46 protein-coding genes and 1 tRNA gene (1 of these 47 running past the window's edge) are annotated in these 57,671 nt (G+C 50.7%); 16 read left to right on the forward strand and 31 right to left on the reverse strand.

Translation table 11 applies throughout. The features are described from left to right. Positions 1-44 precede the first annotated feature (44 nt). Positions 45-443, reverse strand: coding sequence for a metallophosphoesterase (locus tag AC5E51_RS04930; protein ID WP_491778208.1), 399 nt, complete (start codon positions 441-443; stop codon positions 45-47). A gap of 464 nt (positions 444-907) precedes the next feature. Here AC5E51_RS04930 and AC5E51_RS04935 point away from each other — a divergent pair, with 464 nt between their 5' ends. Together AC5E51_RS04935 and AC5E51_RS04940 are read left to right on the forward strand one after the other, a co-directional pair. Beyond that, positions 908-1,333: an Hsp20/alpha crystallin family protein gene (locus AC5E51_RS04935; protein WP_068437744.1), complete on the forward strand. Its 426-nt coding sequence runs from the start codon at positions 908-910 to the stop codon at positions 1,331-1,333. Positions 1,334-1,467: 134 nt separating this feature from the next. Beyond that, positions 1,468-2,052: a hypothetical protein gene (locus AC5E51_RS04940; RefSeq protein WP_301387339.1), complete on the forward strand. Its 585-nt coding sequence runs from the start codon at positions 1,468-1,470 to the stop codon at positions 2,050-2,052. Between the two features lie 103 nt (positions 2,053-2,155). Here AC5E51_RS04940 and AC5E51_RS04945 read toward each other — a convergent pair. The 8 genes from AC5E51_RS04945 to ald form a co-directional block, all read right to left on the reverse strand. After that, positions 2,156-2,232 (reverse strand) — tRNA-Val (locus AC5E51_RS04945). 104 nt (positions 2,233-2,336) lie between these two features. After that, on the reverse strand, positions 2,337-4,997 hold the full coding sequence (locus tag AC5E51_RS04950) for a DUF748 domain-containing protein (RefSeq protein WP_491778209.1): 2,661 nt from the start codon (positions 4,995-4,997) through the stop codon (positions 2,337-2,339). Then, positions 4,994-6,817: an exodeoxyribonuclease V subunit alpha gene (gene recD / locus AC5E51_RS04955; RefSeq protein ID WP_491778210.1), complete on the reverse strand. Its 1,824-nt coding sequence runs from the start codon at positions 6,815-6,817 to the stop codon at positions 4,994-4,996. The genes AC5E51_RS04950 and recD overlap by 4 nt, the downstream gene beginning before the upstream one ends. After that, positions 6,814-10,434 carry an exodeoxyribonuclease V subunit beta gene (recB, locus tag AC5E51_RS04960; RefSeq protein WP_491778211.1) on the reverse strand — a complete coding sequence of 1,207 codons (3,621 nt, stop codon included), beginning with the start codon at positions 10,432-10,434 and terminating at the stop codon, positions 6,814-6,816. The genes recD and recB overlap by 4 nt, the downstream gene beginning before the upstream one ends. Continuing rightward, entirely contained in the window at positions 10,431-13,805 is a 3,375-nt protein-coding gene (gene recC / locus AC5E51_RS04965) for an exodeoxyribonuclease V subunit gamma (RefSeq protein ID WP_301378518.1), read from the reverse strand. Before recC ends, recB begins: the two co-directional genes overlap by 4 nt. A 115-nt stretch (positions 13,806-13,920) precedes the next feature. Continuing rightward, positions 13,921-15,807: a hypothetical protein gene (locus AC5E51_RS04970; protein WP_076514694.1), complete on the reverse strand. Its 1,887-nt coding sequence runs from the start codon at positions 15,805-15,807 to the stop codon at positions 13,921-13,923. 206 nt (positions 15,808-16,013) lie between these two features. After that, positions 16,014-16,349 carry a hypothetical protein gene (locus tag AC5E51_RS04975; protein ID WP_084188678.1) on the reverse strand — a complete coding sequence of 112 codons (336 nt, stop codon included), beginning with the start codon at positions 16,347-16,349 and terminating at the stop codon, positions 16,014-16,016. Positions 16,350-16,456: 107 nt separating this feature from the next. After that, the gene (gene ald, locus AC5E51_RS04980) at positions 16,457-17,578 is read right to left on the reverse strand and encodes an alanine dehydrogenase (RefSeq protein WP_301378515.1); all 1,122 of its coding nucleotides are present in this window, start codon (positions 17,576-17,578) and stop codon (positions 16,457-16,459) included. Between the two features lie 215 nt (positions 17,579-17,793). Here ald and AC5E51_RS04985 point away from each other — a divergent pair, with 215 nt between their 5' ends. Genes AC5E51_RS04985 through AC5E51_RS04995 form a run of 3 tightly spaced genes read left to right on the forward strand, consistent with a single transcriptional unit; the run spans position 17,794 to position 20,112 of the window. Then, positions 17,794-18,102, forward strand: a complete 309-nt coding sequence (locus tag AC5E51_RS04985) for an iron uptake protein (RefSeq protein ID WP_297532994.1) — start codon at positions 17,794-17,796, stop codon at positions 18,100-18,102. A 2-nt stretch (positions 18,103-18,104) separates the two neighbouring features. After that, positions 18,105-19,817 (forward strand): PepSY-associated TM helix domain-containing protein, encoded by a 1,713-nt coding sequence (locus AC5E51_RS04990; RefSeq protein ID WP_297532993.1) that lies wholly within the window; start codon positions 18,105-18,107, stop codon positions 19,815-19,817. Beyond that, on the forward strand, positions 19,810-20,112 hold the full coding sequence (locus tag AC5E51_RS04995) for a DUF3325 family protein (protein ID WP_068437715.1): 303 nt from the start codon (positions 19,810-19,812) through the stop codon (positions 20,110-20,112). Before AC5E51_RS04990 ends, AC5E51_RS04995 begins: the two co-directional genes overlap by 8 nt. 8 nt (positions 20,113-20,120) lie before the next feature. Here the strand turns inward: AC5E51_RS04995 and AC5E51_RS05000 are convergent, their stop codons facing one another. The 4 genes from AC5E51_RS05000 to AC5E51_RS05015 form a co-directional block, all read right to left on the reverse strand. After that, the gene (locus tag AC5E51_RS05000) at positions 20,121-20,705 is read right to left on the reverse strand and encodes an exopolysaccharide biosynthesis protein (protein ID WP_068437712.1); all 585 of its coding nucleotides are present in this window, start codon (positions 20,703-20,705) and stop codon (positions 20,121-20,123) included. A 68-nt stretch (positions 20,706-20,773) separates the two neighbouring features. Next, positions 20,774-22,705 (reverse strand): acetyl-CoA hydrolase/transferase C-terminal domain-containing protein, encoded by a 1,932-nt coding sequence (locus AC5E51_RS05005; RefSeq protein ID WP_068437789.1) that lies wholly within the window; start codon positions 22,703-22,705, stop codon positions 20,774-20,776. A gap of 41 nt (positions 22,706-22,746) precedes the next feature. Then, the gene (locus AC5E51_RS05010; protein WP_068437709.1) at positions 22,747-24,960 is read right to left on the reverse strand and encodes a YgiQ family radical SAM protein; all 2,214 of its coding nucleotides are present in this window, start codon (positions 24,958-24,960) and stop codon (positions 22,747-22,749) included. Between the two features lie 178 nt (positions 24,961-25,138). Beyond that, positions 25,139-25,675: a hydrolase gene (locus tag AC5E51_RS05015; protein ID WP_068436317.1), complete on the reverse strand. Its 537-nt coding sequence runs from the start codon at positions 25,673-25,675 to the stop codon at positions 25,139-25,141. 438 nt (positions 25,676-26,113) lie between these two features. On the opposite strand from AC5E51_RS05015, the gene AC5E51_RS05020 reads away from it, so the two are divergent. The 5 genes from AC5E51_RS05020 to AC5E51_RS05040 all read left to right on the forward strand — a co-directional run bounded on the left by AC5E51_RS05020 (position 26,114) and on the right by AC5E51_RS05040 (position 31,950). Beyond that, on the forward strand, positions 26,114-27,433 hold the full coding sequence (locus AC5E51_RS05020; protein ID WP_297533090.1) for a CmpA/NrtA family ABC transporter substrate-binding protein: 1,320 nt from the start codon (positions 26,114-26,116) through the stop codon (positions 27,431-27,433). A 100-nt stretch (positions 27,434-27,533) separates the two neighbouring features. After that, positions 27,534-28,538, forward strand: a complete 1,005-nt coding sequence (locus tag AC5E51_RS05025) for an ABC transporter permease (protein ID WP_301378508.1) — start codon at positions 27,534-27,536, stop codon at positions 28,536-28,538. Positions 28,539-28,565: 27 nt separating this feature from the next. Further along, the gene (locus AC5E51_RS05030) at positions 28,566-29,435 is read left to right on the forward strand and encodes an ABC transporter ATP-binding protein (protein WP_301378506.1); all 870 of its coding nucleotides are present in this window, start codon (positions 28,566-28,568) and stop codon (positions 29,433-29,435) included. A gap of 41 nt (positions 29,436-29,476) precedes the next feature. Continuing rightward, on the forward strand, positions 29,477-30,628 hold the full coding sequence (locus AC5E51_RS05035) for an alginate export family protein (RefSeq protein ID WP_301378504.1): 1,152 nt from the start codon (positions 29,477-29,479) through the stop codon (positions 30,626-30,628). Positions 30,629-30,702: 74 nt separating this feature from the next. Further along, the gene (locus tag AC5E51_RS05040) at positions 30,703-31,950 is read left to right on the forward strand and encodes an NAD(P)/FAD-dependent oxidoreductase (protein ID WP_301180993.1); all 1,248 of its coding nucleotides are present in this window, start codon (positions 30,703-30,705) and stop codon (positions 31,948-31,950) included. Here the strand turns inward: AC5E51_RS05040 and AC5E51_RS05045 are convergent, their stop codons facing one another. The 5 genes from AC5E51_RS05045 to nirB form a co-directional block, all read right to left on the reverse strand. Continuing rightward, entirely contained in the window at positions 31,951-32,301 is a 351-nt protein-coding gene (locus AC5E51_RS05045) for a VOC family protein (RefSeq protein ID WP_301180994.1), read from the reverse strand. Between the two features lie 41 nt (positions 32,302-32,342). Beyond that, on the reverse strand, positions 32,343-34,103 hold the full coding sequence (locus AC5E51_RS05050; protein WP_301378502.1) for a bifunctional protein-serine/threonine kinase/phosphatase: 1,761 nt from the start codon (positions 34,101-34,103) through the stop codon (positions 32,343-32,345). A 57-nt stretch (positions 34,104-34,160) separates the two neighbouring features. Next, positions 34,161-35,627, reverse strand: coding sequence for a NarK family nitrate/nitrite MFS transporter (locus AC5E51_RS05055; protein WP_301378500.1), 1,467 nt, complete (start codon positions 35,625-35,627; stop codon positions 34,161-34,163). A 49-nt stretch (positions 35,628-35,676) separates the two neighbouring features. Continuing rightward, positions 35,677-36,009, reverse strand: a complete 333-nt coding sequence (gene nirD, locus AC5E51_RS05060) for a nitrite reductase small subunit NirD (protein WP_301378498.1) — start codon at positions 36,007-36,009, stop codon at positions 35,677-35,679. 61 nt (positions 36,010-36,070) lie between these two features. Further along, on the reverse strand, positions 36,071-38,635 hold the full coding sequence (gene nirB, locus AC5E51_RS05065) for a nitrite reductase large subunit NirB (RefSeq protein WP_301378496.1): 2,565 nt from the start codon (positions 38,633-38,635) through the stop codon (positions 36,071-36,073). Between the two features lie 628 nt (positions 38,636-39,263). Here nirB and AC5E51_RS05070 point away from each other — a divergent pair. After that, complete coding sequence (locus tag AC5E51_RS05070; RefSeq protein WP_301378494.1) at positions 39,264-41,927, forward strand: nitrate reductase; 2,664 nt, start codon at positions 39,264-39,266, stop codon at positions 41,925-41,927. Between the two features lie 4 nt (positions 41,928-41,931). After that, complete coding sequence (gene cobA / locus AC5E51_RS05075) at positions 41,932-42,687, forward strand: uroporphyrinogen-III C-methyltransferase (RefSeq protein ID WP_068437682.1); 756 nt, start codon at positions 41,932-41,934, stop codon at positions 42,685-42,687. A gap of 126 nt (positions 42,688-42,813) precedes the next feature. Here the strand turns inward: cobA and AC5E51_RS05080 are convergent, their stop codons facing one another. The 6 genes from AC5E51_RS05080 to AC5E51_RS05105 form a co-directional block, all read right to left on the reverse strand. After that, positions 42,814-43,164 carry an MAPEG family protein gene (locus tag AC5E51_RS05080; protein WP_414716213.1) on the reverse strand — a complete coding sequence of 117 codons (351 nt, stop codon included), beginning with the start codon at positions 43,162-43,164 and terminating at the stop codon, positions 42,814-42,816. Positions 43,165-43,208: 44 nt separating this feature from the next. After that, positions 43,209-43,574, reverse strand: a complete 366-nt coding sequence (locus AC5E51_RS05085) for a DUF4870 domain-containing protein (RefSeq protein WP_301378490.1) — start codon at positions 43,572-43,574, stop codon at positions 43,209-43,211. A 117-nt stretch (positions 43,575-43,691) separates the two neighbouring features. Beyond that, positions 43,692-44,744 (reverse strand): NAD(P)-dependent alcohol dehydrogenase, encoded by a 1,053-nt coding sequence (locus tag AC5E51_RS05090; RefSeq protein ID WP_068437679.1) that lies wholly within the window; start codon positions 44,742-44,744, stop codon positions 43,692-43,694. A gap of 137 nt (positions 44,745-44,881) precedes the next feature. Further along, the gene (locus tag AC5E51_RS05095) at positions 44,882-45,580 is read right to left on the reverse strand and encodes a MipA/OmpV family protein (RefSeq protein WP_301378487.1); all 699 of its coding nucleotides are present in this window, start codon (positions 45,578-45,580) and stop codon (positions 44,882-44,884) included. Positions 45,581-45,937: 357 nt separating this feature from the next. Continuing rightward, positions 45,938-46,507 carry a DNA-3-methyladenine glycosylase I gene (locus AC5E51_RS05100; protein ID WP_491221842.1) on the reverse strand — a complete coding sequence of 190 codons (570 nt, stop codon included), beginning with the start codon at positions 46,505-46,507 and terminating at the stop codon, positions 45,938-45,940. Positions 46,508-46,517: 10 nt separating this feature from the next. Beyond that, on the reverse strand, positions 46,518-47,147 hold the full coding sequence (locus AC5E51_RS05105) for a DUF938 domain-containing protein (protein ID WP_491221843.1): 630 nt from the start codon (positions 47,145-47,147) through the stop codon (positions 46,518-46,520). 297 nt (positions 47,148-47,444) lie between these two features. Between AC5E51_RS05105 and AC5E51_RS05110 the strand changes: the two genes are divergently transcribed. Beyond that, a complete protein-coding gene (locus AC5E51_RS05110; protein WP_068437771.1) occupies positions 47,445-49,190 on the forward strand; it encodes a proline--tRNA ligase in 1,746 nt (581 codons plus the stop codon). After that, positions 49,187-49,801, forward strand: coding sequence for a lytic transglycosylase domain-containing protein (locus AC5E51_RS05115; protein WP_301388181.1), 615 nt, complete (start codon positions 49,187-49,189; stop codon positions 49,799-49,801). The genes AC5E51_RS05110 and AC5E51_RS05115 overlap by 4 nt, the downstream gene beginning before the upstream one ends. Positions 49,802-49,812: 11 nt before the next feature. Here the strand turns inward: AC5E51_RS05115 and AC5E51_RS05120 are convergent, their stop codons facing one another. Beyond that, positions 49,813-50,058, reverse strand: coding sequence for a DUF2164 domain-containing protein (locus AC5E51_RS05120; RefSeq protein WP_068437672.1), 246 nt, complete (start codon positions 50,056-50,058; stop codon positions 49,813-49,815). Positions 50,059-50,212: 154 nt separating this feature from the next. On the opposite strand from AC5E51_RS05120, the gene AC5E51_RS05125 reads away from it, so the two are divergent. Then, positions 50,213-52,684 carry an acyl-CoA dehydrogenase gene (locus AC5E51_RS05125; protein WP_491778212.1) on the forward strand — a complete coding sequence of 824 codons (2,472 nt, stop codon included), beginning with the start codon at positions 50,213-50,215 and terminating at the stop codon, positions 52,682-52,684. Between the two features lie 49 nt (positions 52,685-52,733). On the opposite strand, the gene AC5E51_RS05130 is transcribed toward AC5E51_RS05125, so the two are convergent. The 3 genes from AC5E51_RS05130 to AC5E51_RS05140 are packed head-to-tail and all read right to left on the reverse strand — an operon-like array spanning position 52,734 to position 54,313. Beyond that, positions 52,734-53,051, reverse strand: coding sequence for a carboxypeptidase-like regulatory domain-containing protein (locus AC5E51_RS05130; RefSeq protein WP_068437667.1), 318 nt, complete (start codon positions 53,049-53,051; stop codon positions 52,734-52,736). Then, positions 53,048-53,683: a hypothetical protein gene (locus AC5E51_RS05135; protein ID WP_068437664.1), complete on the reverse strand. Its 636-nt coding sequence runs from the start codon at positions 53,681-53,683 to the stop codon at positions 53,048-53,050. Before AC5E51_RS05135 ends, AC5E51_RS05130 begins: the two co-directional genes overlap by 4 nt. Positions 53,684-53,731: 48 nt before the next feature. Further along, a complete protein-coding gene (locus tag AC5E51_RS05140; protein WP_301388950.1) occupies positions 53,732-54,313 on the reverse strand; it encodes a hypothetical protein in 582 nt (193 codons plus the stop codon). 390 nt (positions 54,314-54,703) lie between these two features. Between AC5E51_RS05140 and AC5E51_RS05145 the strand changes: the two genes are divergently transcribed. Then, a complete protein-coding gene (locus AC5E51_RS05145; RefSeq protein ID WP_491778213.1) occupies positions 54,704-55,942 on the forward strand; it encodes an esterase/lipase family protein in 1,239 nt (412 codons plus the stop codon). Between the two features lie 20 nt (positions 55,943-55,962). On the opposite strand, the gene AC5E51_RS05150 is transcribed toward AC5E51_RS05145, so the two are convergent. From AC5E51_RS05150 to AC5E51_RS05160, 3 genes are all read right to left on the reverse strand, one after another. Further along, positions 55,963-56,376: a DUF5086 family protein gene (locus AC5E51_RS05150; RefSeq protein WP_068437656.1), complete on the reverse strand. Its 414-nt coding sequence runs from the start codon at positions 56,374-56,376 to the stop codon at positions 55,963-55,965. Between the two features lie 90 nt (positions 56,377-56,466). Next, positions 56,467-56,886 (reverse strand): group II truncated hemoglobin, encoded by a 420-nt coding sequence (locus AC5E51_RS05155; protein WP_491778214.1) that lies wholly within the window; start codon positions 56,884-56,886, stop codon positions 56,467-56,469. Next, a protein-coding gene (locus tag AC5E51_RS05160) for an ATP-binding protein (protein WP_068437650.1) crosses the window boundary here: on the reverse strand, positions 56,886-57,671 show its final stretch. 2,856 nt of this gene lie beyond the right edge of the window; 786 of the gene's 3,642 nt are visible here — the last part of the coding sequence; its start codon lies off the right edge, out of view — the gene reads right to left on this strand; it ends in the stop codon at positions 56,886-56,888. The genes AC5E51_RS05155 and AC5E51_RS05160 overlap by 1 nt, the downstream gene beginning before the upstream one ends.

The following is a 57,671-nucleotide window of genomic DNA, read 5'->3' on the forward strand; positions in this document are numbered from 1 at the left end:
ACTGCACCTCTTTAATGAACAGAAAAAACTGTCCATGAAAGTGGTTACAGATCAGTTGGCGTCACACACGCAGACGAGTTCAGTGAATCAAGGAAGTTCGCCAGACCCGTATCGCCATCATCAAATTCGTGATTACCGAGAGCAAAAGCATCAAAACAGATCTGGTTCATCATGTCGGCGTCAGCACGACCTTTGAACAACGAGTAATACAGCGTACCGGTAATGGCATCGCCTGAATGCAGCTTCAGAACATTATCTGACTGCATGTCCAAGCTGTTGAACAGGCTAACCATCATAGGAAAGCCGCCGTACGTGACATCCACTTCTGCAATGGCTCCACCTTCGGCACCTGTTTCAAGCCCCTGCTCGGACACATCAAACCCAAATGACTCAGCTTCAAGGTGTGAGTGATGATCATTCATGTGCAGAATGCTGATCGACATGGAGTTATCTTCGTTCGGTGGTGCTTGCTCGCCCTGCTCGCCTTGCTCACCTTGGGGGCCCTAAGGGCCTGCTGGACCTTGAGCGCCATCTTTTCCGTCTTCACCGCCACATGCAGAGAGACCTGCGACCATGGCTGCCAGTGCTGTAAGTTTCCACACTTTCATGATTAAACCTTTAATGCGTTTAGTTGATAAAATTCACCAACACATTAAGAACGAACGCTTACCATCCGGTGACAGTCATCTGGCAAATCCGTGACAGAAGGATTTCAGATTAGTGACAAGCAGTGCACCACTGATCTGTATCAACTTTTTTGCATTGCCCCTCTTGGAACTTAAAAATCCTGCCTTATATAGAAAGTAACCGAACGGAAAAGCACGATCCCGGGAGTGCTTCATCCGCCAGGCGAAACCTTTAAATGCGCAATGCGCACGAGTGTTTTATTTGGTGTGGAGAAACTTCTATGACTCATTTAATTAATCGTTCAACTCTGTTTGATGATCTGTTCCGCGATGTTGCATCTGGCTTTTACGTAAAACCGCTTCATGGTGATGCGTTACCTAAGAGCGTGAAGGTTGATGTCACTGATGCTGGTGAAAATTACCTGATACATGCCGATATTCCCGGCGTATCAAAAGAGGATATTCATGTTGATATCGATGGCGCACAGGTATCAATTAAGGCAGAAATAAAACAGAAAGACAGTACGTCCGATGATCAGCGCGTGCTGCACAGCGAACGCTATTACGGTTCGGTATCCCGTAGCTTTGAGCTGCCACAGGACGTCGATATTGAAAGGTCCGCAGCGGAGTATAAAGATGGCGTCCTGCAACTGACTTTACCGAAAAAAGTGCAGCAGGAATCTCAGCGTCGCCTGACCATTAACTGACCCGAAATATTGGCCATTCAGGCCGCTATAGAAAGTAGTGGCCTGGTACTTTTCTACAACCTGGACCAAGTATCTTCTATCAGGACAAAGCCTCTTCCAATTGACTGAGTAATGGGTAAGAATGAGCCATTATTTTGACACAAGGTCTCCCGGTGGCAGGGTTACGAGAAAGGAAACTGGCGATTACAGCAGACCTTCATTGGTCGCTGGAAGAAATGAGGGCGAAGGAACTCGGCAAGCAGTTTCTTCTGAACCTCAGTGAGTTTCTTCCCGTATACAGCCCAGCCCTTCGTCAGGTGTACTCTGACTACGATACTTACTTCACAAAAACCTCAGTGGTCATTCTTCCTGACCCTGCCGACTTTACGGCCACCTACTCTCACATCCCAGAAAAATCGGTAAAAGCGACGGGCCTGTTACTGCATCCGACGCCTGATGGTGTTGGTGTTAATCTCAGATTGAAAAATCAGAAATCCAGAACACTGCCCTTAGAAACTGCCTTTCAGCTCGTTCGCAAACAACTCCGCGGCCCGTTTCTTCCCGTGGTAAAACGTGGCGACCTCAGAGACTTTGATCAACTCACGCCTTGTCTGCATCTCAATGCGTTAGCTTTGGGTAATGCAGACACTCTTTCGCGGTTCGAGCGTATTGATATCGCCAACGCGCTGGAGGAACGGGTCGAGGAGCTGGTATTAGCCGCTCATTTGCTCGGAGTGTAGAGGCCCTCTTGGTTTTGCTGGCGAGGCCTGTATCGCGGATAGCAAAGTAGTTAGGAAGAGAAACAAAAAAGCCGCTGCATTGCTGCAGCGGCTTTTTAAATTCTGGTAGGACTACCCAGATTCGAACTGGGGACCTCTACCATGTCAAGGTAGCGCTCTAACCAACTGAGCTATAGTCCTGAAGTGGTGCGTATATTACTCAGGCGCTTCACATTACGCAACCCTTTCTGAAGAAATTGCATACGAATCAGCAAGATAGCGCCATAAGCATTCTGCAACCCGCACTAGACGCCGAGAATAACCTCTGGCTTGTCTCCTTTCTGAGGCGCACAGACCGTGACCCGGCCCGATAACGACTTATCGTTTTTGTCCTGCTTCTCTGCCAGATACGCCTTCACGGCCGCACCGCGCTTAACGGCCTCGCTGTACCAGGCGTCACCCCATGCCGCAACTTCCTGCTCGCTTGCAACCGGGCAAGCCTGTAATTCCAGCTCTGGCTTGTTCGACATCATCTCAGCCACGGTATCCAGATACGCAATATGCTCTTCATTCAACTCCAGTTGCTGCGGCTCATAGTTGAGGTCATTGAGACGAATCGCAAACAGTTGATCACCGGCGAACGATGCCAGGCTGATGAGCTGACCGTATGGCACGAGAGACTGCTTCAGATAGTAGAGAGTCGCCGTGCGCAGCGCTTTGCGACTGACCTGACTGATAACGTCATTGATGCCCACGTCTGGCTGACTGATATCGCCCGACAATGGAACGTCGATGCGGATATTGTTGTTATCGTCTTTCAGCACTGACAATGCCGTTTCAACCGGCATGGATATCTGTTTGCTCAGGCGGTCGATAGTTTCTTCATCTGCGGGCTCAAACTTGCTGTTCTGCAGCTTAATCAGCACATTCCCACCGAGCTGTCCGTCGGTAATACTGATGGTTGAATCAACGCCTAACATGCCTTTTTTAAGTCGATAGCCCATGGCGTCGACAAGATAAGGGTTAAAATCAACCAGATTAAGCTGCTCGACATCCACCTCCAACGTGCCCTCGGGATAGTCCCCTTTCACGCCCATTTTTCCGCTGGCGCGGATGCGGTTGTAGGTATCCAGAGCGAGAAGTAATGTCAGGTCAATTCCGCTTTCGAGCTGCTCGGTATCGATTTCTCCTGTCGAAAGCTCCAGCACTTTACCGCTGGTATTAACCGTCGGTGTTACCGCTTCATCGGTCCAGTTGAAGGTCGTTGCTGGAATATCATCGCCCTCCGTCAGTAACTGAATGCCGGCAATCTGAACTCTGAAAGGCACCGCTTCGGCAGCTGTCTCGTCCGACGTATCTTCAGTGGCAGACGAATCAGTGGCAGAGTCAGGCTCAGGCGTTGTCTCCGTCTCAGTTTGAGGAACACCTTTAATGCTGCCGTCTGCAAGGCGGGTTACGTTAGAAACCAGCCCATAAAACTGATGTACGCCTGATGCAAAACCCGACGGGGTCGCCTTAATATCGGTGATCTGATAATGCGCCAATGACGCCAGCGGCACTTCTTCACCCGGCGGTGTCACGCTCAGTGCATTCAGTTCCAGAGAGGATACTTTCTGCTCATCTGCATTTGCCTGAACGCCGATAACCGTCAGGTCACCCAGTTGCAGAACACCAGCTTCAGGGTGACGTGCCCTTAAGGTTTCGAGTGCGGCACGGCCAATGTCAGCAACAGGCTGAGTAGAGAGTCCTTCGACTCTAACCTCTGAAGTAGTAAAGGCCGCAAGCGATAACTCAGGGAACCCGGCCAGGTTGCCACTGAAGCCTTCGAGTGAAAGTTCTTTAATCAAGACGTCATCTTCACTGGCGCGCCAGCTCACCTGGCTCAGCATTAACTGGTCCAGTTGCGCTTTCTCATCATCCGGTAACTGAGCCTGCACATTTTTCAGTAGTAAAGATCTGAGACCTGCGGTCATACCACTTTCGCCCAGATTGAAAGATGCACCTTTGATATCCAGCGCATTGAATTCCACGCCTTCAATACCCGGTGCATCGAGTGCCAGTGCAGTCAGCGATATATCACCCGAAATATTTGGTTGGGTTAACACCTTCTGAGCCTCTGCCTGAAGACGGAGCGTGACTGGGGAGCGCAACACCAGAGATTCCTCGCCGATGGCAACACTCAGCTCGCGCAGAGTGACATCTAAAGTGAGAGGCGTTGCATCGTCGGTTGCCGAATTGAACAAGCCCGTCGATAACTCACTTAATTCAACGGTGACTGCCAGCCCGGCTTGCTGCCACTGAATCAAGTCATCTGTGAGCGATATATCGTCGACCCGGAGTGACCAGCCTTCAGGAAGAGGCCCGGAGCTGCCTGTCTGATCGCTCTCCTGCTCACTCTCCTGCTCACTCTCCTGATCGCCCGACTCATTGGCTACTTCACCGTTGTCAGGCGTTGCTTCTTCAGCCTGGTCAGAGCCCGGCAGAGTGATACCCGCCAGGGAGAGCCCTTCCTCGGATTGCTTTCCGCGAAACTTTAATCCGGTTACACCCACGGATTGAATATGGATTGTCTGATCGAGCAACGCAGAGAGATTGACGTTAATACCGATAAAATCAGCGCCGACCTCTGCCTCTGAATCCTTAGCGGGATAGACCGCACTGACGTCTCGCAGCTCGACTTCACCAGTAAAGGGTGACAACGTCCAACCACCTATGAGAAGCGACTGTCCTTCTCCCTGCTCGGCATACCATTGCTCGACGTAGCGCAGCGCGAAAAATGGTGCAGCAACAAACACCAGCAGGTAAATACTGACCAGAACCGCAACGAGTATCAGCGGCAGCTTCAGCCACAAGGGAGTTTTAGCCCGATGACGAACATGCTTGGGATACTTTTTCTGCGCTTTTTTCTGCGATTTTGTTAATACGTTCTGTTGCGCATTATCTTCTGTTTTTCGACTGTCATTCATAGTGCGTCGTTATTGCTCCAGAGCGCGTCTCTAAGGCCGCTTGCTCTTTCTGTTCTGGAATTCAAAGCCTGTTGCCAGCAGGCGTTCCCTACCTGACACCAGAATTGTTTTCTCGCTCGGGTAATGGCCGTATAGACCAACTCCCGCGTAATTACCTGCTGCCATTTTTCGGGTAAGAGAAGCATCACAGCAGAAAACTCAGACCCCTGGCTTTTGTGTACCGTCATGGCGAATGCCGTCTCGTGATTAGGCAGACGACCCGGCGAGAGGAAACGTAAGCCGCCCTCCGCATCGCGGAATACAACACGCTCCTGCCCTTCATGCCTGAGCATAATGCCGATATCCCCATTGTACAGGCCGACATCATAATCGTTGCGGGTAATCATGATTGCGCGCCCCGGATACCAAAGCTGGCTGGTGTCTGACAATAAACCAGCTCTGTTAAGCAGACGTTCAATTCGTCGATTAGTTTCTTCAACCCCGACTGGTCCACTGCGCAATGCCACCAATACCTGAAACTGGTCGAACGCATCTAGAATCCACTCTGGCGAGGCGCCGTCTTCTATCAGGCGACAATACTGACGATAACCCTCAACGACGTGCGACTGCCACTCTTCGGAATCTACCGCTAAGCGCACCGCATCAGTAAAAGCCGGGTCCTCTAACACCTGATCAGCCTGTTGAACGGCCCCCTGATTCACCGCACGCGCCAGAGCGCCAATACCGCTGTGTTCACCAAATCGATGGGATTTACGCAACTGGACCATCGCATTCTGCATAATTGAACATTCTGCTTCGATAACGGCGCTCATGTCGTACCCCGTTAACGCCCCCAGTCGCGCGGCAAAAGCGCCGGTAATACCGTGTTCTGTACCGGCGTCGCACAAATCGGCAAGCACACTCCCAGCCTCAACCGATGCGAGCTGGTCACGGTCCCCCAGAAGAATAAGACGTGTCTTTGGAGCCAGTGCACTCAGCAGATGAGCCATCATTGGCAAATCAATCATGGACGCTTCATCGACCACGATGCAGTCATACGGAAGGTAACGTTCATGGTGGTAGCGAAAGCCTCTAGGGCTCCAGCCAAGCAGACGATGCAGAGTAAAGCTAACCGAGGGAATACCATCGGCGTGCGGCAGTCCACCGCGCTCACGGGCCTGGCGGATGGATTCTGTCATGCGTGCCGCAGCTTTACCGGTCGGCGCGGCCAGGGCAACCCGTAGATCCGGGTTTTCACTCAACAAGGCACTCAGCAAACGAGTCACCGTGGTCGTTTTTCCTGTGCCGGGGCCTCCAGTAATCACACACAGCGGCTGAACACAGGCCGTTGCGGCTGCAATAGCCTGCCAGTCGATATCCGCTTCCGGGGCTGGAAACAGTTTTCGCAACGTCGTCGCCAGCGCCTTACTGGCCGGCATGCCTTCCGGGCTGACGCGCTGACGTATCTGCTCCAGCACCGACTGCTCATATCGGAAATACCGGTTCAGGTAGACCCGCTCACCCTGAACGACAAACAGTGCTGATGTATCTGCTTCTGACGTTGCGATAGAAACAGTCTGACAGCGCGTCAGTTGGTCAGTCGTCGGTAGATGCTCAGGCGATACAGCCAATGCTTTTGGCCAGGCTGATAATTCGAGGCAGACCTGTCCGCGGCCGAGGACATAACTTACGGCACAGGCCGTCAATATTAAGGCCTGCTGGTCTTGTGGAGAGGTTGTACCGTATCTGGACTCCCACTCCACTGCCTGACGAGCCAGCTGATAATCAATCGCACGGATAAGATCGCTTTCTGACCAGAGCTTTAAGTAATCGGTGCTCATGGGGCAACCTCCTGCGCTTGCTCTGGCAATATCGCTTTTCGCCACTGGCGCAGAGATTCAACACTCACGGGCGTGAAGCAGACGCCGGCATCAGGGTCTGTATTGTGATCGCTTTTACAGAAATGACTTCCCATACCACGGAGGTAGAAATACACACTGCCACCTAAGTGCTTTTGCGGCTGATAATCAGGCAATCGACGGCTAAGCAATTGATCAAGTGCCAGCATATAAATCCAGGACTGCAGATCGTATCTGTGGTCACGCATCGAATCGCGCAATGCCGAGGGCACATAATTACGCCAATGATCACCCAGATGGTTCGATTTATAGTCGGCGACGTAATAACGGCCCTGCCACTCAAAAATAAGATCGATAAAACCTTTCAGATAGCCGGTTAAAGGTTCAAAGCTAAAGCGTTGATCACCTCCTAACAAAGCATCAATATCCGACGCCGATAGCTGGCCCACGGGTAGATAAAATTCCATTTCATCCAACCGTGACGATGGCTCAATGTCTTTCAGTGTGAGAGTCGTATCGTAAAGTGCCAATGGTTGACTCACGATACTTTCAATCCAGTCTGACACCTCGTCGACGGGCTGCTCCTGCAGGCCATAGAGATTCAGCTGCTCTTTGCACACATCAAGCAGAGCCTCTTTATCGTGGAAATCCCAGTGTTCAAAAATTGCGTGCAAACAGGTCCCCGGATTGGCACCTTTCGGGAAACGCAAAGCCAGCGGCAATTCGCCATCGGATACTGAAGAGACATCTGTGACACCTGCCTCCCAGTCAAAGTAATGCCCTAAATCTGCCGCTGCCGCTTCAACACTGTGGGCGGCAGAATTTGCAGAGTGGGCAGCCAGCTGGCTGTAACTTCCCACCCGCCAGTGGTCGCGCCAACGCGCTTTATTGATTGCCGGAACAACCGGCGGAGGTGGGACATTAAGTTCGGCCTGACCGGCTACCCGCCACTCTGGTAGCTCACCGATAAACATACCGTCAATATCTACGTCAGCGATATCGGCAATACGTCCACCATTGCTTAATAACTCACCCAATGCAGAATCAAGCCAGATCGGCGCACGTTTATTTTTGGCGCCTGTCTGCACATTCGCCAGCCACATATAACAGCCGAATTTCGCCCGTGTTAAAGCAACGTATAAGAGCCGCATCTGCTCGGCTAATGTATCGCGAGCCTGCAATTCTTTTGCTTTATCATCCGGTGCAAGATCGCGTACCAGCTCACGACCATTAAAGTAAATCGTTTCTGTATTCTGGCGTCTGGGCCTGGCACTGTCGGCCCAGAGGTACGGAAGAAATACAAAAGGATATTCAAGCCCCTTCGATTTATGAATGGTGACAATATTGACCAGGCGTGAGTCGGTTTCAAGGCGTAGCTGAGCTTCTTCACCACGATCAGAATCCGGGTCTATACGCTCACTGAACCAGCGAATCAAAGCCTGATGGCCACGAAGTTTACGACTTTGTGCCTGGAGCATTTCTCCGAGGTGGAGAATATTGGTGAGAGCACGCTCACCGTTTTCTATTTTCCGCAGACGCACGGCACGCTCATCATCTTCGAGCCATTGCATCAGCATGGCCATGACACCCCGGCGTTGCCATATCTGGTGATACTCGTGCATGCTGGCAAGCTGAGATTCCCAGATGTTTTCATCATCCTGCATCTGAACGAGATCGTCTGCTGTTGCTCCCCAGATTGAGGTAGCTATTGCCCGGCGCACACTGGTTTCACTACCGGGATGAGCAATGGCTTCAAGCATAGCTAACAGGTCCCAGGCTTCTACAGAATCAAGTACGCTGTCGCGCGTCAGATAAACACTGCCAATACCTTCTCGGGTCAACGCATCCCGAATAATCTTTGCCTGTGACCGGGAGAAAACCAATACGGCAATATCGCCGGCCTCAACCGGCTTTCCTTTCGCATTCTTTTTACCATTAACCGGGAAACTGGCGGCACCCGACATTAGAGCGCCAATCTGAGAAGCACACTCAGTGGCTATTCGTTGCTGAGCTTCTGGTTTCGATTCTTCCAGATCGTCACCGACCCAAAGTTGTAACGCTTCTGTCGGGATATTCTGCTGCCAATGGGGAGCCTTTTTATCGTGATGGCCGCCGGCCTGTACCGGGTAAAACTGAATTGCGTCATCAAAGACGAAAGGCTTGTCGTGATTCTGCCAGAGTGCATTCACCGCATGAATCAGGTGACTATCACTGCGATAGTTAGTATCCAGTGTAAAGCGCCGACTCTCATCAACTCGTTTACTCGCGGCCATATAGGTAAAGATGTCACCACCACGAAACCCATAAATCGCCTGCTTAGGATCACCGATCATAATCAGGCCATGCTGATCATCCGTGTTATTTACGGCAGCCGACTCATTGACCTCAGAAGACTGATATATACGACTGAAGATTCGATACTGAACCGGATCGGTGTCCTGAAATTCATCGATCATTGCAATCGGGTGCAATCTTCGGATCTGCGCTGCCAGCTCTTCGCCCTGTTCAGACTGCAGAGCACTATCAAGAAGGCGCTGAAGATCATTACTGGTGACAACCGCCGCTTGCTCAAGAAGGTCGATGTAACGGTCGTAAATAGAACGAAACCAGGTCAGCTCCTGAGATTGCCTGAGTGTTCTTTCAAGTTCGATCAGCTCATCAATTTTCTCAAATAGCTTATGACGTGGCGGCTCACCCGTTTTCGTTTTTTCACTGAGCATGACTGAACCGAAACGGTTCAGATTGGCCGGAATAGGCAAAGCCTGCCCTGCTGCGAAGTAGTCTCCGGCCTGCTGCAACCAATTAGGAAAATTCTTACTGCTGTAACTGCGCTTATCGATATCAGCCGACATGATCTCTTTAACGATGTTGTCATGCCCAAGGAAAAACCAAAGGTTTTTAGCATCTTCGAACGTTTGCTTTAAACGCCCCCAGAGCACGTCAAAGTCCTCTTTGATATCCGGCTTAGTGCGCACGCCAGGTTTATTCATCCAGCTGCGGAAATACCTGAACAGGGAATCAGGATCAGAGAAACCTGATGTCAGAAACTCGAGCACGTCCCGATTCTGTGGATAGCACAGCTGGCGCCATATATCTTCACAGGCGCGGCGAAGATATTCTTCACCTTCTACTTCTAACGCCTGGTTAAACGCTACACCACTGTCGAATGCGTAGCGTTTCAACATCTTTGCGCAGAATTTATGGATGGTACAGATAGAGGACTCGTCCATCTGGGCGAGGTTTAGCTGCAACCAGGTCTGAAGCTCTTTTATAAGTGCTTCAGAAGAGACCTTATCGGTTTGTAGTTCGTTAACCCAACGCTGAATGTCAGGGTCAGGCATTACCCCCTGCTCTGCAGCCAATAAATTCTCAAAGGCATCACGTAAGCCAGCACGAATCCGGCCGCGTAATTCTTCCGCAGCGGCATTAGTAAAGGTCACCACCAGAATCTGAGTGCAATCAAGCTTCTGGTTAATTCCATGCCCCAGTACGGCACGACGATATAACTGATTAATCGTGTAGGTTTTCCCTGTGCCTGCACTGGCTTCAATCAGCGACTGCCCATAAAGTGGAAATGTATGAAGGTCGAGTTTATTCACGCTTCGGCCTCCTGCTGCAAACATTGTTCGGGAAGCGCCCAGATCCAACGGTGTGTTTCCAGCCAGTCTTCCAGGCCACCAGATAGGAGAGTCTCTGCCAGGTTTGGATAACAGCGCTGCATTGCTGTTCGGTTAAATGCCGAAAATTCGTTATCCGCCTGTTTTTTCAGCGTATCCATTTTCTTTGCATCATCGGTGTGTAATAGCGTCCACTGTACCCCGGGGACAGCGTCCTGCGGCGCAGTCCAGCTGGCAAAGTAGTGATCGAGGCAGTGACGTACGTACTGAATGGCTTCATCCTGTGAGGGTGCGTCAAATATAAATTCTTCAGTTTTCTTTTTACCGCCGACAATCACCGCCATATCCACCAGCCCCGGCTGTGCGGCCGCCGCGAACACCAGGTCGAGCCATAAGTTCAGCAAATGCTCACCACGTAAATCTCCGGCTCTCCAGTACACCAGCTGGCGATTCCAGCACTGGCCGTATTCACCGCTGATATCAATGGCCTCATTTTCGCCGCCTGAGAGTTTCGGATCATCAATCGTTAATGTCAGAGCACCACTCTCTGCAGGCCCTGATGCAAAACGCTTAACCCCTTCCAGTAAGGGCGCCAATTCATTTTCAACCCGACTGACGTATATATCGCCCAACGCATTGACTGGGAGACTGCCCAATGCCTGCTCACGAAAAGCAAAGTCAGGTGTGTCCGACTCGCCGCTAGCCGTTAATTTATCCTGCATCCAACGGTGCTTTAACACACTATTTTCGAGCGCGTCAGGATGAAAAGTTTCTTCGTTACGGGACTGTGTCATGTACAGATCAGGCTGCAACTTTAACCGGCGTTTCAGAAAGAAATCGGCCGGTTTCAACAAGGACTCTTTCACATCACTCCAGAGTACCTGGCGACGATTAAAGCCTTCCGGTATGGAAACAGGTTGACGATAAAATGGCCGATTCTCCGCCTGACTGTGATCAGCGTTTGCAACATCAGCCCACAGTTTATGGTAACCGGCTACAGCATTGGCTTGCTCTGGCTCATAGGTATGGCGATTAAACGGCTGCAATGGGAGTTCTTCGGTTAACCAGTTGCGCAGCCGCTCCCGGCTCTCTCGTGCAGGTAGTTTTTCATCACCTTCAAGGCAATATGCATCACAGATGTAATCAAGAAGTTCGCTGATCAGAACCGAAGGTTGCAACTCGTGATTTTCCCGGGCATCGCGTCCGCGGTAACTGATGTAGAAATTCTCCTGCGCAGAACACAGTGCCTCAAGAACGAGGTAACGGTCGTCTTCACGTCGGGAACGATCTCCCCGACGCGCTCGCCCCTGCACCATTAAATCAAAACCGACCGGAGTCACCTGACGCGGATAATCCTGATCGTTCATTCCCAATAAGCACACAGCTTTAAATGGGATTGATCGCATCGGCATTAAAGTACAGAAGTTCACCGGACCAGCCAGAAAACGCTGCCAGCCACCTTGTTGACCGAGATGTTCCTGAAACCAGCTGCGCACTACCTGAGGTGATAAGGCTTCGTCGTACGCTGCATCACTGAGTTCTTCTGCCCAACGCTGAATAGCATCGCGGACCCGCTGAAGCTGAACACCTTCATCAAGGTCGGGTTCATAAAAATCATCCAGTAATTCAGGAATGGCGGTCATCCATTCTTCTACCGTATGCGTTTCAGACTGATAGCCGCGCCAATGATCAAGAGTTTCGATTAACTGGATCAGCTGGCCAAGAAGCTCAGCTGCTCCACCTTCTACGCCAAACACTGGCCAATCTTCGCCCTGATGCGCTGTAGCATCGGTGGGCAGCATTAACCCTAACAATAACTGACGCAAACCTTTGCGCCAGCTGTTCTGACCAAAGGCAGGAAAACCAAGGTCACTGCGGTGATCACTGTCTAACCCCCAGCGAACACCTGCGTTATCAAGCCATTCACGCACGCCCTCGAGATCGCCCTCTTCAATGCTGAACCGACGACGTATGGCGGGCACGTCCAACCAATCAAGCACATCGGTCAGTTGCAACCGGCTATCAAATAAACTCATCAGAGACACGACGCTATCGAGTAGCGGGTTCTCCTGAACCTGCGACTGATCTGCAATCGCCCACGGAACACGATGACCTTCGGGCGCGCTGGCGAATACAGCATCGATATAGGGGGCGTACTGGTCGATATCGGGCACCATCACCACAACGTCGCGAGGTTTAAGCGATGGGTTGTCGTTGAACCAGAACAGGAGCTGGTCATGCAGGCGTTGAACTTCCCGCAACGGGCTGTGCCCCGAGACTACCCTCAGACTCTCATCGTTCTTAGATATTGATGATTTGAAGCGGCTACTTTTTAAAGCTGCTGGTTGATAGGCCGCTGATTGACCATCCCGGAGGTCTAACAGATCTGCCTGAATATGCTTCAGTAGGCTTGTTCGCTCAATCTCTGTAAACGCTTCAACGTCCTGTAACTGACCTTCATCTGAGGTTTCGTGCACAAGCGTCAGAAAATCTTTACCAAGACGCCCCCAGCTGGCCAGTAACGGGTTACCACGCTCTAGGTAATTCTCCGCATCTGGGTTGGTCTTCAGAATCCAGGCTTTCTGTCGGTCACTGACAATATCTCCCCAGAAATTACGACAAGGATTCAACAGGAAGAAATGCACATCGATATGACCAGAAATCGCATTAAGAACATCCCAGTAACCACCGGGTAAAGCTGCGATACCAAATACAAATAAGCGTTGTGGCATAGCGTTTAAGCGATGCCCATTTTCAGCAACGATGGACGCTAATGAGGTCGTCAGCCGGGCGCGGTGCTCGAGGCTATTCCCCAACGCCCGACTGTCAGCCACCAGCGCTCGCCAGACCCGCGGCTGCCAGGGATGAACCGATACATCACTGTCATCGATCCCGTCTATGCCCTTTTCCCAGTTAAGCAGCCAGTCGGGGCGATACACCAGATACTGGTCAAAAACGTCGGCTATTTTATGAGCAAGTTCATAGCAGCGCAGGCCATCAGGGTCGTTCTTGAGGTAACGGGCAATACCTTCACACTCAGGTTCATCTTTCAGCCCCGGTAGAAGGCGCATTAACTTCCATGCCATGGCCTGTTTCTCAAAGTGCGAACGCTCGGGCAGCTCAGGTTTGAGCGTATTGAATACCTTCCAGACGTAGGCCGATGGCAGAGGAAAATCGACCTGAGCCGCTACTCCGAGGCCGTCGGCCAATTGAAGCTTGAGCCAGTGTGCCATGCCCTGTGACTGAACGAGTATCTGCTCTGAATCAAAAACACCGGGTGGGTTTTGACGGATCTCGTTGAGCAGGAGCTCTTTCAGGACTTCAAGATCGTTGGAATGGTATAAGCGAAACATGGCGTCCTTGTCTGTCTGGTCGTTGGGCGTGACTGAACTGAGGACGTTCATTGTAACAGGGTTTTGTGTGGCGACACGCCCCGTTTTCACCTACGGGACGTGTCGCTTTGGTCGATTATCGACGAGATGAGTTCAGGTTGCTTTCGACAAAATCCAGCAGGCTGTCGATGACCGGATTGGGGTGCGTCGCGCTCGCATTTGCCACTGCGAACATCGGGTCCAGATGGTTCATTCCCTCAAGAACGATCGGGTCGTCCGTACCTTGACCACCAACTGGGTCGGCACCGATGCCCTCTTCAGCGATAAACTCAATTTTTGGAACGTTAGCTGCCCCATCACGGTGATAGAGATACATGCCATAATTCTCGGCAAAGTCATAAGGTGCCGCCATAGTCAGGTCCAGCAACAAACGCGTCGGGAAATACCATTCAGTCAGGTTGGTTTCACCGGCGTAGAGCGCCTCTACGAAGTCATCCATATCTGAGGTTTCTGAACGACGGCTCGTGAAGGTAATCTCGCCGTTCTCGTCCTGATGTTCGGTGTCTGAATTACTCGCGACCTCATCGAAGTCGGCCCAGCCGTACAGCGGCCCTTCCCCCGTACGCCAGCGATAAGGTCCAGCATCTGTCGCGATATAAGGCGTTGGAATAACGTCACCGCCGCCGGTACCCAGAATTGGTACGATCGACCCCACCAGATCAGCAATGCCCTTGCGCTCTTCCATACCACCGCCTTCGAAGAACCCAAGGGAGGTGCTGATAAATGGCAGAACGGTTGAGTTATCATCAAAGATCAGACCGACCAGGGCCTCGTTGGTGTAGCGAAAGTCATCAATGCTTGGCTTATAAAAGAAATCGTTGATATCCCGACTGTGTACCAGAGCCAAAAGTGTTCTCAACGTCAGCGAACGTGGCAACCGCTGAAGAGCCATGCTCTCTTCTTCTGGGGCTATACCAGCAAGTAGGGCCATGGCTTCTGGCAGGGCAAGAATCTCTGCGTTAAAGGCACCCTCGACAGCTAATGTACGTGGCAGATAGTTGTCACGCAGAAGGTTGACCGTGTTTGCGTAACTCTCAGCCTGATCCGCTTCGTCGTCCTCCTGCTGAATTCCCAGCCAGTCCGACAAACTGATCATGGTGGTTGATTCGACCATATCCTCTTCAGTGCTGGCATACACTGGACGCAACGAGGTATCGAAACCAAATGCCCCTGCCGTATTCATATAACCTGCATCATCGAGAGTGCTTCTGTCGCCGTCCCGATCCCAGGCAAGGAAGGTCGAGGTGTGCAGGCCACCCAATGAGTGACCACCGACAAAGACTTTTTCTTTACGCGTAGCCTGATCCGGAATCATATATTCCATCACAGCGAACATATCGTCAGTGGCCATGGCGAGGCCGTAATCGACGACTTCCTCAAGATCGCGGGACGTCTTGAATCCTTCAAATATCTTGCCGTCGACTTCTTTGCCCTCGTAGTAATAACCAATCATGACGTCTTCCGCTTCACTGACGTCAGTCAGACCTTCAGCCGCATTAACGCCCGTCAGGTCTTCCAGACAATTTGAGCGACGATCGACTGCCCACACCTCAAGGCTAATGCCATGTTGCATAGCCGCCTTATAAATCATATTGCGCGCAATGTAGTGGAATCCGTTTGCACCTTCGATTACACCGGGCATCATCAATAAGGCTGCATCCGCCTCAGCAGCGTTGTCAGGGCCACTGCGTAATTTATGACGCACGAACTGTATAGACGCACACCCTTCACTAACGGTCGCATTCACAGCTGGATTTGTTGATGGAATTTTCATAAAACTCGATACAACCGCAGTATCAACCTGCTCTCGAGTCCAGTCGCGAGCCACTCGCTCGAGTTTTTCTTCGGGCACGGCTCCTTTGGGGGAATACCAGGCATAAGTATTCGCACTGAGTGCCGCAGATACGATTGCTGTGGCAAGTGTGAGGTAGCGTGGCCGGTATGATCGAAGTCCTGTTGTCATGTTTTTATCCTGGGCTGAAAATGGTCAGTCAGGTATAGGAGATCAGATCTGAAAGGGCTGGTTAAATATGGCCAAAAAGAAGGAAACAAAAGAAAAGGTATAAAACGTCCTAGCCGAAAAAAGCCACTCCGAAGAGTGGCCTTTTCTGTGAAGCAAAACTAACTGCTATTTTATCGTAATCGCTTCACTTCACCGCATCGAAACTGTTACTCAGCAGCTGCGGTCGCAGCATCGTCAATCTCATCTGCTACATCTTCAGCAGCATCTTCCGTTGCTTCACCAGCATCCTCTGCGGCAGAAGAGACTTTATCCGCTGCTTTTTCGGCAGCTGATTTATCGGTAAAGGTATTTTCGACTGCAGCAGCGGCTTCTTCTGCAGCATCCTCCGCCGCGCGCATCGCGTCTTCCGCTTTGTCACCTGCCGCTTCGGCCATTTCTTCGGCTTCGGCTTTGGCTGTATCCGCCGTTTCTTTGGCCTGTTCACACCCTGCCAGTACCAGACCAAACATCAGAGTGAGCATTGCGAATGTAATACGTTTCATAATCATCTCCATAAGCTTTTATTTATTGAGCTTACATTAAATGACCAAGGCGAGGCTGCAAAGTTCCGACATCTGTAATTTTTCAAAAATCATTAGATCAATTACTCTCAACTTCTCGACAGTAGTCTCAGGCGATCTGTGAAAGATCGATTCTGACTCGCCGCAACCTCAGGGCTGACAAGCTCTCCTCGATAAACATTCAAGCCATTTAAAAGGTTAGTATCTGCAACCAGCGCCTCTTTCACACCATGATTGGCCAACGCAAAAATAAACGGCAGCGTTGCGTTATTCAGCGCAAGGGTGGACGTGCGGGCAACGGCGCCGGGCATATTGGCTACACAGTAGTGAACAACGCTCTCTTCAATGAATACAGGTGATTCGTGAGTTGTAGGACGCGAGGTTTCAGCACATCCACCCTGATCGATAGCCACATCCACAATAACAGAGCCAAGCTTCATGGAATGCAGGTGGCTATGCTTAATCAGCTTGGGCGCTGAAGCCCCGGGAAGAAGAACCGCACCGACGACCAGATCAGCACGAGCCAGGTGTTCGTCCAGCGCTGTTCTCGTTGAGTACACGGTATTTATTCTGTTGCCATAGTGAGAGTCGAGTTCACGCAACCGATTCATCGATGTATCCAGCACTGTGACACGAGCCCCCATACCCACAGCGACGGCAAGCGCATTGCTCCCGACCACGCCGCCGCCCAGAATAATCACTTCAGCCGCTGGCACCCCAGCAGCACCTGACAGCAGCACTCCCCGCCCACCAGCGGCCATCTCAAGGCTATGAGCCCCTGCCTGAACAGCCATACGCCCGGCTATCTCGGACATAGGTGCTAACAGAGGTAATCGCCCTTGCTCGTCTGTGACTGTCTCGTATGCGATACAGGTAGCGCCAGACGCAATAAGCGAGTCAGTTAAGTCATGGTCAGGTGCCAGATGGAGATATGTGAATAAAGTGTGCTTGGACGTAAGTAATTCTACTTCAGACGCCTGCGGCTCTTTCACCTTAATGATGAGTTCAGCAACATCGAATAATTCGGCAGCACTGCTGACTACTTCAGCGCCACTGTTCAGGTAGAGATCGTCGGTGAAACCTATCGCCTCTCCGGTGCCCGTTTCAACAAAGACATCATGTCCCCGATGTACCAGCTCTCTGACGCTGTCGGGCGTCAACCCTGCCCGATACTCGTGATTCTTTATTTCTTTTGGTACGCCAACTCGCATAAATACGTCTCCTGTCGACTTACTCCTCAGAATAGCAGCACCCCGGCCCGATATGTTCTTTCAGGCCACAAATACCACACTCCCCGTTGCCAAAACACAACACCTGACAATGACCTTACTACTGGCCGATGAGTTTCACGATAACAATTGAATGCGAACCATTATCTCTTGTACTATCACAAGCGAAATGCCATACCCACAATCGTGTAGGATTTATGTCGACTCTTTTAAGTTTCACCCGCAGGTCGCTTGGCCCGGTTCTTACTGCCTTCATTGGTGGCTACCTGTTCACCTGGGGCTTCGTTGCCCTGACGGTCACCGCAACGGTCGCCCTTGGCTGGGGCTTTCATACCGCAGAGCACACTGCATTTCTTCTGGCCTTCCCTGTCTTCCTGCTCGTGTTCTTCTGGCTGTTTCTGAACCGGAAAACCTTGCTGACGCATGCCATTGCCTACGGCGGAGGCGTTGCTATGACAGGCATATCAATCTGGTTGCAATCCGTTCTACTGACTCAGGGAGGTTGACCATGCAATTCAATAGCACTCGCCAGGGTATGGCCTGGTTGCATACCTGGCTTGGCCTGATTCTTGGTTTCGTCCTGATGGTCTGTTTTTTCTTTGGTGCCCTGTCTGTATTCGACCGGGAGATTGATCGTTGGGCCATCCCTGAGACCCGCTTTGATCCGCAACCTATGCCGTCTTTCGACAACCTGCTGATGGGTGTGTTCGAGCGCATCGAACCGGATGAAGCAGAATACAATCGCATGATGCCGAAATACCATGATGCCAGCGCTGGCGAGATGACGCCGCGACTGGAACTACCGGCGGATGAGTATTGGGCGTATACCACCCATCGCGACCCTGTCTTACGTATGGGTGCGGGTTTCCGGGTTCCCTTTCCTGCCGACACTGAAGGTCACAACCATATCCATGGCAATACCACGATCGATCCTCGTACTGGCGCCAGTGTCCCGGATCATCACCTTAAAATCGGGAGTGAATGGTTCTATCCACTGCACTATAGCCTGAATATTAACTGGAACTTCCTCGGCTTTTTTATTGTGGGCATTGCCGGTTTCTTTATGCTGGTTGCGCTTATTTCTGGTGTATGGATACACCGTAAGATTTTCCGCGAATTGTTTACCTTCCGCCGCCATAAAAGTAAGCAGCGCAGTATTCTCGACATGCACAATATGACCGGCGTGGTGGCGCTGCCATTTCACTTCTTTTTTGCGTTTACTGGCCTGATTATCTTCGTCGCCTTTTACTATATGCCCGTCACTAACACCATGCTGGAACCCTTGCACAGCGCCCAGCAGGAAATCGAAGCACAGGAAATGGGGTTACCTCATAAACGCGCCGGCGTTACTGCACCCATGGCCTCTGTCGATGCGATGGTCGCAGAAGCGAAACGTCGCTGGGCAGCAAGGGACATGGCTGGCGAAGTCGGCTTCCTGCAGATGCACCATGTCGGTGACCAGAATGCTTATGTCAGCATTTATCGTGCGGGTAGCGATCGCGTTGCTCTCGTGGGTGAAGGTATCCACTTTAATGGCGTCACGGGGGAAGTGCTCCGCGAAGATCCCCCTCACAGTCTTGCCGAAGCCATTGGCGATTTTCTCGCCGGCCTGCACCTCCAGCATTTTGAGCACTGGTTCCTACGCTGGCTCTACGTTATTGGAGGCCTGCTCGGCTGTGCATGTATTGCTACTGGGTTTATGTTCTTTGTCGAAAAGCGCAAGCAGCAGCATGCCAAAGCAGGTTCTCAGGGAAGCAGAGTTGTCGACGCATTTGCAGTGACCACAGTGACCGGCATGGTCATCGCTGCAATCGCAATGCTGACCGCCAACCGCTTTATTCCTGCCGCAACGGAAGGCAAAGGTGAGATAGAGAAAATTGTCTTCTGGTCTGTGTGGGCTCTGTCGTTCCTGCACGCAGCATGGCGTAGTGCTCCTGTTGCTCTGGCGAAAAGTAATCCCGCCTGGAAAGAGCAGACGATGCTAATTGCCCTCCTGGGGGTTGTCGCGGTCATCGCGAACTGGATCAGTACCGGAGACCATTTAATTAAAACAATCTTTACAGATCCCTACTGGGCAGTCGCGGGTGTCGACCTCAGCCTGCTAGCGGGAAGCCTCATCGCTCTACTGACAGTAAAAAAGATGTCCGCAATGAATGAAACACAAAGCAAACAGGAAGCCGGACAAGAAGAGATAGCTACAGGAGAAACCGCTTATGAATGAGGCAGCATGGTTAACAATCGCCTTTGTACTGATGCTGCTGGCAATGAGCTGGTTCGCGCTGTCTCTCAAGTCACACTGGAAGCAGGTGACGGACGGAAAGCCCGCCTCGCGTATTCTCAGAAGCCTGGGCTGGTTTTGCGTCATGCTGTCTGGTCTGGCGTGCCTTCAGGCTGACCACGCCTCAATGGCAGTGCTTGTCTGGGCCATGCTAAGCGCAACTGCTGCTTTTATCGTTGGCCAGGTATTAAGTTATCGCCCGACTCTACTCAGACCTCTCGCGCTGTTCCGAGCTTAGAGCCAGACTCAAAGAAAGCCAAATTCAGTACCGGCCCAATAACCGGCTACAGAGAAAAGAACCAGTGCAAGAACCAACATAATCCCATCGCGGGTACTCAAGCCGATGGCAGCGAAAATAATCGCAAGTGCAGGGATTGCTGCAGCCATAGGGATGAGTTCAAGCGGTATCATTAACAAGCCAAACATAACGCACAGCGCTGCGATTAAGCGACTGATGACAGGGCCGAATAAAAACGTCAGCCGTGGCTTGAACAAGCGGTCAATTCGCTTGGTCACTGGAGTGATCTGATCAACGCCCTCACTGAAGCGTTCCCGGTCGAAGTCTGCTTTGCGTAAACGGGATGGAATCCAGGGATGACTTTTTCCAAATACTTTCTGTACTGCAATAAGGGCAATAAGAATCCCACACAAACTCGGTATACCGGGTATGGCACCACTGGGTAAAAATGCTATCAGTGCCGGAGCCATCAGTAGCGGACCAAAGCCCCGCCCTTCCAGCGAACTGACAATATCCCCCAGCGAAATACGCTCATCGTCGGTATCCTCACGCAGTGTCGTCAGTACTGAGGTTATATCGAGATTATCCGCCACTCGCCGTCTCCTGAGGCTGCCCTATCTTCATGCAATGATGCATTGCACAGATGACATTTATATTGTTGCTACTCGCTTGAGAATAATGCATAACGTAACAACCTGGCGGTTAATTTTTCCTTGAGCGACGTAGCCTCACTGAGCGACATTCGCGATACTTCTTCTTCGTAATCCGGGAGCTGGGTTGTCAGGGCTCGATATATCAGCTGTAACTTACCGGCTGTGGTCGACGTGCTTCGCCTCAATATCTGCAAGGCTGTGACCAGTTTCTGCTCGACCGGGGTAAAGTCACTGCCAAGTGGGTAGTCGATCAGGCTACCATTGCGACGAAACTCTGCGAGTCTTTTTCCCAGAATTTCCGGTGAATTTTTCTGTTTAATCGTACTGATATAAAAAGAAGCCTTCAATTTACCGGCGGCAACAGCCTGCTCTTTCAGACTCGTGACTGAGCCCGACGCCGATACGCTGAGCATTCGCTGAATACATTCTTCGTCGGACGCAAAACGCAGATCGGCAATGCCGTATTCGGTCACATAAATATCGCGAAGATGGCGAGGTATCGTCAGGTTGGATAAGTTCCAGCGGACATTACTTTCCTGCTTATCGCCGCGAGCAGCATGTAACATCAGCACTGAACGCGCTTCCGGTAAATCCGCCGCCATGGATACGAAATTATATTGTCCACCAACGCCTGAGACGACGCGACCATCAGGCAATGTCTCAGAAGCAGCTCCACCGAGCGGCGTTGCCATCATACAAATATTCATAAATCGCGCATGACGCCTCTGTTCAACCTCAAGCTCATAGTCCGGCCCGGTGACAGAGTTAATGCGGCCAATGCGATCCATCTCTAATGTATTCGGTTGCGCGCCCTGTTCTTCAATCCATTGATAAAACTCCGGCGAGCCAAGATAAAATCCACCACGAAGGTATTTACCTTCAGACTCAACAGTTTCCTGCTCCGCTGCGGACAGTTGCCCAGCATTAAGTTTGCGCATCAGAGCCAGGTCATCAACCACGCGCCGCTTCATAATGCCTTGCTCGACGAGCACCCTGAACCCTTCGTTCACCATTTCGCTACAACCGTATACTCCGGTTTCGAAAGGCTCGTATCCCCCGTACTCCCGCACCAGATCAGACGCCAGAACATCCGGGTTCAGCGCGTTAATAATCTTACGATAAAGTGCATTGTCCGTATGTCGGAGGACCAGTGCGTAGCAAAGGGCATCGGCTAATGCCCCAATCCCCACCTGTAGGGTACCTCCGTCTTTTACCAGTAATGACGCATAAAAGCCTATGGCAAAATCACTGTCACTGACCGGCTGACGAGGCAAAGCAAACAACTGGTCATTGGTACTTGTAACATTGACGATAGCGTCGAAAAACTGAGAAGGCATGACGGCCTTGCCACCGACCCACGGAAGGTTGTGATCAACTTCACCGACACAGAAAGGTCGGGGTTGCCCTGCCTGCTGTATTCGATCAAGCACGTCCTGTGTCAAATCTGTATTCGACGAGAGCGAATATTCTCCACTGTCGTTAGCTGATACTCGCTGAAAAACAACGTTTATCCCTTTGGTCGATAAAGCATCCGCCACTTCTGTGTAATTAAGGCTGTTGTAATTCTGTTGCCCTTGCGCGGATTTCACATAGCTGCCGGGCTGAGTGTAAAACTCCTCAACGTGAATGTTCCCAGGCAACTTACCGGCCTTCATATCGTCAGCGTACTTCAGCCGCGGGAAATCCTTGCCATACAACCTTTCGACAAAGGGAGTCAGAAATCGGGATTCAAGATCGGAGGCAGGCTCAGGAGGGTTAAGAGAAAGTGCGGTGAAAATAGTCAGTGATAAATCACTGCGATCTTTCACCGTATCGTACAGCGCGTTGATTAAACGGTTGGGTTTGCCTAGCCCCAGAATAGTAGCCAGGCGAATGTCCGGCCCGCAGGTCTCAATAACCTGCGCGACCATATCGTCGTAAGAAGTAAACTGCTGTGTCATATCGTCCATATCCAGGTTGGACGTCAGCAAGCCACCAGAGTTCAGCGGCGCTTACGTGGGCCAGCCTTCTTTGCAGTACCGGGTTTTGTTGAACTCGTTGGTGATCCACCTTTGCGTTTCGCAGCACTCGCCTTTGGTTTGAAACCCGGGCGTTGATGACGCTTGGAAGGTACTTCATCCTCTGCCGGAATCAATGCATTCGGGCCGCTACCAATAAGATCGGTACGCCCGATGCGTTTCAGCTCCTCACGCAAGGCAGGCCAGCCTCTTGAATCGTGATAACGAAGGAAAGCCTTTTGCAGACGACGCTCCTCAAGCTTACGAGGTATATGCATCTTCTTCGATTTGTAGCTCATCCGGTGCAACGGATCACGCTCGGAATGATACATGGCGGTTGCCAGTGCCATTGGTGACGGATAGAAAGTCTGTACCTGATCGACCCGGAACTTGTTGCGTTTCAGCCACAGCGCCAGATTCATCATGTCTTTGGTTTCAGTACCCGGATGCGCCGCAATAAAGTAAGGAATCAGGTACTGCTCTTTACCCGCCTCTTTCGAGAATTTATCGAACATGCGCTTAAAGGCATCGTATGTTCCCATGCCCGGCTTCATCATTTTGTTAAGCACGTTCATCTCTGTGTGCTCAGGCGCGATCTTCAGATAGCCACCAACGTGGTGCGTCACCAGTTCACGAACGTACTCGGGATCTTTGACTGCCAGGTCATAACGAAGGCCAGAGGCAATCGCTACTCGCTTGATTCCCGGCAGTGCACGGGCGGCACGGTAAAGCTGAGTCGTTGCACTATGGTCGGTTTTCAGGTTTTTGCAGATACCCGGGAAAACACAGCTCAGACGACGACAGTTTTTAAGAATTTCAGGGCTCTTACAGTTCAGGTGGTACATATTTGCGGTCGGGCCGCCGAGATCCGAAATAGTGCCGGTAAAGCCCGGGACCTTATCGCGGATTTCTTCAATCTCATTGATCACCGATTCCTGAGAGCGGCTCTGAATAATCCGCCCCTCGTGCTCGGTAATTGAGCAGAAGGTACAGCCACCGAAACAACCCCGCATGATATTGACCGAAAAACGGATCATTTCGTAAGCCGGAATTTTCGCATCACCATACGAAGGGTGAGGAACCCGCTGATATTGGAAGCCGAACACGCTGTCCATCTCGTCGGTTTCGAGGGGGATCGGTGGCGGATTGACCCAGATTTCACGGGTGCCATGTTTCTGTACCAGCGGTCGTGCGTTATAGGGGTTCGACTCCTGATGAAGCACCCGTGATGCATGCGCATACAGCGCGCTGTCGTTGCGGACTTTCTCGAACGATGGCAGACGAATGACCGTTGTTTCAGGATCAAGATCGGCCTTTCGATGCAGTGGCATAGGCACAATCTTAACCGGCATCACATCATTGTCTTCTGCGCTGCCTTCCTGTTCTTCCCCGTCTCCGTTGGTACTACAGGACATGGTCTCTGTATCTTTCATCTCATAGGGATTCGGTATCTCGTCGATACGCCCTGGCCAGTCGATTCGTGTGGAGTCGACTTCTGCCCAGCCTTCCGGAGTTGCTTCACGGACGATGGTCGTACCCCGGAGATCGGTCAGATCTTTGACTTCCCGCCCCTGAGCTAACGCATGCGTCAGGTCGACAATCGCGCGTTCTGCATTGCCATATAAAAGGATGTCCGCACCAGAATCAATCAACACCGAGCGACGAACCTGATCAGTCCAGTAGTCGTATTGAGCAATTCGGCGCAGCGATGCCTCAATGCCACCAATCACGATGGGGACATCTTTATAGGCCTCCCGGCATTTCTGCGAATAGACGATCACCGCGCGATCTGGTCGCTTACCCGGCTCGCCATGCGGTGTGTAGGCATCGTCTGAGCGAACTTTCAGGTCGGCTGTGTAGCGGTTAATCATGGAGTCCATGTTTCCCGCGGTGATGCCGAAATAGAAATTCGGCTTACCTAACCTGGTGAAGTCTTCGGGGTTGTTCCAGTCAGGCTGAGCAATGATGCCGACACGAAACCCCTGAGATTCCAGCATCCGCCCCATGACCGCCATACCAAAACTGGGGTGATCAACGTACGCGTCCCCGGTTACCAGGATAACGTCACATGAATCCCAGCCAAGCTGATCCATCTCTTCCCTGGACATAGGCAGAAACGGCGCGGTGCCAAAGCACTCTGCCCAGTATGGATAGTTGGAGAACAAGTGCTTGTTCGTCTGGCTGGAAGGCTGATTCATGGATAACCGCAAAGACCGAGGAGTATGGTCAGCTATTGTCTCAAAATCAGAGCCCAGAGCCAATGTGCACACCGGCTTTATGGCTTGTATGGTTGGTGCTTTCTCACACCTGACATGTAATAAACTGTGAAGCGCTGGCTGAGCGAGGTGTCTGGCCTCGCCCATATTACGGTAGAGATTACTTAATCTGATCCAATACGGCTTTAAACTCCGGTACCTTGCAACTGCCCACCAGCTCGAACAGGCACATTTCGACGCTGGTTGGGCGAGCACCGGCATCCAGCATACGATCAATTCCCAGCTGACGGTTTGCGGGTGTTCGCGAGGAAACGCAGTCAGTAACGACCTCAACTTTACGCCCAAGCTCAATCAGATCCCGTACGGTCTGATACACGCAAATATGCGATTCGATGCCCGCGACCAGCCAGGTATGGACATCACTCGCTTCAATAGCATCGACGAAACGCGGTTCACCACAGGCACTGAAGGTGTACTTGGAGATGGGTTCTCCAGAAAGAAGCTCCGTTAACTCAGATGATGTCTCGCCCAGCTTTTCCGGGTTCTGCTCAAGCCAGATAATCGGCAGGTCAATCGCCTTTATGCCGGAAATCAGTGTTCTCAGAGAGGCGTGCATTGCCTCGGAATCGTGCATCAATCGGGCTAACTTACCCTGAACATCCACAATGATCAGGCCGGTGCGCTTGCGGTTGAGCATAAAAATTCCTTATTTCACAAATGGTTATAGTGATTACGATACGAGCTGCACCAGAGTATCACCAAACATCAGCGCTCCGCACCAAAACAAGCCGAAGGTAATCGCAGATATCTAATAATAATTCTCAACCTCATATTTAAAACTGACAACCATATAATCCTTACCTCTCTGAAACCTGCATGAAACAAGGCTTCTCTGGAATTATTTCAATTTAATAAATTAATTGGCACGGTGCTTGTATTAAGCATTTCAGAACTTCAATGGCGAAGTTCGCAATTTTCAAATCAAGATTTACAAAGCAAAGGCGCTTTCGACTCCTGCTAATAGCAGTGCTGTCGTAGCGCCTTTTTTTGTTGCTTTAAAAAGGGGAAGGAAATGCGAGGAATCAAAACTCTGCGCCGCACGTTTGTGAAAAGCGCACTGGTATTGGCCGCAGGCATGGCAACCATGTCAGCGCCTCTGGTATCCGCTGAGGAATGGGCAGAAAAAGAAGAACTGAAGTTCGGTTTTATCAAGCTGACCGACATGGCTCCTCTGGCTGTAGCCTATGAAAAAGGCTACTTCGAAGAAGAAGGTCTGTACGTCACCCTCGAAGCACAGGCTAACTGGAAAGTCCTGCTCGACCGCGTAATCGATGGTCAGCTCGACGGTGCCCACATGCTTGCTGGTCAGCCCCTGGGCGCAACCATTGGCTTCGGTACGCAGGCACACATCATCACTGCGTTCAGCATGGACCTCAACGGCAATGGCATCACGGTATCAAACGATATCTGGAGCCAGATGAAAGAGCACATCCCGCACGAAGATGGCAAGCCAGTTCACCCGATTAAAGCAGATGCACTTAAGCCAGTCGTTGAGAAATATAAAGCCGACGGTAAGCCATTCAACATGGGCATGGTATTCCCGGTTTCAACACACAACTATGAACTGCGTTACTGGTTGGCTGCGGGCGGTATTCACCCGGGTTACTACGCACCGCATAAAGGTGATACCTCGGGTCAGATTGATGCTGATGCGCTGCTTTCTGTAACTCCACCACCGCAAATGCCTGCAACGATGGAAGCCGGCACCATTTACGGTTACTGCGTGGGTGAACCATGGAACCAGCAAGCCGTATTTAAAGGTATTGGTGTACCCGTTATTACCGACTACGAAATCTGGAAAAACAATCCAGAAAAAGTATTTGGTGTGAGCAAAGAATGGGCAGACAAATACCCAATCACTCATAAGAAAGTGGTTAAGGCGATGATTCGTGCAGCAGCCTGGCTGGATGCTGACAACAACGCGAACCGTCCTGAAGCAGTAAAAATTCTGTCTAAGTCTCAGTACGTAGGCGCTGACTATGACGTTATTGCTAACTCAATGACAGGCACCTTCGAATACGAGAAAGGCGATAAGCGCGAAGTGCCAGACTTCAACGTGTTCTTCCGTTACAACGCAACCTACCCATACTACTCGGATGCCATCTGGTACCTCACTCAAATGCGTCGCTGGGGGCAGATTTCTGAAGAAAAATCAGATGACTGGTTCATGGAAACAGCGAAGAAAGTTTATCGCCCAGACATCTACGCTTCTGCAGCCAAAGAGCTGATCAAAGAAGGCAAGCTTGATGCGAAAGACTTCCCGGATTTCGCAACAGAAACCGGCTTCAAACCCGCTCAGAAAGGCTTCATCGACAATATCGTATACGACGGTAGCAAGCCTAATGAGTACCTCAAGAAGTTCGAAATCGGCCTGAAAGGCGCCGAGAAAATCTGATCTGAATATCCGGTCTGATGCAACAAAGTGGGTGAGGCTTTCCTCACCCACCCATTAAAAAGGGTCAACGGACTCAATGGTCCGGACCGAAGGAGTTTTTATGACTACTGCGCTGTCGAACATTGCCTGGATTTCACCCTTTGTAAGCATTGCGAAAGGTGAAGATGTTTCTGGAAATATCCAGACGATTATTAAAACTATCGGTCTGCCACTGGCCGGCCTACTGGTTTTTCTGATGATCTGGCAAGCCGCCGCCAGTAATATCAATACATCTCTGGGGCAATTCCCCGGACCAGGTGACGTTGTTACCCAGACCAAAGGTCTGCTCTCTGAACACTTCACTGAACGTGAAAAAGCCGAAGCGTTTTACGAGCGTCAGGAAAAACGTAACGCTGCCCGCGTTAAACAAGACCCAACGTACGTTCCGAAAATCCGGGACTACACAGGTAAGCCAACCTACATCGATCAGATTGGAACCAGCCTGGTAACCGTATTAAGTGGTTTTGTTCTTGCCTCACTGATTGCTATCCCATTTGGTATCGTTATTGGACTGAGTGCTAACCTTTACAGCGCATTCAATCCTGTTATCCAGATTTTTAAGCCAGTATCACCTTTAGCCTGGCTCCCTATCGTCACTATGGTGGTATCTGCTCTCTATGTATCAGACGATCCGATGGTGCCGAAATCATTCGTGACTTCCATGATCACAGTCATGCTGTGCTGCCTGTGGCCAACGGTAATTAATACCGCAGTGGGTGTCGCATCTATTCCTAAAGATCTCGTGAATGTGTCACAGGTCTTGCGCCTGAGCTATATGGAACACGTTCGTAAGATCGTACTTCCTTCATCTATCCCAATGGTATTTACCGGTCTGCGTCTTTCTCTGGGTATTGCCTGGATGGTACTGATCGCGGCGGAAATGCTTGCGCAGAACCCAGGTCTTGGAAAATTCGTCTGGGACGAATTCCAGAACGGCTCTTCTGACTCCTTAGGCCGGATTATGGTCGCCGTTATCACCATTGGTTTGATTGGCTTCTTACTTGACCGCGTCATGCTGATGATTCAGCGCAAAGTGTCGTGGGATAAGTCAGCAGCTACACGATAAGTACACAAAGGACAGAGGAGTTTCATTATGAACCCATTACTCGAACTATCAGATGTTGGTATCGAATTTCCAACACCGAAAGGTCCTTTCTGTGCGCTTCAGAATGTGAACCTGAAAATTAAGAAAGGCGAATTCATTTCGCTGATTGGTCACTCTGGCTGCGGTAAGTCTACGGTACTGAATATCGTGGCTGGTCTGTATCAGGCGACTCAGGGCGGCGTCGTTCTGAGCGGAAAAGAAGTGAATGAACCAGGCCCTGAGCGTGCTGTTGTCTTCCAGAACCACTCTCTCCTGCCTTGGCTCACCGCCTATCAGAACGTCGAACTGGCAGTAAAGCGCGTATTTAAAGGCCAGAAATCCAAAGCAGAAATGCGCGAATGGATTGAACACAATCTCGAGTTGGTTCACATGAGCCACGCCATGCACAAACGCCCCGATGAAATCTCCGGTGGTATGAAACAGCGCGTTGGTATTGCCCGTGCACTATCGATGGAGCCGCAGGTTCTGTTAATGGACGAGCCGTTCGGCGCACTTGATGCCCTGACACGCGCTCACCTGCAGGACTCTCTGATGGAAATTCAGAAAGACCTGAACAACACCGTCATCATGATTACCCACGATGTCGACGAGGCAGTATTGCTTTCGGATCGTATTGTGATGATGACCAATGGTCCGTCCGCGACCATAGGCGAAATTATGGACGTAGAACTTGAACGCCCACGTAACCGAATTCAACTTGCCGACGACCCGCAATACAACAAGTACCGTCAGCAGGTTCTGAGTTTCCTGTATGAAAAACAGAGAAAGCCGGATACAGATGCGCCCGCTAAGAAGGCTGCCGACTCCGACGATAGTAATGAAGAAAAGGTCGACAAAAAGACCGGTGAAGTTGCTTAACCTCTATTGATAAAAAGGCTTCGAATTAAAAGGAGAATGCCATGCAAGCTAAGAAAACGTTACTGGCGATCGCATTGGGGACTGCCACACTGGGTGCATCTGCGTATGAAACTGAGTACGGCAATGCCTACGCTGATGTCAAAGTGCGTTACGAGACCAATGATACTGACGATGCGACTGATAATGACGCCGCGACAGGCCTGATTACTGACGCTGCAGTCGGCTTTGAAACGCTCAATTACGAAGGGTTCTCGGCTCTTGTAGAATACGAAATTGTTCAGCCTCTGATTGACGATTACGCTCCCGAAAAGGCAGGCTATGATGCTATTGCAGATCCTGAAACCCGCGAATGGAACCGGGCCCAGGTCAGCTACAAAAAAGACGAATTCGGTGCAATCGTCGGCCGCCAGCGTATTATTCTCGACGGCGCACGTTTTGTTGGTAACGTAGGCTGGCGCGCAAACGAGCAAACGTTTGATGCTGTTACGCTGACCTATTCTAAAGATGAGCTTTCTTTGCACTACTCTTTCATTGATCAGGTCAATGGTATCTTGCCGAGGTTTGACGCCGATACGACAAGCCATTTACTAAACGCTGGTTATAAAGTAGGTACCGGTAAAATCACTGCGTACGCTTACCTGCTAGAAGACGATGATACCGAAAATAGTCAACGTGACACATTCGGCCTTAGCTACAACGGTAGCTATGATATGGATGGCACTAAACTCATCTATAAGGCCGAGTATGCTACTCAGAGCACGGAAACTGCAGACACTAACTACTTTGCCCTTGAGGGTGGCGCCGTGGTATCTGGCGTAACATTGGCACTGGGTAATGAAACACTGGGTAGCGATGATGGTAATGCAGCATTTGAAACTCCGTTGGCAACCAAACACAAGTTTAATGGTTGGGCGGATAAGTTCCTGAGTACCACGGTAAGTACCAGCGGTGACGGCCTGAGCGATACTTATGTCAAAGCCGCTGGTGCAGTCGCTGGCGTAAAACTGGTTGGTTTTTACCACACTTTCAACTCTGTTGAAGATGACGTTGATTTTGGTAACGAACTGGACCTGCTGGCAGTTAAGAAACTCGATGACACCTTCACTGTAGGTGCAAAAGCGGCGTTTTACTCTGCGGGTGATACCGGCGTAGATACCACTAAAATGTGGGCATGGGTTCAGGCTAAGTTCTGATACCCCGCAACGAAACTCAGCGGCCTATGGCCGCTGTTTTCGTTTATTCTGTTATAAAAGATGTGGAGAATCGAGTGAAGAGTGAAGACAAGAAAGTAGAAAACCAACTGGTAATTATCGGTAACGGTATGGCGGCTAATCGCATACTGGAGGGGCTTGCTGAAGATCATCCATACGACCGGATTCTTGTGCTCGGCGATGAAAAGATCCCTCACTACAATCGCATTATGCTCTCACCTCTTCTCGCCAAAGAAACGACTCTGGCGAACATAACACCCCATGATGACGCATGGTATTCCAACTACCGTATATCGATTCAGCTGGGTGACAGTGCCACTCTGGTTGATACAGAACAAAAAATCGTTACCACCCAAAGCGGTCGTAGCTATCCATATGAAAAGTTGGTATTCGCCACGGGGAGCCGTTCGTTTATACCTCCGGTCAAAGGTGCAGATCACCCGGATGTCATCGGTTTTCGCACAATGAGTGATGTTGATGCTATGGAAGAAAAGCTCAACGGCCTTAAACATGCAACCGTAATAGGCGCTGGCTTGCTTGGCGTAGAAGCTGCCGTCGGGCTGAAACTACGAGGAATCGACGTCACTCTGATTCATCGCAATCCTGTTTTAATGAACCGCCAGCTTGATGCAAAAGCGTCTGATCTTTTAAAAGGGGCTTTGGAGGAACGAGGAATTGAAGTGATCACTGGAGTAAATCCAGAAGAAGTTCTGACAGACGACTCAGGGGTCCGCGAAGTATCCTTTGCAACCGCCGATACTCTCGAAAAACGCGATACTCAACTGGTTATCTTTGCAACGGGTATTCTTCCTAACAAAGAACTTGCGGATAGCTCAGGACTCAGCGTGAATCGAGGTATCTGTGTCGATGAAAGAATGCAGACATCTGCTGACGACATCTTTGCCCTGGGAGAATGCTGTGAGTTTTCAGGAACCACTTACGGTTTAGTAGCACCTATCTGGGATCAGGCCGACGTCATCGTCAGACAACTAACATCCAAAGATAACGCCAGTGGTTACATTGAGCGATCACACCTGACCAAACTCAAAGTATCGGGCCTGGACATCCATAGTATCGGTGAGTACGAAACACCGGAAGGCGCAGACGCCCTGGTACTGGAAGACCGAGAATATGGTGTCTACAAGAAAGTGATCCTGAAGGCCAACCGGATCATAGGTGCGTTATGTATAGGAGATGTCACCGACAGCCATTGGTACTACCAAATGATGGAAGAAAAAACAGACGTCAGTGACTATCGCGACATGCTCATATTCGGGCAAGCGTATTGTTCCGACGCAGCCTGATCAGTGATCAGACCAGACTGCGAACTCATTCCCACTGGGCTCACGGAAATGGAAACGCTTCCCTCCTGGAAACTCAAAAACCGGGCGCACGATTTCACCGCCAGCAGCACTGACCTTACTCATGGTGTTTTCTATATTGCGGCTATAAAACACCAGCAATGCACCACCTCGGGCGGGGTCAGAGGCTAACTCAGCCTGATAGAAACCGCCCATTAACCCCTGAAAGTCGAACGCTGTGTACGACTCACCATAATCGGTGAACTGCCAGTGAAATACCTGATTAAAAAACGTTTTGGTTGCTTCAAGATCACGTGCTGCAAACTCAACGTAATCCATCTTTTCGTGTTTCATCCGTTCCTTCCTTGTCAGTGGTTCTGTTCAAGACTGCCCGGTTACTCTGACAATAGCAACCAGGACTGAAGTATAACCACCAGCATAAGTATGGCCGATACTGCTGGCCATACTTTATCCGCGTGACGTTCGATCAGAGGCTTGCCAGAATACGTACTCACCAGAGCTTCATTCGGCTTTATCAGATCAGTCCAGAATTCGGACAGTGCGGAATGTCTGGCGCGAATATCAGGGTGGCAAGATTTTTCGATAGCCAGATCCAGCCATAAAGGAATATCAGAGCGTACTTCCCGCAGCGGTTGATACTTCCACTCGGAAACAGATCGTGCTCCCGTTCTGTGGATATGAGACATACGAAAAGGCTGTTCTCCACAAAGCATCTCATACACCATCACTCCTAGTGAGAACAGATCACTCTGAGTTGTCGCCGTACCGTACATAACGTACTCAGGAGCAATATAATTTACTGAGCCAACCGGGCAGTCTTCTTCCACAGGACTGGTAACTTCTGCCAGGCCCTTCACTTGCACCGTACCAAAATCAATCAGTTTCACCTGCCCCTGAGCGGTGATCATGACGTTCTCGGGTTTCAGATCGCGATGTACCATGCCCATGCGTTGAAACGCCCGCAGGGCCATCACTATCTGCTCAATAATGTTTCGTACACTGCTTAACTCCGGTTGTGGGTGATCGTTCATCCACTGACGCAGGGACTCTCCTTCAATCAGCTCACAGATATGATACATAAAACGAGCGTGTGGTTCGGGCGGTAGAATCTTCATAACATTCGCATGATCAACACGTGCCCCCACCCACTGTTCACGCACAAACCCCTCTAGATAGACCAGGTCTTCCTCAAAGTTCAGCGAGGGTGCCTTGAGCACATAACGTTTCTGATTACGTCTGTTCAGTACACGGTATAAATGACTGCGGGTTCCTGCATAGACAACCTGCTCAACCTCGTAATGATCAATACAATCTCCGGTATTCAACACGGGGGGAATAACGCGCTCAGTTAATACCCGATGAGTTTCCTCAATATTCTTTTCAGGCAGACTTTCGACCCGGATAATCATGGCGGTCAGGTTATCGTTACTGCCATTATTCAACGCCTGATCAACCAGAGATTGAGCACATTTCTCGAAATGAATTTGTGTGCTCTGCGATGTCAGTTCCTTGATCAGAGTGTCGCGCATCCGCTTATCTGTAAGAAAACCGTGAACTCCATCTGTCGTCATAAGGAGAACATCGTCGCTTTCCAGCGGCTGGTTCAGGTAGTCAACCTCGAGGTGAGTGTCCATGCCCATAGCGCGACTGAGGTAATCCTGACCATTCCCATGTTGATGAGTATGATCGCGGGTCAGGCATTCCAGAGAACCGTTTCTTAAGCGGTATACACGCGAGTCGCCCACATGAAAGACATGAAGAGTGCTCGATTTAAGCACGACCGAGCTAAGAGTTGTTACCAGAGAGTTATGCCGCGCACTCGCTTGCTGTCCATGATGATACAGCCAGGCATTGAGGGAGCTCAGCACTTTTCCGGCTGCCGTTTTTACATCCCAGCTGTCTGGCGTGCTGTAATAATCATTTAGAAAATGAGTAACACTGGTGGTGCTTGCCTGTTGGGCGTTATCGCTACAACTCACGCCGTCTGCAATACAACAGGCAATTCCTTTATAACGGGCACTGTTTGTCGACGGCTGCCAGGCTGCGAAAGCATCCTGATTTTCTGGTTTGTTCCCAGCAGAGCTAAAACCTCCAAATGTCACTTCGAGGTTACGTTCGTTGCCTGGCGGCGTCATTTTCTTTCTCCCATAAAAAAAGTGGCCGGAGCCACTTTTTTACCGAACCGAGACCCATCAGTTTACACTGATCATCTCAACCGATCCGTCTTCACGGACTTCAGCAATGTGACCTTTCGGTTCTTCCATGAACAGAAGAGTAATAAAGCCTACTACGGCGGTCGCCGCGATTACCATAAAGAAGACAGAATAATCGACGAACGACAGCACTGTCAGATAAGTAACAGCACCCACGTTGCCGTAGGCTCCAGTCATACCCGCAATCTGACCAGTCAGACGACGCTTGATCAGAGGCACTGCAGCGAATACTGCACCCTCACCTGACTGAACAAAGAACGAACACGCCATCGCAGCAACAACTGCGAGCCAGAGTGGCCAGCTGCTATCAACCAGAGACATTATAAAATAACCCACAGCCAGACCCGCTGTCAGAATCAACAAGGTCGACTTACGTCCGAACTTATCAGACAACCAGCCGCCGCCCGGACGGGACATAAGATTCATGAAGGCGTAAGCCGACGCAACCATACCGGCCATAACAGGGTCCAGGGTGAAAGTTTCAGCAAAGAAAAGTGGCAGCATAGAAACAACCGCCAGTTCAGAACCGAAGGTTGCGAAGTAGAGTACGTTCAGAACAGCTACCTGCTTAAACTTGTACTGGTGCATTTCCGGAACCGGCTTTTCAAAAATTTCTTTGTTCACCTTCCAAACCTGGCTTACCTCGTAGATGAACAGCAGAGCCAGACCGACATAACAGAAGACCGCCGTGGTTTCTGTCAGAAGACCAACACCGTTCGGAGACAGCTTCCACGTCAACAGCGCCAGCGCTGCGTACATAGGAATCTTCATGAACAGCAGGAAGAAGAAATCGCCTTTGCTGGTCACTTCCATCGCACCAATATTTTTCGGCTTAAAGTAAGTCGATCCTTTCGGCGTATCAGAGACATTCATGTAGTACACGACACTGAACAGCAGGCTCATCGCCCCCGTTACAGCGATGGCATAACGCCAGCCGTCTTCACCACCGAACCACAAAGCAACCGCAGGCAATGTGAAAGCTGCTGCTGCGGAACCGAAGTTCCCCCAACCGCCGTAAATGCCCTCGGCTGTGCCCAGTTCATTTGCAGGAAACCATTCGCTCACCATACGAATGCCGATCACAAAGCCAGCACCGATGAAGCCCAACATAAAACGGGCTACAGCGGCTTGCACAAAGCTATCGGCAAACGCGAACATAAAGCAGGGAATTGAACACACTGCCAGCAGAGATGAATATACAACCCGGGGCCCAAACCGGTCAGTAAGCATTCCTATGACGACACGGGCAGGAATCGTTAACGCAACATTGAGAATCAGCAGCGTCTTAATTTCTGACGGTGCCAGCCCCAGGCTATCTGCAATAGCCATTAACAATGGCGCGTGGTTAAACCAGACGACAAAGGTAATAAAAAATGCAATCCAGCTCAGGTGCAAGACTTTCATCTTCCCTGTGAACGAGAAGATATTAAATTTTTCAGAGGTCATAAATGGCCTTAGTAACGATATATAGCAATCCGATTAGCGAGAAAGCCGCTTACGCGGCTGAACTCACCTGTACAATCCCGTTCTCAATGCGCACTGGGAAGTGCTCCAGCTTCACAGCATCATCTTCCAGGCACTCGCCACTAGTAAGATCAAAGTGCTGCTTATAAAGCGGAGACGCTACCACAGGACGCTCACCTATCGAGCCCAGAATTCCGCGCGACAGTACGTTCGCCTTTCCGAACGGATCGTAGTTACTGATTGCGTATACCGTCTCGCCATCACCAAAGCGAAATATCGCTACTTGTTTTCCTTCTACCAGCGCACATACGCCAGTATCGGGAACCAGATCTTCAAGAGAACAAATATTTGTCCAGTCAGTCATCATTTTTCTCCTGCATGCAGCCGTTGCTGCATGCTTTAATTCTATTAAGGTCTGCCAGAGATCAGTGCTTCTCTGCCGTTAACTCAACCAGTTCGATACGCTCGTTATCAGTCGCCGGGCGCCGCTGTCCGCGTTCACGCACATAGAGAAGGTTGTTGTCTTCTTCAGCAGCATTAATAAAGTGACTGAAGCGCTTGAGCTTCTCTGGGGATTCAACCGTAGTTTTCCACTCACACTGGTAAGTACCCACAACACGAGTCATGTCATTTTCAAGCTCACCACAGATATCCAGCTTGTCATCGATAACGACTTCACGCAGATAGTCGAGACCACCTTCAAGGTTTTCCAGCCATACAGATGTACGCTGCAGGCGATCTGCTGTACGTACATAGAACATCAATACGCGGTCGATATATTTGATCAGGGTTTCATCGTCCAGATCTGTCGCAAACAGATCAGCATGACGAGGTCGCATACCACCATTACCGCAGACATACAGATTCCAACCGCTTTCAGTCGCAATGACACCAATGTCTTTTGATTGGGCTTCGGCACACTCGCGTGTACAACCAGAAACACCGAACTTAATTTTGTGTGGTGCGCGCAGTCCTTTGTAGCGATGCTCAAGAGCGACAGCCATGGAGACAGAATCGAGCACACCGTAACGGCACCAGGTGCTTCCTACACAGGATTTCACGGTACGAAGTGCTTTACCGTAGGCATGCCCGGTTTCAAGGCCAGCGGCAATCAGCTTCTCCCAGATTTTCGGCAACTCGTGGAGTTGTGCACCAAATAAATCGATACGCTGCCCACCAGTAATTTTGGTATAGAGATCAAACTCTTTAGCGATCTCACCAATGGCAATCAGTTTATCAGGGGTAATCTCACCCCCCGGTACGCGCGGTACGACAGAGTAAGTACCGTCTTTTTGCATATTGCCGAGGAAAATATCGTTGGTGTCCTGCAGCGGCATCAGATCATCTTTCAGAACATACTCGTTCTTGTACGAAGCCAGAATAGAACCAATGGTCGGCTTACAGATCTCACAACCGTGTCCTTTGCCGTGCCCCTGCAATACATCCTTAAAGCTGGCGTAGCCTTTCACTCGAATAATGTCTGCCAGCTCAGCACGGGTGTAGGCAAAGTGTTCGCACAGATCATTATTGACCTCTACACCCAGAGCTTCCAGCTCGGCATCCATTACCTGCTTGGTCAGGGCAGCACAACCACCGCAACCCGAGGTCGCTTTGGTCGCACCTTTAATGTCTCCCATGGTGCAGCAGCCACCTTGTACCGCAGCAGCAATGTCACCCTTTGATACGTCGTAGCATGAACAGATCTGAGCCGTGTCGGGTAATGCAGTTACCCCCAGGCCTGCAGGCGCTTCGTCACCCAGTGCTGGCAGAATAAGTGCAGCTGGATTACCCGGGATATCCATATCGTTAAGCATGAGTTGCAGCAAAGTACCGTAGGATTCAGTTTCACCCACCAGCACGGCGCCAAGCAGTTTTTTACCGTCGGCAGAAACAATAAGTCGCTTGTAGACTTCTTCGATGTCGTCACTGAATACAAACGACTGAGAACCCGCCGTATGGCCATGCGCATCACCTATCGATGCGACATCCACGCCCAGCAGCTTAAGCTTGGTGCTCATATCAGCACCCTTAAAAGCAAGTTCCGGGGTTTTCAGATTTACCAGGGTGTCTGTGATGTGAGCCGCTGTGACTTTTGCCATCTGGTAGCCCGGTGCGACCAGACCGAAAATTTTACTGTCCCAGAGCGCACATTCGCCAATTGCATAGATGTCTTCTTCTGAGGTCTGACAATAATCGTTAATGACAATACCGCCGCGTTCGCCGACGTCGATGCCGAACTGTCGCGCAAGTTCATCCTGAGGGCGAATACCTGCAGAGAACAGAATCATATCTGTTTCAAGGTGTGAGCCGTCGGCAAAGTTCATGCGATAGCGGCATTCTTCGCCGGCGACAATTTCTTTGGTGTTTTTTTCAGTGTGTACTGACACACCCAGAGATTCGATTTTATGTCGCAGCAGATTACCGCCGCCTTCATCGAGCTGCACGGCCATTAAGCGCGGAGCAAATTCAACAACGTGGGTATCAAGGCCGGCTTCTTTAAGTGCATTTGCTGCCTCAAGGCCAAGCAGACCGCCACCAACAACAACACCCGTTTTGGATACTTCAGCGGACGCAGAAATTGCTTCAAGATCTTCAATCGTACGATAAACAAGGCAGTGATCCTGATCCTTACCCGGAATCGGTGGAACAAATGGATAGGAACCCGTTGCCAGCACCAGTTTGTCGTATCCTTCTATACGCCCGGTTGAGGTCGTAATGGTTTTGTTGTCGGCGTCAATTTCGACAACTTTCTCATTCTTTAAATAGGTAATACCGGAATCGTCGTATTCAGATTCTGTGGTGAGTGCCAGGTCAGCGGCGGTCGCCCCTGAAAAGTATTTGCTCAGCTGTACGCGGTCGTACGCAAGGCGAGGTTCTTCGGAAAAGGTGATTAATTCGAATTCTGAGGCTTTCTCAGATTCGGCCATAGTGGCGAGGAAGTTGTGGCCAACCATACCGTTACCAACAACTATGATGCGCTTCTTACTCATGGCGATGACTCTCTCTTATTCAGACATTCTTCTTGTCTCCTTAAATAAGTGCATCGTTGCTCTACTTACCCGCTACGCCGTTGCAGCAAACAGTATCGAATAGGCTTTAGCAATATGAGTGCCAAAGCGGTATCCAGAACCGCCAGATGCAATGGCAGGCCGTCGCGTCTGGTTTTCAGCCTGCCTGTCGGTGGGCTGGGAGTATCAGAACCACAGAGAAAAAGTGATCAGACTCCACTTTTCGCACCAGAAGAGTGCTCATTACAGTTTTATTGCACCCCAAAAAGGCAAATAAGATACAAGGTCACCAGTGACTTACCGAATCAACTTCTGAAAACGGGCCGGCCGATTCTGCTCACATATCACCAGGCTCAGTTGCCACGGGCGTTGAGGCGGGTCTGAGTATGAATAAATGACTAGCATCTCAGAGTTGGCACTCTTTTTGTTTACTCATTACTAAGACCTTGTGCATTGGCAGGGAGCCAGATTCAGCGGTCCAGACACCAACGTTGGTGTCGTCGTTTTGTGTTGTGTTTATGAGCATTGGCGCTCGCGGGTAACTCCGCGGGCGTTTTTTTTTGCTCACGAAAAGGCTTGAGAGTAGCAAGCCAACTATGTGGATAGCCCTATGAGTCATAAAAAGCTACAGGTTCAGACAACATGTCCATACTGCGGAGTAGGATGTGGTGTGGATATTTCTGTCGACGAGAAGGATATTGCGCCTGTCGCTGGAATGAAGTCGCACCCAGCAAATTTCGGGCGTCTATGCGTTAAGGGATCTGCGCTGCACGATACTCTGGATCAAACCGACCGTTTGCTACACCCGACAATGAATGGCCAGGCAGCTGATTGGGATACCGCACTGAACCTGGTCGCCGATAAGATCCGCCAGGTAGTCTCTACCCATGGCCCGGAAGCGGTTGCGTTCTACGGGTCAGGCCAGCTTCTCACAGAAGATTATTACGTCGCCAACAAGTTGATGAAGGGCTTTATAGGCAGTGCGAATATGGATACCAATTCGCGTCTGTGTATGGCGTCGGCTGTTGCTTCTTACAAACGGTCTATTGGCAGTGATACCGTACCGGGCTGCTACGAAGACCTGGAACAGGCTGACCTTCTGGTGATCACCGGAAGCAATGCCGCCTGGGCCCACCCTATTCTGTTCCAACGTATGGCTGCGGCAAAGAAAGCTCGCCCGGATATGAAGGTTGTTGTGATCGACCCTCGTAAAACAGCAACCTGTGACATTGCAGACCTGCATCTGCCAATAAAGCCGGGTTCCGATACTTCGCTATTTAATGCGCTGCTGACCTACTTACACCAACAGAACGCACTGGACACACACTTTATTGAGCAGTGTTCTGAAAACATCAGCGCAGCACTTGATGCCGCATCACAAGCAGCCGCTGATTTTTCTTCACTCGCTGATATTACTGATGTCAGCCAGCAGGACCTGGAAACCTTCTTCGCCTGGTTTCGCGATACGCCGAAAACGGTGACCTTTTATTCTCAAGGGGTGAACCAGAGCGTCGATGGAACTGATAAAGCAAACAGCATTATCAACCTTCACCTCGCCACCGGTCGTATTGGTAAGCCGGGTGCCTGCCCGTTCTCAATTACAGGGCAGCCGAATGCAATGGGTGGGCGGGAAGTCGGAGGTCTGGCCAACCAGCTGGCTGCGCATATGGACTTCTCCCCCGCCGATAGAGACCGCGTACGTCGTTTCTGGCAGTCACCTCGTATTGCAGAAAAGCCGGGCTTAAAAGCGGTCGATCTGTTCAACGAAGTCAAAAGCGGCAAAATAAAGTTCCTGTGGATTATGTCCACCAACCCGCTGGTCAGTATGCCTGATGCTGATGATGTTAAAGAAGCCATGAAACACTGTGAGCTGGTTGTCGTCTCAGATTGCATGGCAAACACCGATACAACCGCGGCTGCTCATGTACTGCTGCCCGCTGCCAGCTGGGGTGAAAAGAACGGTACTGTCACAAACTCTGAGCGCCGTATATCGCGTCAGAGAGGCTTCCTCCCTGCTCCAGGCGAAGCACGCCCTGACTGGTGGATAATTACTCAGGTTGCGCGTCGACTGGGTTTCGAGAAAGAATTTCCGTACGAGCATCCGGCCGATATTTTTGACGAGCACGCGCGGCTTTCCATGTTTGAGAACAAAGGCACGCGGGACTTTGATCTCAGCGGCCTGACCAATTTAAGCCGCGAACAATACGATGCACTCGCTCCGATTCAATGGCCGGTTAATGATAACTACCCTTCTGGCCGTGCACGTTTTTACGACGATGGATATTTCTATACTGAATCAGGAAAAGCGAAATTCATTCCTGTCATTGCAGTGCCGCCCGCGGCATCAGAAACAGGTCTGAGCATGAATACGGGGCGAGTACGTGACCACTGGCATACCATGACCAGAACCGCGAAAGCGCCTGTTCTGGCCCGACACATTGCTGAACCTTATGCGGACTTTCACCCTGAAGATGCGATGCGTCTCGGCATCAGGGACAACAAGCTGGTCAGACTCTGGAGTAACCTCGGAGAGATTATCGTACGCGCTCATGTCCGCAGTGATATGGCGCAGCGTAAGGGCGAAGTTTTTGTTCCCATGCACTGGACCAGTCGCTACGCCAGCAAAGCCCGCATGGGTACTCTGATCAACAAAGATCATGATCCAATTTCTGGTCAGCCTGCCCTTAAGATCACTGATGTTGAAGCGACTATATTTCCAACCGAGTGGGAAGGCTTTCTACTGACGAATAAAGACCTGGGCAGCCTTGATACCGATTACTGGGTTTACAACGTTACAGATACTGGCCACATGTACGAAATTAGTGGGCAAAACGATCCGGTTGAATTCATCAGCTCAGTCAGAAACCAGTTTGAGTCCGATAACTGGGTGATGTTCAGTGACCCCGCGAACCTGCATTATCGCCTGTGCCTGGTTGAGGGTAACCAACTCAAAGCGGTTCTCTTTATACATCAGGATTATGACTTCAGCAGTCGACAGTGGTTGATCGACACGTTTGGTCAGAAAGAGCTGTCAATGCAAGACCGCCGAGCCATCCTTGCTGGCCGCCCTCTTGGCAAAGTGGAAGATAAAGGAGCCATTATCTGCTCCTGTTTTCAGGTCGGTGAAAATACGATCAACAAAGCGATTGCCGATGGCTGTACCAGTGCAGATGAACTGGGCGGTCAGCTCAAATGCGGCACGAACTGCGGCTCTTGTATACCAGAGCTGAAATCTCTTATTGCGAAATACCAGCCCGCAGAGGCTGTGGAGTAAGACAATGAAAAATACACAGAAGCAACCCGGTAAAGTCTGGCTCGTAGGCGGTGGTCCCGGTGATCCTGAGCTGCTGACGATAAAGGCAATGAGAGTGATCAGTCAGGCAGACATTGTGCTATATGACAGTCTGATTTCTGATGAAATTCTCGATATGCTGCCGAAGAAGTGCACACGGATTCATGTCGGAAAGCGCTGCGGTGCGCACAAGATGACTCAAGTCGACATTCAGAAACTTCTGCTCACCAGCGCTCGTAAATACGCCCGCGTAGTTCGCCTTAAAGGCGGTGATCCGTTTATTTTTGGTCGGGGAGGTGAAGAGCTGGAATATCTCCAGAAGCACGGTATCGAAGTTGATATTGTTCCCGGAATTACCGCCGCTGGCGGCTGCGCTGCCGCCGCCAAAATACCACTGACTCATCGCCAATACGGAAATGCTTTGATGCTGGATAGCGGTCACAGTCAATTCGGTGAGTATCAGAAAAGCCAAAGCCCTACCCGAGTATTTTATATGGGCGTTAAACAGGCAGGGATGATCACAGCGAGCCTGTTAAGTGAGGGGCTGTCAGATTCTACACCTGTCGCTCTGATTGCTAACGGGACATTACCAGATCAGGAAGTACATACGGGTGTACTGATGGATCTGCCTTTTTTAGCTGAGCGATATTCCGGTGCAGGCCCTGCGCTGATCATCGTTGGCGAAGTGGCGGCGTTCGCTGCCCGCAACCAGGTTCAGGCCCACGGCGAAGCCGTGGCGTGAGCATACCGGCGCAAGCCGGATTCCCAAGTAAGCTGTTGGTCCAATGCTGAAAAGCGAACTTTAGGACTCGCCCCACCCCGCAAGGCCTGGGGCTTTTTTTTGAGCTGAGATTCCGAAATTCTGAGATCAGAGAGCCAAAATAAGTAGGCACCGCATGGCCAGCACAGCCAGAAAATTGATGGTAAATACAAGGCCTCTAAGGCGAACATTGTTCGTCAGAATCTGAACGCCACGGTGAATCACGCGCCCGAGAATAAATACCCAGGCCAAAGCAATAGAAACGATATTGCTGTCCAGCGCCTTCATCATCAGGACCAGGCAGGCAATATAGAAAAATACCGGCCATTCAAACTGATTACTGAGATTGGCTGATATTCTGGGTTCCATACCCTTACAAAGGGAAGCTGCTTTTTCTGACCATTGAAGGCCCCAGACCTTTGGGGCTCTCGCTAGTGTGAGCAGAGAATACAAAAACACACACCAGCATATTCATCCGACGCCCATTTTATGCACCAACGTGTTCAGGGTTTGAAAAAGGTGATGCTCATTGGGTAAATCCAAAGCTCGCCGTTATTAGCTTTGACGGCAGCAATGATAGCGAATACCAGATTCATGATGCCCAGAACAAAAAAGGCCAATGCACCAATGACAAAGATCCATAGGATAAAACAGACGACAGAGTAGATTACCAGGCTCAGTAACCAATTAGCGGTCACCTTACCATGACGATCTATCTGCTCATTCTTATCTTTATTCATGAGCCACATAACGATGGGTAATATCAAACCCAGCCCAGGAACAAGAATACTGCTCAACTGACTGAGATGAATCATAGTGCAATAGGTATTGACCGGCATCCCCCAATACTCTTCATTCGGGTCAATCATTGTCATAGCTCCTGTGTTCTATGTTTTGTATCTCTGTTCTGTGTTTGTTCACATTATCACGACGCGAAAAAAAACACCCCGACAAGCGGGGTGTTTTTGATATCTCACTGCTGTAAATCAGCCTTCTACAGTAAGTGACGACATGTCCATCACATAACGATGAGAGATATCACCTTTAGCCATAACGTCAAAGGCGTCGTTCACTTCATCCGGGCGAATAATCTCACATTCGGGATGAATGTTATGTTTACCGCAGAAGTCGAGCACTTCCTGAGTTTCTTTAATACCGCCAATCAGGGAACCAGCCACACGACGACGTCCCATAATCATAGGTACTGACATGAACTCCTCCATAGGACCGACCTGACCAACAATAACCAGTGTGCCGTCAATGTCGAGCAGGGGCGCGTAAACAGTCACATCATGCTTTACAGGTACAGTGTCGATAATCAGATCAAAAGAGGCTGTCGCTTTTTTCATCGCGTCTTTGTCTGTGGATGCCAGTACACCGGTTGCACCCAGCTCTTTAGCGTCCGCTTCTTTCTTGTTGGAACGGCTGAGTACCGTGACTTCCGCACCCATGGCGACGGCGAGTTTCACCGCCATGTGCCCGAGACCACCCAGACCAATCACACCAACACGGCTACCCTCTTTTACGCCCCAGGTACGCAGCGGCGAGAAGGTGGTAATGCCGGCACACAGAATTGGAGCCGCTTTCGACATATCCAGGGTATCCGGAATGCTCAGGACAAACTCTTCACGAACGACAATGTGCTTCGAGTAGCCCCCTTGGGTGATCGTGCCATCGATACGATCAGGAGCACCGTAAGTTGGGGTCATGCCAACACGGCAGTACTGTTCTTCGTGACCGTGGCACTGGTCGCACTCCTGGCAGCTGTCGACCATGCAGCCTACGCCAACGTTATCACCCACCTTGTAGTTTTTAACGTCTGAACCTACCTCAATGACACGCCCGACGATTTCGTGGCCAGGAACCAGAGGGTAAGGCTGAGGCCCCCAGTCGCCGTTCACTGTGTGCAGGTCGGAGTGACAGATACCGCTGAACAGAATTTCAATCGCAACATCGTTTGCGCGCAGTGCACGACGTTCAAAGTGATACGGAACCATTTCTGCATCTGAGTTGTGTGCTGCGTAACCAACAGTTTTCATGAGCGCTCCTTAGAGTCTGGGTTTCATCAGATTTCGATAGACAGTGTAAGGGTACAGCGAGTACGAGGACATGTCTGAAACAATCTGTTTCTTGCACAATCCTCCAGAAGTATCGCCTTTTGTTACTGTATAACCTCTCAGAACATTCGACCGAATGAGAGATTTACGCCAAGCGACTGCTCTGCATCGGTCAGTGGGCTGTTGGAAATTTCTTTGCCATACGTCGTATGAGTCAGCTGAAGTCGGGTCGTTCCGCCACCCAGGCTTCGAGTGAAAAAGGCAATACTGATTTCTGGGTTAGTGGACCCTGCGGGTGCATAGGCAGGACGCCAGGAACGAGCCTCTGCTTCTGTTACACCGTAGTAATAATCGACATAATCTCTGCTCTGATACTCAACACCGATACCGGGTTCTACAAATACCGAGCCGGCAGGTATTACGTATGATGCCCGGGCCGCAGTTTCATACCCAGAGTAAACGCCAAGCAGGTCGTGAATGGCATTGACGCTGAAATGCCATTGTCCGGGACGATAGGCAACGCCCACGCCTCCAGCCATAGAGTAACCTCGGTCATCCATTCCATCAAAGACAGGGCTATCGCCTTCGCTGTAGCCAGCAAACACCGGGCTTAATATCAGAGACGCAGTGACGTCCCCCGGACGGTACACATCATAAGTTGCGTACGGGCCATAGAGGTTAAGTCGATCACCACGATAAATGATCAGAGGAACAGGTATGACCCGGCTATTAAAGTCGCGATAGACATCCTCGGAACCAACCACACCAACGCCCCAGGACCAGGGAGAACCTTCGGCAGCGCTAAGTTGAGAAAACATTAGAATTGACGCCACAAAAGCAACACACAGACGCGACACAAATCTGAACACAGCATCTATCATTTTATTCTCTCTCTTCACCATTATTACCCTGCCGTAACCCATCGCACTGTCTGAGTCTTCATACACCAGTCAGTTCCTCTGCAATGGCAAAGAGACTCAAAACCCCGAGCCTGGTTGCTTCAGAAATTCCGTTTCTTCAACGGACGACGCCCGGCCAAGACATGGATATTTGCCTACCTGTCGAATCATCAATGAAAAAGGCGTAGGGACAGACTTGAACTTCACAGAGCAAGAGGGGTCAGCGCCTTGATCATCACCGGTAAGAGAAATGAGTCGCAGACAAGCGACTAAGCGTCAGGCGTTATCGGGGTGCATGGGGCAACTGGTCAGATGATCGTTCACCATGCCCATACTCTGCATAAAAGCGTAACAGGTCGTCGGGCCGACAAAGCCGAAGCCAAGTTTTTTCAGTGCCTTGCTCATCGCTTTTGACTCTTCAGTCTGAGCCGGGCAATCTTTCAATTCTGCGTAGCGATTTATGACGGGCGACCCGCCGACAAACGACCATAGCCACTCGCTCCAGTTGATTCCGTCCTTTTCAGCTGCAACCCAGGCACGAGCATTTTTACGGATGGCTTCAAGCTTGCCACTATGCCTGATAAGACCGGCGTCGAGCAGGCAATCTTCAATCTCGTCGTCCGTCATTGCAGCGACCAGAGCGGGATCGAAGTTATAAAAACGCTGCCGGTAGTTTGGTCGTTTCTTCAGAACGGTTATCCAGCTCAATCCGGCCTGCTGGCCTTCAAGGCAGAGCTTTTCAAAAAGACGGTGATCATCGTAACAGGGGTTGCCCCACTCTGTATCGTGATACTCAACGTAGAGTTCGCCCTGCGCCCACGGACAGGTTTCGAGGTGTTTAGTCATAAAGGCTGAATCACTCGCCGGTTTCGGCTTTCTGGAACACCAGGGTTCGGTTATTGGCAGGCATTTCCTCATCTGCTCTGAGATACAGATGGAACTGACGAGCAAGAAGCAGGATCTGTTCAAAGTCTTTGATACCGCTATCGGGATTTCTCTCCCGTAGCCACTGATCCAGATCGACATTGCCCTGACTGGTGTATTGGCCGTCATAATTGTACGGACCATATAAAAGCAGCAGGCCACCTGCTTTCAGCACCCGGCTGATACCCCGGAACATCTTTTCGACTTCCGGCCAACTAACAAAATGCACAACGTTCGCACTGAAGACCACATCGGCGTCTCGCGCAGGCCAGATATCCTGCTCGACATTGAGTTCGAGTGGATCAAGAAAACCTTTCTGTGCGGCATGCTTACGCCATTGACGGATATCTTCAAGACGCTCTTTCAATTCGGTAGGTTGCCAGCGGATTCCTGGCAGGTTGGCGGTCATGTACGCAGCGTGCTGGCCTGTGCCACTTCCCACTTCGAGGATGAAGGCATTTTCTGGGGCGTACTTGCCTAGTACGTCCAGTATCGGGCGCTGATTGCGAATGCACGCTTCAGCTGTGGGGAGTTCGGCGATCTCTGGTTCATTATTCAACAATGATCTCTCCGGGTTTCCAACGTCTTCTTATACACGTCCGTGTTTATTGGATTATCTCACAGACGCAGAATGACACAACGGCCGCACTTGTGAATCAGGCGAAATACTCAGTCTTTCATGATTCTGTTCACAAATCATACAATAGAAAGTCATACATGACAGTCCGACTAAAGGCTTGGTCGTGATCAGCCTTTACGGCGGCTCCGATGCAAACGGACTTACTAAAGGGCTTATACAGGAGCGGTACATGCTTTAGAATACGTGCACTAATTAATGACCCGATGGCCTACTGTCTCTATGCGCGCTACTCAATTTCTTATTGCGACCGAAAAAGAAACCCCAGCTGATGCGGTTGTTGTCAGCCATAAGCTGATGCTCCGCTCCGGCATGATCCGCAAACTGGCTGCAGGCCTCTATACCTGGATGCCGCTGGGCCTTCGCACCTTACGCAAAGTCGAAAATATCGTTCGGGAAGAAATGGACCGTGCTGGCGCACAAGAGATTCTGATGCCTACGGTCCAGCCAGCTGAGCTGTGGGAAGAATCTGGCCGTTGGTACCAGTACGGCGGTGAGCTGATGCGCCTCAAAGACCGCCATAACCGGGAGTTCTGCTACGGCCCGACCGCTGAAGAAGTGGTCACAGACATCGCTCGTAATAACCTCAGCAGCTACAAGCAATTACCGATGAACCTGTATCAGGTTCAGACCAAGTTCCGCGATGAGACCCGCCCTCGCTTTGGTGTCATGCGTGCCCGCGAGTTCATGATGAAAGATGGCTATTCCTTCCACGCCAACGAAGAAAGCCTGCAGGAAACTTACGAGCGAATGCACGAAGCATACACCCGCATTTTCAACCGTCTCGGCCTTGATTTCCGTCCGGTGCTGGCCGACACAGGTTCTATTGGTGGGGCGTCATCGCACGAATTCCACGTACTGGCAGAGTCCGGTGAAGATGACATCGCCTTCTCTGACAGCTCTGACTACGCGGCAAACGTTGAGCTGGCTGAAGCGCTTGCTCCTGCTGGCGAACGTCCTGCTGCATCGAAAGAACTTGAGAAAGTATCAACCCCAGACGTCACGAGCATCGAAGACGTCGCCGCTTTGCTAAACGTTGCCACCAGTGATGTGCTGAAAGCCATCGTCGTGCGCGGTACCAGCGAAGCGGAAGACGCAGAAGAAGGCGAAGCCGGTGAGCCAGTGGTGCTTTTCCTCCGTGGTGATCATCAGCTGAATGAGATCAAAGCCGAAAAACTTCCGGGCGTTCTCAGCCCGCTGCAGTTTGCCAGCGCAGAAGAAGTCCAGAAAATTGGCGGCGTTGCTGGTTTCACAGGTCCTCGCGGTCTCTCAGCCCGCGTTTATGTAGACAGGTCTGCCGCACACATGGCGGATTTTGTATGCGGCGCAAACGAAACCGATGCGCACTTTACGGGCGCAAACTGGGATCGCGACTTCGAAGAAGGCACGATCGCTGACCTGCGTAATGTCGTTGCTGGTGATCCAAGCCCGTGTGGTAATGGTACGCTCGATATCAAACGTGGTATTGAAGTGGGACATATCTTCCAGCTGGGTACGAAATACTCTGAAGCGCTGAAAGCGACTGTACTGGATGAAAACGGCAAAGATCGCGTCATGATGATGGGTTGCTATGGTATCGGTGTGAGTCGGGTTGTTGCTGCTGCGATTGAACAGAACAACGACGACAACGGCATCATCTGGCCAGACGCTATCGCTCCTTTCCATGTGGGCATTGTGCCGATGAACATGCACAAGTCTGAGGCCGTAAAAGAAGCGGCTGAGAAGCTTTATAACGAGCTGACCGAAGCCGGTTTTGAAGTGTATATGGATGACCGCGATAAAAAGACCAGCCCTGGTGTGAAGTTTGCTGACATGGAGCTGATGGGTATTCCTCACCGGGTAGTAATCAGTGATCGTGGTCTCGAAGCCGGTGCCCTGGAGTACAAGCACCGCAGTGCTGATGAGAAAGAAGAGATCGCAGCTGACAACGTGCTCAATGTTCTGAAAGAGCGGATCAAACTCGGATGATCCCCTGCCAGTACGCCTGCCGTAAATACCGCTCCCGATTGCTCTGGTGCGGTATTACTGTACTGATGCTGCTGGCACTTCCCTCTGCAGCGATGACCAGTGCCGACCCTGACCCGGAGTTAAGATCAGCCCTGATGGAAGCCGTCAATGCTTCCGATTCCTTTGGTGACCAGTTCGATGCTCAGGTCTGGCTGATGGACATGTCAGGCCGACTGAAGCGTTACCGGAACATGCGCGACGACAAGATCCGCCTTGATTTACTGCGCATGGTGCACCAGGAGGCAACCAGAGCCGGTCTACAGCCTGAGCTGGTTCTCTCTGTTATTCAGGTTGAAAGTGCGTTCGACCGCTTTGCCCTGAGCTATGTCGGAGCCCAGGGATATATGCAGGTGATGCCGTTCTGGAAGAATGAGCTCGGCAGAACTGAAGACAATCTCATGGATACACGCACAAATCTGCGCTACGGATGTACGATCCTCAAACATTATCTTGACCGCGAAAAAGGGAACCTGATTCGCGCCCTTGCTCGCTACAACGGCAGTCTGGGTAAAACCAAATATCCCGAAAAAGTGCTTATGGCCTGGGATAAATACTGGTTTGTTAACTACTGAGGCTGCTCTGCTCACCGGACAGCTTTCTCCAACTGCATCAACTCATCTGAGATATCGCGAAGTTTTTCAGACATAACGGTTTCTGCATCGTACAGCCCCCGGTTATAGAAAAAACCACCCATTTCTTCTGCGAAGAAATCAATCAGAAACTCCGCCTGAAAGCCACCCAATTCCTGATCCAGCTCCTCGCGGAAGTACATTTTCACCTTTTGTACCATCTGCGCCTTCTCTTCAGAAGTGAACTCCATCTTATCCATACCGTCGTACCTATAACTATTGCAGTGCGAGCCTGCAGTGAATCGGGGCGGATGAGCATGTCTGTGCCAGATTAACTTGTCAATCAACACAATCCTTTACATTAAATTAATTCTTGTATAGGTTTTGTATTGATATCAACTTTCGGAGATCGGGATGTTTCTTATTACCCTCCTCAGCGTCTTAGTGGCATTCGCCGCAGTCATGTATTTCAACCCGGGGCTGTTGATCGGCTCTGCGATATTCACTGCCGTCTGGTTGACCACCGGCTTGATCACACCAGCTATGGTTCACCCTGTCACTCTCGTAATACTCGCAGGCGTTCTGGCAGTGCTGAACGTACCGCAGCTGCGCAGGGCCGTGCTGACTAAATCGGCCTACAAAACCATTTCAGGCGTCATGCCCCAGATGAGCCAGACCGAGAGCGAGGCTCTGGAAGCTGGCACAACATGGTGGGACGCCGACCTGTTTCAGGGTAAGCCTGATTGGGAAAAATTCTCTTCGATCACCATGCCGACGCTGACCAAGAGAGAGCAGTCGTTTATCGACAACGAAGTTGAAGAACTCTGCGGCATGTTGGATGAATGGGAAATCCATCACTACCGCAAAGATCTGCCACCAGAGGCCTGGCAGTTTCTGAAAGACAAAGGCTTCTTCAGCCTGATCATTCCAGAAGAGTACGGCGGTAAGCACTTCTCACCGTATGCTCAAAGTCGCATCATGAGCAAAATCGCATCCCGCTCCATCACGGGTGCAGTAACGGCTATGGTTCCCAATTCACTCGGCCCAGGCGAACTGCTTGCAAAATACGGTACTGACGAGCAGAAAAAGCGCTGGTTGCCCGGACTTGCCAAAGGCACCGAGATTCCATGCTTTGGTCTGACAGGCCCAGAGGTTGGCTCTGACGCAGGCTCGATTCCTGACCTGGGTATCGTTTGTAAGGGCGAGCATGACGGTAAAGAAGTACTTGGTATTCGCCTCAACTTTGCCAAACGCTGGATTACACTTGCACCGGTGGCAACGGTAATTGGCCTGGCATTTAAGCTGCGTGATCCGGACGGCCTGCTGGGTGATCCTGATACCCAGGATTATGGTATTACCTGTGCCCTGATTCCCGCTGATCATGAAGGCGTTGAAATCGGTCGTCGTCACTACCCCGGTGCGCCCTTCATGAATGGGCCGATTAACGGCGAAGATGTATTTATCCCGGTTGACTGGATCATCGGTGGCCCTGAAATGGCCGGTAAGGGTTGGCGTATGCTGATTGAATGCTTGGGTGCAGGTCGAGGCGTTTCGCTTCCTGCTCTGGCTACCGCAAGTGGCGAAGTTGGCTATCGTATGACCGGTGCGTTCGGCAAAATCCGTCGCCAGTTCAAGACGGAGGTCGGTAAGTTTGAAGGTGTGCAGGAAGCAACATCGCAGATCGCTATTCTCGGCTACACGCTCGAAGCAATGCGTCACCTTGTGACGAAGAGCCTCGAGTCTGGCACCCCGTCGGTGATTACGGCCATGGCCAAGTACCACGCTACAGAAATGATGCGTACTCTGATCAATCACGGTATGGATGTCGCCGGTGGCCGCGCCATTCAGTTGGGGCCCCGTAACTTCATGGCCCTGCCATATCAGAGTGTGCCTATCGCGATCACAGTGGAAGGGGCGAATATTCTGACCCGCTCGTTGATGATTTTCGGCCAGGGGTCGATGCGTTGCCACCCTTACCTGTTCGACGTTATTCAGACACTGCAGACCGATGATAAGAAGCAGGGGCTAAAAGATTTCGACCGCCTGTTCTTTGCACTCGCTGGCAACAGCATCAGCCGTACCATGCGCGCATTCGTGCTTGGGCTCAGTGGCAATCGTCTGGCAAATGCACCAGAGAAAGCGGACAGCTTTACCAAAGAGTGGTACCAGCGCATCGACCGCATGAGTGCTGCACTGGCCTCTTCAGCAGACCTTGCGCTGGGTGTTCTTGGTGGCGACCTTAAGCGTCGTGAACTTCTGAGTGCTCGTTTAGGCGATGTTCATAGCCAGCTGTTTATCGCATGCAGTATTCTTAAATACTACGAAAATCAGCCTGCAAGTACCGCTGAAAAAGTACACGCCCGTGCCTCATTGCATCAGGCTCTGTACACTGCTCAGGAAGCTTTGTTCGACTTCTACGACAACTTCACGGTTCCGGGCATCGCCGGAGTATTTAAGCGTCTGGCGTTCCCATACGGTCGGATTCTGAGAAAGCCTGATGACGATCAGCTTCGTGCGCTCGGTGACCTGATCATGGAGGACAACCCTGTGCGTCAGAAATTTGGTCAGTTCATTCATAACAACCTTGAGCCAAGCGACGCTTTCGGCCGTGTTGAAAGCACGTATCAGAAACTGCTGACGGTTGACGATGCGTGGGGAAAATACAACAAAGCAGAGTCCCGAGGAAAGCTCGCGGGAGACAACATCGATGCCCGCCTCTCCAGCGCTGTTTCTCAGAATATTATTACTCAGGAAGAAGCCGATAATATTCGTGAGTACGACAAGCAGCGCTATGACGCTCTGCTAACCGATGCCTTTGAGAAGAGCTTTTTTGAAAAAGCGGAAGTTGAGGTAAAAAATCCGGCAGCTGATGCCAACGTTAGTTGAACACTCCCCTTGTTCAGCACCCTTGAAGCGGCATGGATGCCGCTTTTTTTTATTGCATCAACACCGGTTGTAAATCCTGATAAGGCATATTCACTACCTGAATCTGATAGTCCAGATAGCCGTTAATACGGAGAATGTAATTTCCCGGTATTATACTGGGCATGTAATACATACCATCTGAGCCGGTGAAATAGGTGTAAACCAGCTGAGGGCCAAAGTTAGTAAACACGATAAGTTCGACCGTCGCTCCCGACGCTGGGAAAAGGTCGCCGGTATAGGGATGACGAATATCCACCCTCCCCCTCAGATTCGTCGCCAAAGCCAACTCAGACAAAAAAAGCAGTATCGTAAATGCGATGGTTTTCATTCTCCTGCTCCTGTCACGGGTGTCATGTACGAGGTTTCAGAGTATCTTTGTCCTGGCTGAGTGAGCGTTGTAATTTCGATAGGCTCACTGAACTCAATGGTTCTGGTCTGATAATTAACCACCATGTCACTCCCCGTTAATGCTGCTTCAGACGTCAGATTAATCTTGCCGCGGCCAAAGCCCTTAACGTCCAAGGTAATCATTCTTTTAGGAGGCGAACCGTCTGGTGAGCCAGGTATCTTGAAATGAATATCTCCATTCGCACTGCTTAAAACACGGGGCTCGAGAGATATTTCCAGTAGATCAAACAGCAGAGGATTATTGATGACGTTGCCCTCACCATCGCGAAGTTCAAGCGTTCCGATGATACTCCAGGTTGGTTCATTCGGATTTCGGATCTCGAGAATACGAGCCTCGGTTTCAGATAACGCATTTATACTGATAACCAGAGTAATAAGATATGCAGCAAAGGCACCGGACGAATTAATCTTAAGCCCTGAGAAGCTGCCACTGGCAACCACAGACGTGGAGGGGAAGATCTTATAAATAAGGATTGAAGGTACAAGGGGAATCAGAAAATAAGTCAGATACAAAGCAAAAGACAGCATGATCCCTGCAATTTCTCTATCCATGAGAATCTCTCCGTTTCGTACTTGAGTTACATCACTCTATTGATCACCTTACTGCCAGACGAGCACCCCATCTGCGGTCTCACAGTTCATCACTGAATTACTCGCGTCATTTATGTAGACCTGCTGACTGGCTGACACACTATAAGTCAGATATTCAGAGCAATATGCGCTCTGACCGTTCCCTACAACTACTTTTGTACCCGCCTTGAGCTCACAAGTCACAAGCTTATCCAGCGGTGACCATTGATAGCAGATTTCGAAGTCTTCACGATATTCAGCAACCTTTCCTGACGGCTTATTGAACGCCCACCAATTGCCATAGGTGCTTCCGGGATTAGTACTGTTCCAGGCGCGATAAAGGGTAACGATTTTTACGCCAGTTGAAATATACACCTGCCCCTGGCACAAGCCGCCTTTGCCAGGCTCTCCGAGCGCAGCATTTAATAAGTCTGAATCAACGGCTGGAACAAAACTGTCGCGCAATGACGCTGGCAAATCGGTTGTTCCGATACAGGGCTCAGGAGCCACCGAGGCCGTGTCTGGCTGCTTACTTTGAGCAGGATGAGTTGCGGGCATCTGCGCACATGACACAAGAGTCGCAATACTGAGGCTAAGAATGAGTCCTTTCATGGTAAATCCATGTTGGCGTTTAACTCTTTCCAGTAAGCCGGGGAGTATCGTAATTTGCAAGTATCCGGGACAAGCATATCCAACCTTCGGTTAACGAGTCCGACAAACTGGCCCCATGTGCACCATGAGTTGGCGCATTTCATTGCATCGATGGTCACACAAACGCTCCGGCGCCGACCATACTGTGGCTTCAGCCTTCTCAGGGCTTCACTTCACAGTCAGGGAATCGATATGAATGTCAGCTTCCGCCTCGCCGCTCTTTTAATCATTTTATCTCCGGCCTCTTATGCCCAGGAATTTAATGACTGTAAGCTTCAGTACCCTATCGTCTTATCCCACCATTTTGGCTTACGGACCATCTGCCCTGACAGCTGGACAGCTGACGAGTGCATGACGCGAGAATCCGATAATCTGCAGAAGTATTGCGCAGCCTGGGATTCTGACAATGGCTGCCAAGAGTGGATTCTACCCGCTGATGAAGCTCACCTGCCGCCGCGCATCGACAACCTTTATGACAACCGCCTAAAACGTACCAGCGATATAGCGCAATACCATCGCTACTTCAGTAAAGACATCGTTGACCGCCTTAAAGCCTGCGGCAACGAGGTATTTATCGCCGACAAACCAGCCTACGCAACCTATCACATACGTGCCCGCTCCCTCCGCAATACGGTCTATGAAGCTTTATCCGCGACGCAGGCAGACAAGGTAATCATTATTGGTACATCACAAGGAACTCAGGATGCTCGTTTCATGACAACTGCCTTGCCAGCCAGTGATAGCGCCCCAGAAGAAGGCTCTATGGCAAAGCATGTCGCTGCAGTGGTGGGACTTTCTGGCGAGCATCTCGGCGCAGAAATCGCGACCATCGGCATTAACGGCATGTATCTTTCCAATTATGTTTTTGGCGACGGCTGGATTGACCCTGTTGCTGGCGAACCCTTCTGGGAATTCGAAGAAGGCGAGCGTCTGAATACAGACCTCATGTGGCGGGAGGTAGGAGATACAACCACAGACGAGGCTCTGTTCAACCAACCTCTGGTTCTGACCGAAGGATACGACCCTGATAATCCGGACGAGTATGACCTGGATATTAACGGTCAGTTCAGAGCCTTCCTGAGTGGCCTGACTTCTCTCTCAAGTCATTACATGCGAGAAGACTTTTACCGTGATGAGACTGCGTGGCGTGACCTGCTGGATGCGATTGGCGTACAGGAGGAAGGTTGGTACGAACTCGTGAACGAAGACAACGAGAACTGTAATGGCGTAAGTTACTTCAGTTATTCAGCACGCATAAGAAGTTGGGATTACGAATACTGGGGCGACGCGACTTTTTATCTTGGGGTCACCGCCCTATACGGCCCTAATGATGGCTATACCACGATGGACTCTCAGAATTTCGATAAGATTGGCTATCCACCTTGTGCGGATAGCCGCAGTAACTTCGAGCATATCAAGATACTGGATGGCAGTATTTTAAGCCACGGTTACTATCACAATTACTTTACCGGCCGGAATAAATACTACGGCCCTCAGGAGAGTTGGCTTCAGGAGCGGCCTCCCTATCAGGGTTCCGTGGCCGATTTTTATGAGCAGGTAATGAGAGACCTAATCGAACGTGGTTTCTGACTATCGCTAGTCGGTAGTATTTACTCCGAGAATACAGGATCAAGACACCTCTGCACCGGGCGCCGACAGATTTCACGCTGGGCTGCCGGTGTCTTCATCCACCGGGTGACGGCTTTATCATAAGCCACCCGCTCTGGAACACCGGTATCAACCGGCTGACCGATGCTGTTCAGCAGTGCTTCGCGCTCAATCGCAATATGGTCAGCGAGGCGCATGGCAAGCTCCTGCATATCACCGTTCTCGCGTGAGTACACATCAATATGAAAAATCTCTTCCCCTTCCATACGCTGAAACTCACGAATCTGGATCCAGCGCGTTTCTCTCGGGTCACTTTTGATGTTCCAGAGGGCGTAATCGTTGATGGTTTCGGCATGAACGCTAATGACTGGTATTGCGGCCATAACGTAAACCACAAGTCGGGAGAATGTGCTCATATTCGATCCGGTTTTTATTGTTGTGATGGAAGGAAGATAACGAGAGGCTGACCTGTTGGCAATACGTTTTGCATCCGGATCTCCGGAATACTATGAGTGCCTCATCATTGACTCTGACGCCATACGGCACCGCTCTGCGGGCACGAATAACTGGGTCATCAGGTAGGATTTGAACTCTTCAGGGTACGCCTGTGACTTTAGCGCTTCTTCCATACACAACAGCCAGGCATCCCGCTCAGCCTCGCCAATCGGCAAATGAGCATGGGCCCGAGGGATCGCGATTGGCCCGTACTTTTCGCGATACAGGCGCGGCCCTCCTAACCAGCCACACAAGAAGCGCGTCAGCTTATCGCGTGATTCGGTTAAATCCGCGGGGTGCATATCGCGGATTTTTTTAGCCGCAGGCAGAGCCTCCATCGCATCGTAAAAGCCGTCAACGAGGGCTTTTATACCCTCGTACTCTCCCGCAGCACGGAAAGAAGCATCTTCAACACCATAGGCGGCCACCATCAGGCAAACTCTTCCATAAAGTCTAGTGACGCCTGGTGACGGATAGTCCGGCGGTGGTTCGCCCAAAGCTCTTTAACCTTTTCCTGGTTACACTGCTGCCTGTCGACCAGCACCCGAGTCTGCAACTCCCCTTTCTTCTGTCCGCCGGTAAGCGGTACTTTTGAGAAGACAAACTGGTTCGAAACCAGATCCATAAATGGTCCCGATTTACTGGTCGGCATAATAAACAACAACTGCAGACCCAGGCTCTCGGTAAGGTAATTAATCACCTCTTTAGAGCGGGTTTCATCCATTTTCGAGAAGGCTTCATCCACTAGCACAATACGCAGGTGAGTATCCCCTTCATTAAAGCGGAAAGCTGAAGTAATGGCTGCTGAACGAATAATGTAGGCTGGCGTCTCTAGCTGGCCACCGGACCCTGTACCGTATTGTGAAAGAGCGATCGGTTCTTTATTCAGCGGTTGTTTATAAATCTCATACGAGCGGTAATTACGGTAATCAGAAATACGCTCAAGCTCGCGCATCGCTTTCTGCTCGTCATCGTCGAGCAGCATATCCATTAACTGATCGCGAACCTTAACGGAACTGGCAGAGAGCTCAGCCGTAAACAGAGTCGCACCGTCTCCCAATGCCGGATTTTTGATCACTTCATCAAAGAACTGGAAGTACTCTTTGTACTCTGGCACCCATTCCCAATCGAACCAATAGGTTTCGCGGTCAGCACCAAACTGGTGATGAGCCAGCTCTTTATTCAGGTCTTCAAGAATACGTTTGCCGTCGTTGAT

The sequence above is a fragment of the Thalassolituus sp. genome, assembly GCF_984348125.1.

What these genes read in the sequence shown, in the direction of transcription:
- AC5E51_RS04930 (WP_491778208.1), bottom strand. Translation starts at nt 443, where the DNA reads ATGTCGATCAGCATTCTGCACATGAATGATCATCACTCACACCTTGAA.
- AC5E51_RS04935 (WP_068437744.1), top strand. Translation starts at nt 908, where the DNA reads ATGACTCATTTAATTAATCGTTCAACTCTGTTTGATGATCTGTTCCGC.
- AC5E51_RS04950 (WP_491778209.1), bottom strand. Translation starts at nt 4,997, where the DNA reads ATGAATGACAGTCGAAAAACAGAAGATAATGCGCAACAGAACGTATTA.
- recD (WP_491778210.1), bottom strand. Translation starts at nt 6,817, where the DNA reads ATGAGCACCGATTACTTAAAGCTCTGGTCAGAAAGCGATCTTATCCGT.
- recC (WP_301378518.1), bottom strand. Translation starts at nt 13,805, where the DNA reads ATGTTTCGCTTATACCATTCCAACGATCTTGAAGTCCTGAAAGAGCTC.
- AC5E51_RS04970 (WP_076514694.1), bottom strand. Translation starts at nt 15,807, where the DNA reads ATGACAACAGGACTTCGATCATACCGGCCACGCTACCTCACACTTGCC.
- AC5E51_RS04975 (WP_084188678.1), bottom strand. Translation starts at nt 16,349, where the DNA reads ATGAAACGTATTACATTCGCAATGCTCACTCTGATGTTTGGTCTGGTA.
- ald (WP_301378515.1), bottom strand. Translation starts at nt 17,578, where the DNA reads ATGCGAGTTGGCGTACCAAAAGAAATAAAGAATCACGAGTATCGGGCA.
- AC5E51_RS04985 (WP_297532994.1), top strand. Translation starts at nt 17,794, where the DNA reads ATGTCGACTCTTTTAAGTTTCACCCGCAGGTCGCTTGGCCCGGTTCTT.
- AC5E51_RS04990 (WP_297532993.1), top strand. Translation starts at nt 18,105, where the DNA reads ATGCAATTCAATAGCACTCGCCAGGGTATGGCCTGGTTGCATACCTGG.
- AC5E51_RS04995 (WP_068437715.1), top strand. Translation starts at nt 19,810, where the DNA reads ATGAATGAGGCAGCATGGTTAACAATCGCCTTTGTACTGATGCTGCTG.
- AC5E51_RS05005 (WP_068437789.1), bottom strand. Translation starts at nt 22,705, where the DNA reads ATGACACAGCAGTTTACTTCTTACGACGATATGGTCGCGCAGGTTATT.
- AC5E51_RS05010 (WP_068437709.1), bottom strand. Translation starts at nt 24,960, where the DNA reads ATGAATCAGCCTTCCAGCCAGACGAACAAGCACTTGTTCTCCAACTAT.
- AC5E51_RS05015 (WP_068436317.1), bottom strand. Translation starts at nt 25,675, where the DNA reads ATGCTCAACCGCAAGCGCACCGGCCTGATCATTGTGGATGTTCAGGGT.
- AC5E51_RS05020 (WP_297533090.1), top strand. Translation starts at nt 26,114, where the DNA reads ATGGCAACCATGTCAGCGCCTCTGGTATCCGCTGAGGAATGGGCAGAA.
- AC5E51_RS05025 (WP_301378508.1), top strand. Translation starts at nt 27,534, where the DNA reads ATGACTACTGCGCTGTCGAACATTGCCTGGATTTCACCCTTTGTAAGC.
- AC5E51_RS05030 (WP_301378506.1), top strand. Translation starts at nt 28,566, where the DNA reads ATGAACCCATTACTCGAACTATCAGATGTTGGTATCGAATTTCCAACA.
- AC5E51_RS05035 (WP_301378504.1), top strand. Translation starts at nt 29,477, where the DNA reads ATGCAAGCTAAGAAAACGTTACTGGCGATCGCATTGGGGACTGCCACA.
- AC5E51_RS05045 (WP_301180994.1), bottom strand. Translation starts at nt 32,301, where the DNA reads ATGAAACACGAAAAGATGGATTACGTTGAGTTTGCAGCACGTGATCTT.
- AC5E51_RS05050 (WP_301378502.1), bottom strand. Translation starts at nt 34,103, where the DNA reads ATGACGCCGCCAGGCAACGAACGTAACCTCGAAGTGACATTTGGAGGT.
- AC5E51_RS05055 (WP_301378500.1), bottom strand. Translation starts at nt 35,627, where the DNA reads ATGACCTCTGAAAAATTTAATATCTTCTCGTTCACAGGGAAGATGAAA.
- nirD (WP_301378498.1), bottom strand. Translation starts at nt 36,009, where the DNA reads ATGACTGACTGGACAAATATTTGTTCTCTTGAAGATCTGGTTCCCGAT.
- nirB (WP_301378496.1), bottom strand. Translation starts at nt 38,635, where the DNA reads ATGAGTAAGAAGCGCATCATAGTTGTTGGTAACGGTATGGTTGGCCAC.
- AC5E51_RS05070 (WP_301378494.1), top strand. Translation starts at nt 39,264, where the DNA reads ATGAGTCATAAAAAGCTACAGGTTCAGACAACATGTCCATACTGCGGA.
- cobA (WP_068437682.1), top strand. Translation starts at nt 41,932, where the DNA reads ATGAAAAATACACAGAAGCAACCCGGTAAAGTCTGGCTCGTAGGCGGT.
- AC5E51_RS05085 (WP_301378490.1), bottom strand. Translation starts at nt 43,574, where the DNA reads ATGATTGACCCGAATGAAGAGTATTGGGGGATGCCGGTCAATACCTAT.
- AC5E51_RS05090 (WP_068437679.1), bottom strand. Translation starts at nt 44,744, where the DNA reads ATGAAAACTGTTGGTTACGCAGCACACAACTCAGATGCAGAAATGGTT.
- AC5E51_RS05095 (WP_301378487.1), bottom strand. Translation starts at nt 45,580, where the DNA reads ATGTTTTCTCAACTTAGCGCTGCCGAAGGTTCTCCCTGGTCCTGGGGC.
- AC5E51_RS05100 (WP_491221842.1), bottom strand. Translation starts at nt 46,507, where the DNA reads ATGACTAAACACCTCGAAACCTGTCCGTGGGCGCAGGGCGAACTCTAC.
- AC5E51_RS05110 (WP_068437771.1), top strand. Translation starts at nt 47,445, where the DNA reads ATGCGCGCTACTCAATTTCTTATTGCGACCGAAAAAGAAACCCCAGCT.
- AC5E51_RS05115 (WP_301388181.1), top strand. Translation starts at nt 49,187, where the DNA reads ATGATCCCCTGCCAGTACGCCTGCCGTAAATACCGCTCCCGATTGCTC.
- AC5E51_RS05120 (WP_068437672.1), bottom strand. Translation starts at nt 50,058, where the DNA reads ATGGATAAGATGGAGTTCACTTCTGAAGAGAAGGCGCAGATGGTACAA.
- AC5E51_RS05125 (WP_491778212.1), top strand. Translation starts at nt 50,213, where the DNA reads ATGTTTCTTATTACCCTCCTCAGCGTCTTAGTGGCATTCGCCGCAGTC.
- AC5E51_RS05130 (WP_068437667.1), bottom strand. Translation starts at nt 53,051, where the DNA reads ATGAAAACCATCGCATTTACGATACTGCTTTTTTTGTCTGAGTTGGCT.
- AC5E51_RS05135 (WP_068437664.1), bottom strand. Translation starts at nt 53,683, where the DNA reads ATGGATAGAGAAATTGCAGGGATCATGCTGTCTTTTGCTTTGTATCTG.
- AC5E51_RS05140 (WP_301388950.1), bottom strand. Translation starts at nt 54,313, where the DNA reads ATGAAAGGACTCATTCTTAGCCTCAGTATTGCGACTCTTGTGTCATGT.
- AC5E51_RS05145 (WP_491778213.1), top strand. Translation starts at nt 54,704, where the DNA reads ATGACGCGAGAATCCGATAATCTGCAGAAGTATTGCGCAGCCTGGGAT.
- AC5E51_RS05150 (WP_068437656.1), bottom strand. Translation starts at nt 56,376, where the DNA reads ATGAGCACATTCTCCCGACTTGTGGTTTACGTTATGGCCGCAATACCA.
- AC5E51_RS05155 (WP_491778214.1), bottom strand. Translation starts at nt 56,886, where the DNA reads ATGGTGGCCGCCTATGGTGTTGAAGATGCTTCTTTCCGTGCTGCGGGA.